The following is a 55,067-nucleotide window of genomic DNA, read 5'->3' on the forward strand; positions in this document are numbered from 1 at the left end:
ACTCCCCTCCAGCGCGTCCAGCCAGTCGCCGTCGTAGCCCTTCGCCTCGCCGAAGCAGGAGCCGGTCATCCAGTCCTCCCTCGCCTTCCGCATCTCCTCGTCCGTGCGGCCGACGAAGTTCCACCACGACACAGAAATCCGTCCCGCCGACACACACCAGGCCGCTGGTGATGGCGTCCCGCCCGGCGGGAAGGACCCCGGATCGCGCTTTTGTGCCGGTCAGCGCCAAGGTTCCATGGCCGATGATCAGCATGTCCCCAGTTCGCCCGGGGAACGGGCGGCGCTACCTGTTCCGTGGCGTGATGGTCGGCGACGGCCACCGCCCCGCGGACACGCCGCTGCGCTCCGCCCAGGACGAAGCCCGTGTCCCGCCCGGAGTGTGGAAGAGCCGGGGCCTGGCCGCGCTCGGCCTGACGGACGGGGACGTGGTGACCGAGCGGCAGGCCGAACTCCTCCCGGAGGAGGGCCGGCACCCGGACGCCGACCGGATCGAGCGCGGGCTCCTGGCGCAGGGCAAGAGCCCGGAGCAGGGCCGACGGGCGACCGTGCTGGACGGGCGAGGCCCGCACCGAGCCGATGGATCGGGAAGCCGTCAACACCGGCCCGGTGGACGGCAGGGCTGCCCCCGCCCCGAGGACGGCCGGCGCGGCCTGGCCAGCGCCCTCGCGGAGATGTGGCGCCCGACCTTCCGCAGCGGCCGGAGGAGCTCCAGGGCTCCGCCGACAGCCCTGCACAAATGGGCGCCGATGTCGCAGGCGCGGGTCGTACCGCGTCCAGCCGGGCGGCGAGGGCGTCAGGGTCCCGGAGCGCCCGAGGCCCTGGGGAGCCGGACAAGTCCTGAGCAGGCACACATGAGGACCCATCCTGATCCTGAGCGGAATAATGCCGACCGCTGCCATGACGACCGTGCCCGGTCTGCCCCATGTACGCAGGTTCCACTCACTGTAGTCAGCACGAAGTCAGCACGGGAGGGATGAACACGGGTGCTGGCATGGGACTTCAGTCAGCACCGAACCAGCACGGGAGTCAGCACCGCACCACCAAAACGTGCCCGATCAGTGCAACCCGGACAGCCCCTCCCCAGGCCCCTCGAAGGCCTTCGGCAGGGTCGCAGCAGCAGGCCATGGAGGCTGGGCGCACACGGCACACCCGAACTATGGTGTCCCACCACATACGCCGCTGACCTGCGCCTTCCTACGGTATGGCGACACCGAATCGTCCCCGCACTTGCCTGGAAGTGGTGCACATGGCCGCCGCAACTCCCTCCCCGACGCCACCCGGATCGCTGAAGCGCATCGTCGCCGCCAGTCTCATCGGGACCACCATCGAGTGGTACGACTTCTTCCTGTACGGGTCCGCCGCCGCGCTCGTGTTCAACAAGTTGTTCTTTCCCGATTCCGATCCGCTCGTCGGGACCCTGCTGTCCTTCCTGACGTACGCGGTCGGGTTCGCCGCCCGGCCCCTCGGGGCGCTGGTGTTCGGGCACTACGGCGACCGGCTCGGGCGGAAGAAGCTGCTGGTGCTCAGCCTGCTGCTGATGGGTGGCGCCACCTTCGCCATCGGGCTGCTGCCGACGCACGCGACCGTCGGGTCCGCCGCCCCGGTGCTGCTGACCGTGCTGCGACTCGTGCAGGGGTTCGCGCTCGGTGGTGAGTGGGGCGGGGCCGTTCTGCTCGTGTCCGAGCACGGGGACGCCAAGCGGCGCGGGTTCTGGGCCTCGTGGCCGCAGACCGGCGCGCCGGCCGGGCAGTTGCTCGCGACCGGTGTGCTGTCCGCGCTGACCGCGCTGCTCTCGGACGCCTCCTTCGCCGCCTGGGGCTGGCGCATCCCCTTCCTGCTCTCCGGTGTGCTCGTGATCGTCGGCCTCTGGATCCGGCTCTCCGTCGACGAGTCGCCCGTCTTCAAGGCGGCCCTCGCCGCCGCCGAGGAGCGCAAGGCCGTCGCCGGGCAGGTCGAGAAGATGCCGCTGGTCGCCGTCCTGCGTCACCACTGGCGGGACGTGCTGATCGCGATGGGCGCCCGGATGGCGGAGAACATCTCCTACTACGTGATCACCGCGTTCATCCTGGTGTACGCGACCACCGAGGTCGGCCTCTCCAAGCAGACCGCCCTGAACGCCGTCCTCATCGGCTCCGCCGTCCACTTCGCGGTGATCCCGCTCTGGGGCGCGCTCTCCGACCGGCTCGGCCGCCGTCCCGTGTACCTCATCGGCGCGATCGGTGTCGGTGCCTGGATGTTCCCGTTCTTCGACCTCATCGACCGGGGCACCTTCGGCAGCCTGCTCCTCGCGGTCACCGTCGGCCTGGTCCTGCACGGCGCGATGTACGCGCCGCAGGCAGCCTTCTTCTCCGAGATGTTCGCGACCCGGATGCGCTACTCCGGCGCCTCCATCGGCGCCCAGTTCTCCTCCGTCGCCGCCGGCGCGCCCGCCCCGCTCATCGCGACCGCGCTCCTCGCCGACTTCGGCGACTCGACCCCGATCGCCCTGTACGTGATCGCCGCCGTGCTGCTCACCGTGGTCGCCATCGCCTGCGCCAAGGAGACCCGCGACCGGGACCTCGGGGAGATCGAGGAGCGGACCGCCGCCGATGCCAAGGTCGGCGTCGACGCCTGAGACCCACGGCCTCCGTGCACGGCCCGGTGCCCCGCTCATCGATGAGCGGGGCACCGGGCCGTTCTCACTTCCCCGCGACCGCGTCCGAGAGTGCGTGCAGGCGCAGCGCCAGCTGGATCTCCAGGGCACGCGCCGGGGACTGCCAGTCGGGGCCGAGGAGGCGGCCGACCCGTTCCAGGCGCTGGGCCACCGTGTTGACGTGGACGTGCAGTTCGTCCTTGGTCCGGGCCGGGCTCATGCCGCTCGCGAAGTAGGCGTCCAGGGTGCGCACCAGGTCCGTGCCCCTGCGCCGGTCGTACGCGACGACCTGGCCCACCGTCCGGTCGACGAAGCCGTCGATGTCCCGGCTGTCGGCGAGCAGCAGGCCGAGGAAGCCGAGGTCCTCGGCGGCGGCGCCCTGACCGGAGCGGTGCAGGAGCCGGAGCGCGTCGAGGCAGCGGCGGGCCTCCTCGTACGCGACGGCCACCTGGTCCGGGTGGTCCAGGGGCGCCCGTACGGGAGCGGAGGCGCCCACGGTGACCGGTTCGCGCAGGGTGCCGCCGAGGCTTCGCGCGGTCTGCCGGGCGAGGTCGGCGGCGCTCTCGCCGGGGCCGAGGGGCAGCAGCAGGACCGTTCCGCCGTCGCGGGCCGAGGCGAGTCCGTGACGGGTGGCGGCGAGATGGGTGGCGGCCGACCACAGGCGCTGCCGGTCGGCGCTCTCGCGACCGCCCGAGTCGGCCTCGGCCGTGCCGCCGGACCGGTCCAAGCGGGCGGCGAGCACCACGTGCGGGGCTTCGCTGTCGGTACGGAGCCGGGCCGCGCGCTCCCGGAGCAGCCGGCGGTCCCGGTCGGGGGCGTCGAGGAGGTCGTCGAGGAGTTCGCCCCGTACGCGCTGCTCGGCCTCGCCCGCGGAACGGCGGGCGAGCAGGAGGAGGGAGGTGACCAGCGCGGCCCGCTCCAGGGTGCGCTGGTCGACCGGGTCGAGGTCGGGCCTCCCGTGGAGCACGAGGGCGCCGAGGGTCTCACCTCCGGCGGAGACGGCGGCCACCCAGTCGTCGCCCTCGCGGACCGAGTGGCCCCCGGCGCGGCGGGCGGCTCCGGCGCCTTCCTCGGTGAACTCGACGGTTCCGCCGAGGACTTCGGAGACGGCGTCGGCCACGTCGTGGACACCGCCGCCGTGCAGGACGAGTTCGGAGAGCCGGTCGTGGACCTCCGAGGCGCGCTCGATGACTCCGCTGTGCTCGCGGATGATGTCGTTCGCGCGCTCCAGCTCCGCGAGGGCCGAGCGGGTCTCCGCGAGGAGGTTGGCCGTGTCGATGGCGACGGCGGCGTGCGCGGCGAACGAGCCGAGCAGCGCGACCTGTTCGCGTTCGAAGACCCTCGCCCTGCGGTCGGCGGCGAACAGCACGCCGATGACCTGGCTGCCGAGGCTGAGCGGGACGCCGAGGATGGCGACGAGGCCTTCGTCCCGTACGGCCGTGTCGATGGTGCGGGTGTGCTGGAAGCGCGCGTCGTCGAAGTAGTCGTCGGTGACGTACGGGCGGGCCGTCTGGGCCACGAGCCCGCCGAGCCCCTCGCCCATGCCCAGTCTGAGCTGCTGGAAGCGGGCGGAGACCGAGCCCTCGGTGACCCGCATGTACGTGTCCCCGGCGGCCGGGTCGTTGAGGCTCAGATAGGCGCACTCGGTGCCGAGGAGCGAGCGGGCGCGCTGGACGATGGCGCGCAGCACCGCGTCGAGGTCGCGGAGTCCCGCGAGGTCGTGGGCGGTGGCGAAGAGCGCGGACAGTTCCGCCTCGCGGCGCCGCCGTCCCTCCAGCTCGGCCCGGACCCGCAGGGCGAGCTGCTTGGCCTCCTCGAGCTCGGCCAGCACCTCGGGGCCCGCGCCGCTCGCACGGGCGAGCAGCACGGGCCGGTCGTAGGCCTCCGTCGCGGCTCCCCGGGTGAGGAGTTCGAGATAGGAGACGTGTTCGTGGGACATGGACACAGGGATACCTGCCGAACGTGTGGTCGCACCACCCCTGTGGACAACCTTCACAGGGACAACAGCGGCACCAAGGGCACCAGGGTGCCCGTCAGTGAGCGGTCCAGCCGCCGTCGAGTGTGAGGGAGGTGCCGGTGATGAACGAGGCCTGGGCAGTGCAGAGGTAGAGCACGGCCTCGGCGACCTCGTCCGGCTCGATGAGCCGCTTCAGCGCCGAGTCCTTCAGCAGGACCTCGGAGAGGACGCGCTCCGGGGGGATGCCGTGGGCGGCGGCCTGGTCGGCGATCTGCCGCTCGACGAGCGGGGTGCGTACGTAGCCGGGGTTGACGCAGTTGGAGGTGACCCCGTGCGGAGCGCCTTCGAGGGCGGCGGTCTTGGAGAGGCCCTCCAGACCGTGTTTGGCGGCCACATACGCGGACTTGAAGGCGGAGGCGCGCAGCCCGTGGACGGACGAGATGTTGACGATCCGGCCCCAGCCCTGGGCGTACATGTGCGGCAGGGCACCCCGGATGAGGCGGAACGGCGCCTCCAGCATCACGGTGAGGACGGTGTGGAAGACGTCCGGCGGGAACTCGTGGATCGGGCGGACCAGCTGGAGCCCGGCGTTGTTGACGAGGATGTCGGCGCCGTCGGCGGCGGTCTCGGCGGCGTCCAGGTCGGTGAGGTCGAGGAGCCGGGGTTCGAGGCTCCCGGGGAGCGCGGCGGCCTCCTCGGCCAGGGTTTCCAGGCCCTCGGCCGCCCTGTCGACGGCTCTGACCCGGGCCCCCGAGGCGGCGAGCCGCAGCGCGCAGGCGCGCCCGATGCCGCCGGCCGCGCCGGTGACGACCGCGGTGCGGCCGGTGAGGTCGAGGACGACGGCACGGGGGTGGGGTGCGGCGGAGACGGATCCGGGACGGGACGCGACGTCCGATGCGGCACCGTGGGCGGTGATGGGGGCGCTCATGCTCCGCACCCTATGAAGGGCCCACTCCCCCACCGATGTGTGTCGAGCCCATAGTTCAGCTGGTTGCTGTAGTGCGGAACCATGTGGGTTCGTCGGCCAGCGCCTTCTCGATCCGCAGGTACGAGAAGCGCTTCATCTCCGGCAGGTCGTTCACGTCGAACCAGCCGACCTCGGTGGACTCGTCGTCGTTGACCCGGGCCTCACCGCCCACCGCGCGGCAGCGGAAGGACACGTCCATGAACTGGCACTGGTCGCCGTTGGGGTAGACGACGGGCTTCCGGAGGGTCTCGACGAGCACGATCCGCTCGACCTCGCAGCGCACGGCGGTCTCCTCGAAGACCTCGCGCACCGCGCAGTCGGCGGGCTGCTCCCCGGGCTCGACGATGCCCCCGATGACCGCCCAGCGTCCGTTGTCGGCACGTCGGCCGAGCAGTACCCGGCCCTGGTCGTCGAAGACGACGGCGCTCACCCCGGGCAGGAAGAGGAGCTGGTGGCCGGCTGTCTCGCGCAGGGCCCGGATGAAGTCAGGGGTAGCCATGCACCCGACCCTAGATCATCTGTGGATCGGGCCCCGGGCCCGCCTTCCTCGGCCCGGGGTCCGTCTCACTCCGACCGGGTACGCCGGGCCCGTACCGAGCGGAGGGCCGACCAGCCGAGACCGGCGGCCGCGAGCGCCACGAGGAGGGCCTCCGGCAGGGTGCCCATCCGGGTCGCCGGGGTCAGCGAGGAGCGCAGCGGCACCTTCTCGACCAGGACGTCCGGCGTGAACATCTTCGTCTCCGCGACGATCTCGCCGTCGGGGCGGATGATCGCGCTGACCCCGCTGGTGACGGGCACGACCACCGACCGGCTGTGCTCGACGGCCCGCACCCGCGACATCGCGAGCTGCTGGTAGGTCATCTCGCTGCGGCCGAAGGTGGCGTTGTTGCTGGGGACGCTGATGAGCTGGGCGCCATCGGTGACCGTGTCGCGGACGGCCCAGTCGAAGGCCGCCTCGTAGCAGGTGGCGAGGCCGACCTTCGTACCGGCCAGGTCGAAGACGCCGACCTTCGTACCGGCTCCGAAGTCGCGGCTCACCCGGTCGACGTTGCTGTTGAAGAGACGGACGAAGGACCGCATCGGGATGTACTCGCCGAAGGGCTGGACGTGCCGCTTGTCGTACGTGGCGACGGGGCCGCGGTCCGGGTCCCATTCGATGAGGGTGTTGCGGAGCTTGCCGGTCTCGGGCGCGATGACCGCGCCGATCACGGTCGGCACGCCGATCGCCCGGACGGCGCCGTCGATGACATCGGCCGCGTCGGCGTTCGCGTACGGGTCGATGTCGGAGGAGTTCTCGGGCCACAGCACGAAGTCGGGCTGTGGCGCGCGGCCGGCCTTGACGTCCTCGGCGAGTTCGCGGGTGCGGGCGACGTGGTTGTCCAGGACGGCCCGGCGCTGGGCGTTGAAGTCGAGGCCGAGGCGGGGCACGTTGCCCTGGACGGCGGCGACGGTGGCGGTGCCGTCCTCGGCCGAGTCGTCGACGAGCGGCAGGGCCGCGAGGGCGCCGGTGACCGGGACGAGCACGGAGAGCGCGGCGGCGACGAGCGGACCGCGCGGAAGGGTGCGGGCAGCGGGAGCGCTGTCCCCGTCGACTGTGCCGGTGTCCGCACCCGCGGCCCGGTGGGCCCGGATCTGGCGGTACGTCTCGTACAGGCCGAAGCCGCAGAGCGCGACGGCGAAGCCGAGCACCGGAGTGCCGCCGACGGCGGCGAGCGGCAGGAAGACCCCGTCCGCCTGGCCGAAGGCGATCTTGCCCCAGGGGAAGCCGCCGAAGGGGGCACGTGCGCGTGCCGCCTCCGCGAGGATCCACACTCCGGCGGCGAAGACCGGCCACCACGGGAGCCGGGAGACCGCCGCGATGCCGAGGCCGGCGGCGGCCACGAACAGCGCCTCGACGGCTGCCAGGGCGAGCCAGGGGCCCGCGCCGACCTCCTCGCCGGTCCAGAAGAGGAGCGGAAGCAGGAAGCCGAGCCCGGCGAGGTATCCGAGGCCGAACCCGGCGCGGAGCCGACGGCCCCTCAGGGTCCAGCCGAGCAGCCCGAAGGCGGGCAGCGCGAGCCACCACAGGGGGCGCGGCGGGAAGCTCAGATAGAGCACGAGCCCGGACAGCAGAGCCGCCCCGGGCCGTGCGAACCGCCGTAGCCGGGAACCCGGCGTGGGTGCGGGGTCGGCTCCGGACGCTTCGACGGGGGTGATGGTGGCGCTCACCTTGCGGAGTCTACGGGTCGTTCCTGTCGGCCGAGGAGGGCGGGAGGCCCGGACACGGGGCCCGGTGACCTGCCCCGACTCCAGGGGTCACACCGGTCGGCCGGTCGGCGTGGGCGGTGGCGGCGGGGCCACGTCGCGGAGGTGGTCGCGGATGACGCGTACCGCGGACTCGGCGTCGTCGACGGTGACCGTGAACGTCCGTCCGTCGCCGAGGCGCAGGATCAGGCCCTCGCCCCGCCGGACCACCACGGCCGTGCCCTGCTCGGGGCGCCAGCGGTAGCCCCAGCCGCCCCAGTGGCGCGGGGTGACGCTCGGCTCGAAGTCGGCGCCGACGACGTGGGAGAGGAGGATGCGGCGGCGCGGCACGCCGATGTGGCCGCAGCGGACCTCCATGGCGCTGTCGTCGACCTTCACGGCCACATGGACGAAGGCGAGGGTGCCGAAGAGGACGAGCAGTCCGACGGCGACGCAGCCGATCACGGCCATCAGGAGGGGCGCGATGCCCGAGGTCCAGGCCGATTCGACGGCGAGGGTGACGCCGAGGGCCATGCAGGCGGCACCGGCGGCCGCCGCGACCCACTGGAAGCGGTTGGTGGCGCGGCCGGTCCACACGGCGGGCGTCCGCTCGTCGGCGTACTGGTTCCGGGCATGCTCCCTCATATCGGGAAGAGTACCCAGGATCGCCCGGAACAGCGCGACGGAAAGAGTTCGTCCGCGCACGCTCGGCGACCATCCGTCCGCGCATGTTCGTGCACAGCCCAGCGGAGAGCGGTGGGAGTCCTCCCCGTTCAGTGAGCGGGGGCGATCGCCCCGAGGAGCCGGCCTTCGGCATAGCCGAGGGCGATGGCGGGGAGCGGGCCGGGGCGTCCGCTGAGCAGGACGGAGAGGCTCCCGGTGGGGTCCGCGTCGGGGGCGGGTTCCGCGCCGATACGGCGCAGCGCCTGCGCGGCGACGGCGTCGGCGGAGCCGTGGAAGACGAGCGGGGACAGTCCGGCGCGGCCGCGGGCCTCGAGGGCGGCGAGGATGCGCTCCTCGACCAGCTCGTAGTGGGTGCAGCCGAGGACGACGGTGCGGACGTCCCGGGGGGTGAGCGCGGCGGCCGCGGCGACGGCCCGGTCCACGGCCTCGGTGTCGGCGTACTCCACGGCGTCGGCGAGTCCGGGGCAGGGCACCTCGGTGACCTCGGCGCCGTCGGCGAAGTCGCGGATGAGTCCGCGCTGGTAGGCGCTGCCGGTGGTGGCCGGGGTGGCCCAGATGGCGACCTTGCCGCCACCGGCGGCGGCGGGCTTGATCGCGGGCACGGTGCCGATGACGGCGATGTGCGGTTCGAGGGCGGCGCGGATGGCGGGCAGGGCGTGCACGGTGGCGGTGTTGCAGGCCACGATCAGCGCCTGCGGGCGGTGCTCCGCGGCGGCGAGGGCGACGGCGAGGGCGCGCGCCGTGAGGTCCTCGGGGGTACGCGGACCCCAGGGCATCCCGTCGGGGTCGTTCGAGAGGAGGAGATCGGCGTCCGGCCGGAGTCGCCGCACCGCGGCCGCTGCCGGGAGGAGGCCGATGCCGGAGTCCATGAGCGCGATCTTCACCCGGTCACCCTAGCCGATGAGCATTCTGTCCCCCGCGATCTGGGGCAGACTGCCGCGAATGAGCACCCTCTCCTGGTTCGCGCTCGTCTCCCTGGCCGTCTGGGTCTGGCTGCTGCTCGGCCAGGGCTTCTTCTGGCGTACGGACCAGCGGCTGCCACCGGTCGACGGCGGGCGCGCGGACGAAGACCTCCACGCGCGCGTGGAGCCGGATCGCTGGCCGCGTGTGGCCGTCGTCGTGCCGGCACGGGACGAGGCCGAGGTGCTGCCGCTGAGCCTGCCGTCGCTCCTCGCGCAGGACTATCCGGGCGTCGCCGAGGTGATCCTCGTGGACGACGGGAGCACGGACGGCACGGGGAGCCTCGCCGCCGAGCTCGCCGGTCGCCGCGGCGGCCTGCCATTGACCGTGGTGTCATCGGGTGAGCCGGAGCCGGGCTGGACCGGGAAACTCTGGGCGCTGCGGCACGGCATGGCGCTGGCACGCACGCGTGGACCCGAGTTCCTCCTCCTGACGGACGCGGACATCGCCCATGAGCCGGACAGTCTCCGGCTCCTGGTGTCGGCGGCGACGGCGAACGATCTCGACCTGGTGTCGCAGATGGCCCGGCTCCGGGTGGAGAGCCTCTGGGAGCGCCTGGTCGTGCCGGCGTTCGTCTACTTCTTCGCGCAGCTCTATCCCTTCCGCTGGATCAACCGGGCGCGGCCGTTGGCGACGGCCGCAGCGGGCGGTTGTGTGCTGCTGCGGACGGAGACGGCGGTGGCGGCGGACGTGCCGGAGGTGATCCGGCAGGCGGTGATCGACGACGTGTCGCTCGCGCGGGCGGTACGGCGGTCCGGTGGCCGGATCTGGCTGGGGCTCGCGGAGCGGGTCGACAGCGTGCGCCCGTATCCGGGTCTCGGCGACCTGTGGCGGATGGTCGCCCGCAGTGCGTACGCGCAGCTGCGGCACAACCCGCTGCTGCTCCTGGGGACGGCGGCCGGACTCGTACTCGTCTATGTGGTGCCGCCGGTGACCCTGGTGGCGGGTGCGATCGGCGGGGACGGGGTGGCGGCCTGGGCGGGTGGTGCGGCGTGGGCGGTGATGGCGGGGACGTACGTGCCGATGCTCCGCTACTACCGGCAGCCGCTGTGGCTCGCTCCACTGCTCCCCTTCACCGCGTTCCTCTACCTCCTGATGACGGTGGACTCGGCGGTGCGGCACTACCGGGGTGTCGGTGCGGCATGGAAGGGCAGGACGTACGCGCGCCCGGAGGCGGCACCGGACCGGTGACCGGGCCGTCGCTTCGGGCGAGCGGGTCGCCTTCTTAACGGAAATGGTTTTTCCGACACGGGGAGTAGCGCCGTCAATTCGGCGCGTACACAGCGCCCCGGGCATCTGCGGATTGACGCTTAATCATGCCCATGATCACTTCCCCCACCCCTTCTCGGCACCTTTTCTTTATGTGTTCTTCATGCCCGGGGCCCCGGGGTCGGTCCGAGGCGGCCGACCCGCCGGTAACCCCCTCCGAACTCGGCTTTTACATGATCTTGAGACTCAACGGCGCCCGTTTTTGTCACGTTCGCTCGGATTGGGGATCCGCTTCTTCACGAAGCCCGTCAAACAACCCTCTAATCGGGCTCCCCAACCAGCACATCGTGGGCTTAACTTATGTGCCATGACCTCCCCCCGCTCCACCTATGGAGGCGGTTACCACACCGCGCCGTCCTTCCCGGACACCCCGATCTACGACTCCCTGGTCGCGGAGCGGGGCACGCCTCAGATCGCCCCGATCCGAGTGCCCGCCGCCTACGACACCGGCAGCAGCTTCCCGGCCACCGGCAGCAGCTTCCCCTCCAGCGGTTCCTACCTGCCGGCGCTCCCCGCGGCCCTGCCCGCCCTCCCGGCGGCGCCCAGCCCGCAGCCCTCCTACGGCAACGGCTACGGATACCCGCAGCCGACGCCGCAGATGGCCCCCGTGCCCCTGCAGCACGCCCCCGCCCCGTACATCCCGCAGCAGCAGGTGGCCCCGCGCGGCTACCAGGGCGGCCAGTACGCGCAGCCGCCCCGCCCCGCGCCCGCGGGGTACGAGGCGATGCGTCCGGCGGCACCCCGGCCCGCCCCCGCCCCGATGCAGTACGACGACCCGTACAACCGTCCCTACCAGGGCGGGGGTTACTGACCGGCTTTCGCTCTCCGGACGACGTCGGTTCCGGAGCGGCTGGCAGGATGGCCGTATGCCGACTCCTGTGCTCCGCTCCATCCACGTCCACCCGGTGAAGGCCATGCGCGCGCTGGCCCCCACGGAGGCCGAGGTCCAGCCCTGGGGGCTGGCGGGGGACCGCCGATGGGCCGTCGTCGATGCCGCGGACAAGGTCGTGACCCAACGCCGTCACCCCCGGATGGCGTTGGCCACGGCGCAGCCGCTGCCGGGCGGTGGGATCACCCTGTCCGCGTCCGGCCACCCGCCGCTGACGGTCGAGGTGCCGCACCCCTCGTCCACGGTCACGGTGGAGATCTTCGACAAGCCGGTGGAGGTGGTGCCGGCCGGCGCCGAGGCGGCCGGCTGGCTCTCTGCGTACCTGGAGGGCGAGTTCCGGCTCGTCCACATGGACGCGCCCGAACACCGGCGTCCGGTCGACCCGGAGTACGCGCTGCCGGGCGAGACGGTGAGCCTCGCGGACGGCTATCCGCTGCTCGTCACCACCACGTCCTCGCTCGATGCCCTCAATTCGCTGATCGCGCAGGGGGACCACGCCCACGAGGGCCCGCTTCCGATGAACCGGTTCCGGCCGAACCTGGTGATCGAGGGTGCGTCGCCCTGGGCGGAGGACGACTGGACGCGGCTCGCCGTCGGCGAGGTCACCTTCCGGGTCGCCCGGCCGTGCGGGCGCTGTGTCGTCACCACGACGAACCAGTTCACCGCCGAGCGCGGCAAGGAGCCCCTGCGGACCCTCGCCCGGCACCGCAAGAGCGACGGCCGGGTCATCTTCGGTCAGAACCTCGTCCCCGAGCACACCGGCACGGTCCGGGTCGGCGACGAGGTGAAGATCCTGGACTGAGCAGCGCCCTCCCTCCGGCCCTCGACCGAGGATCGGAGGGGCCCGTCACAGTTCACCGGCCCGACAGGCGGGGAACCCTCCCCCGGGGCACACTCGTTGAAGGAGCGGTGAACAACGAGGGGGTGCCGACGTGCGCGCTGCCATCGGACTCTGGCGCTGGCGGCACAATCCCCTGCGCCGGACCACGGATCTCGCCGAGGCCTGGGTCGCGTTCGTGGCGCTCGCGCTGCTCTGTCTCGTGGTGCCCCTGACCGGCTGGGCGGCCGGCGCCTCCGCCCACGGCTCGCTCCAGCGCGCGGTCCGCATCCAGCAGGAACAGCGCGTGCCGACGACCGCCCGGGTGCTCCGGCCCGCCGACCGGCCCGCGCGCGGAGCCCGGACCACCGAGGCGGCCGGCGAGGAGCGGCTGCGCCGCTCCGTCGTGGCCGAGTGGACCGCGCCCGACGGCTCGGCCCGTACGGGAACGGTGACGACGGCCCGGCGGAACTCCGCTCCCGGCGCCACCTTCCCGATCTGGACCGACCGGTACGGGCACCCGGTGGCGCCGCCGATGCACGCGGACACGGCCCGCGCGCACGCGGTCGTCGCCGGGCTGATGGCCGCGCTCCTCGCGGGCCTCATGGTGGAGCTCGTCCGCCGCCTCGCCGTACGCCGCCTGGTGCTGCAGCGGTACGCCCGCCTCGACCGCGCCTGGGCGGCGACCGGACCCGACTGGGGCCGCACCGGCACCGGCAGCTGAGGCCAGGGCCGAACCGGGGCCGGACCGGAACCGGCAGCTGAACCCGCGACGGAACCGGGGGCCGAATCCGGCGGCCGACGAGGCCGGCGCGTCCGGGGGCCGACGGGGCCGGCGCGCGACCGAGCCCGACCGACCTCGACCACGCGCGACCGGCCCCTGACCGCGTGTGACACGCGCCGGACACCCGCCCCACCCGACGTACGAGTACGGGCCCACGACCCGTCAACCCCGTGCCCCCGCGCGCGCTACGGTGGGGCATCGGATCAGCGGCGAGGCATGAGGCGGGGGCAGGACACACCCATGGCACAGGGCACGGTCCAGGTGACGCACACCGGCACATCGCGGTGGCGGCGCCGCACGGGTGAGTACCCCTCGCTCGCCGCCGCACTCGAGGCAGCCGGCGACGGGGACGTGCTGACCATCGCTCCCGGCACCTACCGGGAGAACCTCGTGGTGCGGCGGGCCGTCACCCTGCGCGGCCCCGAGGGGGCGATCGGCTCGGTGCGGATCGCGCCGCCGGACGGGGTGCCGCTGACGCTGCGCGCCTCCGTCACCGTGCAGGACCTCCACATCGAGGGGCAGGACGTCGCCGCGCCGGCGCTGCTCATCGAGGACGGCACCCCCGAGCTGCTCGACCTGCGGATCATGACCCGCTCGGCGGCCGGGATAGAGGTGCGGGGCGCGGCCCGGCCGACGGTCCGCCGCTGCACCGTCGACAATCCCGCCGGGGTCGGCATCGCCGTACTCGACGGCGCGGGCGGGGTCTTCGAGGAGTGCGAGGTGGTCTCCGCGGGGCAGGCGGGCATCTCGGTGCGGGGCGGGGCGCATCCGCGGCTCGAACGCTGCCGGGTGCACCACGCCTCCGGTGCCGGGATCGCCGTGACCGGCGAGGGCAGCGGCCTGGAGGGCGTCGGCTGCGAGGTGTACGAGATCAAGGGCGCGGGTCTCCAGATCGCGGCCCGTGCCACCGCCCACCTCACGGACTCCTCGGTGCACCGCACCTCGGGGGACGGCATCACCCTCGACACCGACGCGGTGCTCACCCTCTCCGACTGCGACATCCACGACGTCCCCGAGAACGCGGTCGACCTGCGCTCGCGTTCGGTCCTGACCCTGACCCGGTCGACCGTGCGCCGCTTCGGCCGCAACGGCCTGTCGGTCTGGGACCCGGGGACCCGGGTGGACGCCAACCAGTGCGAGATCCACGACAGTACGGGCGACTACCCGGCGGTGTGGGTGAGCGACGGGGCGACCGCCGTCCTCGACGCCTGCCGGGTGCACGACGTACCGGACGCGCTGTTCGTCCTCGACCGGGGCTCGCGCGTGGACGTCGTCGACAGCGATCTCTCGCAGGTGCGGAACACGGCGGTGTCAGTGAGCGACGGGGCGACGGCCCAGCTCGACGACTGCCGGATCCGGGAGGCGTCCACGGGCGCCTGGTTCCGGGACCACGGCAGCGGCGGCACGCTCGGCGGCTGCACGATCGACTCCGTTCAGACCGGGGTCATCGTCACCAAGGGCGCCGATCCCACGATCGACCGGTGCACGGTCACCTCGCCCGCCGAGGCCGGTTTCTACGTGTCGGCGGAGGGCCGCGGCTCCTTCACCGGCTGCCGGGTCACGGGCAGCGGCGGGTACGGGTTCCATGTCACCGACGGCTGCCGGACCACCCTGCGCAAGTGCCGTACGGAGCGGTGCGCGCGCGGCGGTTACGAGTTCCCGGAGGAGGGCGCGAGCGCCGAGGACTGCACCAGTGACGAGAGTGCGGTCCGCTCCTCCGTGCCCGACGGCGGGACGGTCCTGACGGCCACCCAGTCGGCGGGGCTGCTCGGGTCGGTCCCCGCGCCCCGCACCCCGGTGGCCGTACCCGTCCCGGCCGCGCCGGAACCCGACGCCCGCTCCTCGCAGGACGTGCTCGGGGAGCTGGACGCCCTGGTGGGTCTGGAGAGCGTCAAGCTGGAGGTACGCACCCTCACCAACATGATCGAGGTGGGGCGCAGGCGTCAGGAGGCGGGGCTCAAGGCCGCCTCGGTCCGCCGTCATCTGGTCTTCACGGGCAACCCCGGCACGGGAAAGACCACGGTGGCCCGGCTGTACGGCGAGATCCTGGCCTCCCTCGGCGTCCTTGAGCGCGGTCATCTCGTGGAGGTCTCCCGGGTGGACCTGGTAGGCGAGCACATCGGCTCGACGGCGATCCGTACCCAGGAGGCGTTCGACCGGGCGCGCGGCGGGGTCCTGTTCGTCGACGAGGCGTACGCCCTGTCGCCGGAGGACTCGGGCCGGGACTTCGGCCGCGAGGCGATCGACACGCTGGTGAAGCTGATGGAGGACCACCGGGACGCGGTGGTGGTCATCGTCGCCGGGTACACGGCGGAGATGGAGCGCTTCCTCACGGTCAACCCCGGTGTGGCGTCCCGTTTCTCACGGACCATCACCTTCGGCGACTACGACCCGGACGAGCTGCTCCGGATCGTGGGGCAGCAGGCCGACGAGCACGAGTACCGGCTCGCCCCGGGCACGGACGAGGCGCTCCTCGTGTATTTCACGAAGCTCCCCAAGGGCCCGGCCTTCGGCAACGGGCGTACGGCGCGGCAGACGTTCGAGTCGATGGTGGAGCGGCACGCGGGCCGGGTCGCCGAGCTCGCCGAGACGAGCACGGACGACCTGACGCTGCTCTATCCGGAGGATCTGCCCGAACTCCCCTGATCGGCAGGCGAGTTCGGATCGCGCTGGTGGGGTACGGCGGGCGGGAGCCGGTCCAGGAGGGCGCCGCGCCGGTGGGCGAACGCCGGGTCGGCCTGGTAGTCGGAGTGGCCCAGGATCGGTTCGGGCAGCGGGTGTGCGCGGGTCCGGCCGTAGGCGACCGGGTCGAGCAGGACGGATCCGTCGACGGCCGGCCTGCCGTCCTCGGCGGGGACCCGGACGGGTCCACCGATGGGGTCGGTGGCGCGGTACAGATTGCTCCAGCAGTGGACCGTACGGTTCAGGGCACGCAGCGCCTCCGGGCCGAAGTAGGCCGGGAACCAGCGTCCGTAGAGCCGCTCCAGGGGTGAGCCGTAGGTGAGGAGCGCGACGCGGCCCCGGGTGGCGGGCGGCAGCTGCCAGACGGCGGCCGCGGCGAGGACGCTGCCCTGCGAGTGACCTGAGATGACGAGCCGTCCGCCGGTGCTGCGGGTCCAGGAGCTCATCCGCCAGGTCAGGTCGGGAACCGCCCGTTCGGCGTAACAGGGCGGGGCGAACGGGTGGGCGGCGCGTGGCCAGAAGGTGCCGACGTCCCAGAGGATGCCGATGGTGCGGCGGGCGGAGGCGTCCCGGTAGGCGCGGCGGCCCCAGGTGACGAAGAGCAGGAAGCCGAAGCCGATCATCCAGGAGCCGATGGCCTGGGTGGCGGTCGCGAGGGAGGCGAGGGCGGGGTGGGCCCCGTCGAAGGCCCGGCCCGGGACGTTTCCGCTGGCCCAGGCGCCGGCGACGGAGCCCGCCCCGAGGAGCAGGGTGGCTCCGGAGACGACGCCGACGAGGACGGGCGCGGAGTCGGTGAGCGACGCGCGTGCCCGACCGGCCGCGATCTGTCCGGTGCGGACGGGGTCGCGTTCGTCGCCGGCGTCGTAGTCGGCCTCGACCTCGGTGCGCAGGCGCTGTCCGGCGAGCACGGTCCGTACGGCGAGGAGGACGGCGGGCACGAGCAGCAGCAGGAGCAGCACGGGGATGACGGACGCCTGCCAGCTGAGCAGCACGGGCGGGCCGATCCGCGGACCGCCGTCGCCCATGCCGGGGGTGGCGGGCCCGTCGAGCCAGTCGGCGACCCGCTGGGCGACGCCGCCGGACATGACCCCGGCGAGGGCGCAGGCGAGCATGGCGACGGCCGGTCCGCCGAGTCCGCGCAGCGCGGTACGGGGGTCCCTGCGGGGCCGCTGGAGGAGAAGGGCGACCACGCCGAGGGCGACGACGAGGCCGCCTTGCGCGAGGGTGAGTCCACCGAAGGCGACATTGCCGGGCAGGGCTCCGCCGGAGGCCCAGCCGGGGCGGGACCAGCCGGCGTACAGGGCGGTGAGCGCGAGCAGGGCGAGCGAGATGCCGGGCAGCCAGGAGACGAGGGCGCGTTCGACGCGCAGGTCGAGGCGGCGCTCGCTGCGGCCGCGGCGGCAGACCACCCAGACGACGAGCAGAGCGAGGGCGGCGACGGCGGCCTGGAGGACCCGGCCGAGGACGGCGCCGGCGCCCGGGGTCGTCATGTCGTACCGGCCGGTGGCCGTGGCGAGGGCGGCGGCGACGGTGAGGAAGCCGGCGGCGGTGTGGGCGGCCCTGAGGCGGGCGACGAGCCGGCGCCCGTACCAGAAGCCGGGGCGGCCGAGGGCGGGCCGCAGCTCGACGGGGCCGGGGCCGTCGTCCCCCCGGTCGGCGGTCTCCGTGTCGGCGCTCGGATCCGCGACCGGGTCCGTTGCCCCCTGGTCGGCCCGCGTCTCCGCCACGGGGTCGTCGTAGCCGGTGGGCGGGCGCTGGGCCTCGTACGCGCTCCACGTCCGGTTCGACAGGTACCAGAGAAGGCCGACGAGCAGGGTCGGCACCAGGGCGGCGAGGGCGAGGCGGCGGCCGGGCTCGGACCACCAGCCACCCCTCGCCTCGGAGAGGAAACCGAGCCAGGAGTATGCGTCGGTGCAGGCGGTGCTCGCCGCGCACTGCCAGGCCGTCAGGTCGAGGGCGACCTCGCACGCGGCGGCGGTGAGCAGCACGGTGAGGGTGAGGGCGACGAGCCGGACGAGGACCCCGTACAGCCGGACGAGCCCCGGCCGGCCCTGGGCGGGCGGGCGCATCCAGTGAGCGAGGTTGGCGACCATGAAGGGCAGGAGCAGCAGCCACAGGGCGCGGGCGCCGTCGCCCGAGGTCAGGTTGGACCAGACGTACGCCTCCGGGACCGGGCGCGCCGCGTACCGCTCCGGGTGGTCCTCCGCGTCGACGTCCTCGGCGCGCCGGTGCATGGCGGCGGTCCGGTCGCCGGTGATCCGTACGGTCCTGGGGTCGTCGAGCATGTCCTGGGGGGTGGCTCCGCCGACTCCGTGGACGAGGAGTTCGAGCGCCGCGCCCCCGCTCTCCGGAGCGGGTGTGGCAGGGGACACTGAGGGGACTTCCTCTCAGGGTGGGAAGATGCGACGTCGGCACCAGGATCGCGGACAGTGGTGCGCCCGCGCACCGTTCCTCACCGAATCCGACAACCATCCCCTTGTCTCCTGCGGAAGGACCGGCCCCGGCGGTGACTGACAACCAGAACCTCCTCGCGGAGCAGCGGCGTGCCCTGATCCTCGACGAGGTCCGGCGGCGCGGCGGTGTACGGGTCAACGAGCTGACCCGGCGCCTCAGCGTCTCGGACATGACGATCCGTCGCGACCTAGACGCGCTGGCCCGGCAGGGCATGCTCGCGAAGGTGCACGGCGGGGCCGTTCCGGTGGTCGAGGCGAGTACCCACGAGCCGGGCTTCGAGGCCAAGTCGGTGCTCGAACCGAGCGCCAAGGACGAGATCGCCCGGTCCGCCGCGGCTCTCGTCGCGCCGGGCAGCGCGATCGCCCTGTCCGGCGGGACGACGACGTACGCCCTGGCCAGGCATCTGCTCGACGTGCCGGACCTGACGGTGGTGACGAACTCGGTCCGGGTCGCGGACGTGTTCCACGAGGCCCAACAGGCGGGCACCGGTGGGGAGTCGCGGCGCGGAGCGGCCACCGTCGTCCTGACGGGCGGGGTGCGCACGCCCTCCGACGCCCTGGTGGGCCCGGTCGCGGACCGGGCGGTCCGCTCGCTCCACTTCGACCTGCTGTTCCTCGGGGTGCACGGCATCTCGGTGGAGGCGGGGCTCTCCACCCCGAATCTGGCGGAGGCCGAGACGAACGGATGCCTGATGCGGTCGGCGCGCCGGGTCGTGGTGGTCGCCGACCACACCAAGTGGAGGACGGTGGGCCTGAGTTCGTTCGCCGCCCTCGACGAGGTGGACACCTGGGTGACGGACCGGGGCCTGCCCGAGGACGTACGGGCCGAGGTGGCGGAGCACCTGCCGGGACTCCTGGTGGCGGGCGAGGAGCAGGCGTGAGCCTCTTCCGGGTCGAGCGGACCGTGCCGCTCGGCCCGGAGGAGGTGTGGCGGCGGCTCACGGACTGGCCGGCGCACGGCCGCCAGGTGCCGCTGACCCGCACGAGGGTGCTGACACCGGGGCCGAACCGGGCCGGCACCCGCTTCACGGCCCGTACCGGCATCGGCCGGCTGTCCTTCGACGACCCGATGGAGGTCGTCCGCTGGGAACCACCGGGGGCGGGGGCCGGCCGGTCGGGCGTGTGCCGTCTGGAGAAGTCCGGCCGGGTGGTACGGGGGTGGGCGCTCGTCGAGGTGACAGAGATGGCGGGCGGCGGGAGCCGGGTGGTGTGGACGGAGGAACTCTCCGTACGGGGCGTGCCGCGGGCCTTCGACCCGGTGCTCGCGTGGGCGGGTCGGGCCCTGTTCGGGCGGGCGGTCGACGGGCTGCTGAGGGAGGGGTGAGCCGGTGCGGTGGAGTGAGCCGGGCCACCGTCCGCGCCCCTGTGCTGTTGACAATCCGTCAGCTAGGGTGCTCTTTCGCTTCCGTCCTGTTCCGTCCTGGGGAGGTTCGGTCCATGGCACGCCGACTGAGGCCGGTGGAGCTCGACTTCACCGCGTCCGCGCCCGTCCGTCTGGTCTTCACGGCGACCCTCGCCGCCCCGCCCTCGGCCGTCCACCGGTCCCTCGCCGTGGAGGTGGGGAGCCTGCCCTCCTGGTTCACCGCGGTCAGCTCCGCCGTCCCGTCGGGCGACGGGGCGGGCCGGACGATCCGCCTCCGGGGCGGGATCGTCTTCGAGGAGACGATCCTCGCCTCCGAGCCCGACGCCCGGTACGCCTACCGCGTGGACTCGACGAACGCCCCCGGCGTCACGGCCCTCGCGGAGGAGTGGGCCCTCTCCCCCGTCGGGAGGGGCACCCGGCTGCGGTGGACGATGGCCGCCGACGGCGCGGCCCCGTTCCGGCTCGCGCTGCGGCTCGCGGGGCCGGGTGTGGGGTTGTCCTTCCGGGACGCCGCGCGCCGGCTCGACCGGCGGCTCACTCCGGCCAGGCCCCCGTCGCCAGGAAGCGTTCGATAGCGGCGCTGTACTGGCCGATGTCCAGGCCCTGGGAGGCCAGCCAGTCGTCGGAGTAGTACTTGTCCAGGTAGCGCTCGCCCCCGTCGCAGATCAGGGTGACGACACTGCCGGTCCGCTCGTGGGCGACCATATCGGCGATGATCTTGAAGGCGCTCCACAGGCCGGTGCCGGTGGAGCCGCCCGCCTTGCGGCCGATCGCGGCCTCCAGGGCACGGACGGCGGCGATGCTCGCCGCGTCGGGCACCTTCATCATGCGGTCGACGGCCCCGGGCACGAAGCTCGGCTCCATCCGGGGGCGGCCGATGCCCTCGATCCGCGAACCGCAGTCGGCGGTGGCGTGCGGGTCGTGGTGCGTCCAGCCGTCGAAGAAACAGGAGTTCTCGGGGTCGGCGACACAGATACGGGTGTCGTGCTGCATGTAGTGGACGTAGCGGGCGATGGTCGCCGAAGTGCCGCCGGTGCCGGCGGTGGCCACGATCCAGGCGGGCTCCGGATAGCGCTCCAACTTCAGCTGCTGGTACATCGATTCGGCGATGTTGTTGTTGCCGCGCCAGTCGGTGGCCCGCTCCGCGTAGGTGAACTGGTCCATGTAGTGGCCCCCGGTGCGCTCGGCGAGCGCGGCGGACTCCTCGTACATGGTGCGCGAGTCGTCGACGAAGTGGCACTGCCCGCCGTGGAATTCGATCAGCCGGCACTTCTCGGGGCTGGTCGTGCGGGGCATCACGGCGATGAAGGGGACGCCGATGAGCTTCGCGAAGTACGCCTCGGAGACGGCGGTCGAGCCGCTGGAGGCCTCGATGACGGGCTTGCCCGGCCGTACCCAGCCGTTGCAGAGGCCGTACAGGAAGAGGGAGCGGGCGAGGCGGTGCTTGAGGCTGCCGGTGGGGTGGGTGGACTCGTCCTTGAGGTAGAGGTCGATGCCCCACTTCTCGGGGAGCGGGAAGCGCAGCAGGTGCGTGTCGGCCGAGCGGTTGGCGTCGGCCTGGACCTTGCGGACGGCTTCCTTGAGCCAGGACCGGTACGCCGGATCGCTGCGGTCGACGTCGACGGTCACCGCGGCGGCGGTGACACCGCTCTCCACTGTGTTCTCGGTGGTGCTCATCCGCGCCTCTCCTCGGTCACTTCCCTGGGGGTTCCCCACTGCCGACGATACCGCTCTCACCTGGGCAAACGTTTCCTTTGACTCTCCATAGGGATGACTTGCGGAGGGGGCCCCTGGTGCGCGCCCCGGCGGCCCGGCACACTGGAAGCGGCAACCGGGTGAAAGGGGCGGATCGGTATGTCGGAACCCGAGTTCAGCGCCAGGGGCGTTCGGATCGCCCGCTGGCCGCGTTCACTGACACGCGCCGGCGAGGTACGGATCGAGGACGGGCGGCTCGCCCTTCTCACGAGTTACGGCAGCGAGATCGACAGCGCGCCCGTGGCGGCGGTCCGGGCGGGGCGGCCGTGGTTCGCGAAGCCCGACGAGGCGGTGGCCACCGTGAACGGCACGCGCTACCGGCTGACCCTCCACAAGGACGGCGACACCGGGGGCGCCGGCCACGGCGCGTCGGAGGAGTCGGGGCGATTCCTGGCGGCGCTGAAGCGGGCGGCCGGCGGACGCCGCTGAGTCGGCCCCTCGGGGGGCGCAGGTCGCCGTGAGTTGCGGGACGCTCACCACTGGTTCACGCTGGAACCACCTCACCGAGGGTTGACCGGTGGTGACAGTGCGCTCAGTCGCCACCCTGCTGTACCGCATGTGAGATCCGAATCTTCGTCTTCTTCCGGACTACTTCGGGGAGTCGCAGCCGTGATCAGCGAGCCGAGCAGGTATTACGCGGTGGAGCTCCAGGCCCTGCCGTCGCGGATCGGACAGGTCCGCAGGATTGTCTCCGCGCATCTCCGTCATTGGCATCTCGACCCTTTGATCGACCATGCCGTGCTCGGTGTCACCGAGCTTCTGACGAACGTCCACCGGCATGCCCAGCCGGACAAGCGGTGCACCGTCGAGATCGAGCTGCTGCTCGACCGGCTCACGGTCTCCGTCCGGGACCACGACCCCCGCATACCGGAGGCCGGCTTCCTGGACCCGCTCGACGCCGACGACGGTCTCGCCACGTCCGGTCGCGGCCTCGCCATCGTCGGCGCGGTCAGCGAGAGTTGGGGTGTCCGCCCCTGCGGGGCCGATGGGAAGGTGGTGTGGTTCACGCTCGCCGCGCCGCCGCCCGCCGTCCCGGTCGAGACGCGTGCGTACGCCGTGTACGGCTCCACGACCGAGGGTCCTTTCCTGGGGTTCGCGCCGTTCCCCGGCGTTCCTCTCAGTGCCCCGGCCGACCCGGCCCCGGCCCCGGCCGTCGAACCGGTTCTCGCGCCGGCCCCCGCCGTGGCCACGGCCCGCCGGGTGCCGGCGGGCCGCGCGGGCTGACCGGGGCCGACAGCGCGGCCCCGGTCCCGTCACTCACTCCGTGGCGATCGCCCGGAGGATCTCCAGACGGGCCGCCCGGCGCGCCGGGCGCAGGGCCGCCAGGGCCCCGGCGACCAGACCGACCAGGGCCACCGTCGCCAGCTGCGGCACCGGTACGGCGAAGGCGAACGCGCTGTCGCCCGAGCCCTCCGAGGCGCGGACGAGCACCCAGCCGAGGAAGCCGCCGAGGACGAGTCCGCCGACCGTGCCGAACGCCGCCACCAGGACCGACTCCCAGCGGACCATGGCCCGCAGCTGGGCCCGGGTCTGTCCGACGGCCCGCAACAGGCCCAGCTCACGCGTCCGTTCGTGGACGGACAGGGGCAGCGTGTTCGTGATGCCGAGGAGCGCGATCAGGACGGCGAGGGCGAGGAGCGCGTACACGAGGGTGAGCATCATGTCGATGCCGCCCGCCGAGGACTCCGCGTACTCCTCCCGGGTCTGCACCTCCGGCCGGCCGTAGTCGTCGGCGACCTCGGTCACGGCCGCCTTGCCCTGTGCGGTGGTGACCCCGTCCGCGAAGGAGACGGCGACCAGGCTGTCGGAGTCCTGGGTACGGTGCGGGGCCCAGGCCTCCCGGGTGACGAGGTAGTCGCCGGCGAGGTCGGAGCGTTCGTAGACCGCCCGGACGGTGAAGGTGTGCCGGGTGCCGTCCGTGAACGTCAGCTCGGTCGTCCGGCCGGGCGCCAGGCCCGCGGAGGCCGCCTCGTCGGCGGCGACGGCGAGCCCGTCCGTACCGAGGCCGGTGAGGGAGCCCCGTACCGCGCCCAGGTCGAGGGTGCGGGAGAGCGCGGCCGGGTCGGTGACCGTCAGGGCGCGGCCCCGGCCGTCCACCTCCGCCACTCCGCGCCCCAGGCCCACGGCGGTGTCGACCTCGGGAAGCGCTGCGACGGCCGGTGCGAGGCCCGGGCTGAGCCCCGCGCCGCCGGCCCCGAACGTGGCCCCGCTGATGGCCACGTCGCCCGCGAAGGAGCGGTCGACCGTGCGGTCCATGGTCGCCTTGAGGGAGGCGCCGAAGACCGTGAAGAGGGTGACCACGGCGACGCCGATCATCAGGGCGGTCGCGGTCGCCGCCGTACGCCCCGGGCTGCGCAGTGCGTTACGGCGCGCGAGGCCGCGGTTGGCGCCGCGCAGGGGCCGGCCCAGGACCCGTACGGCGACCGAGGCGGCCACGGGGCCGAGGACCACGAACGCGGCGACGGCGAGCGTCGCGCCGGTCGCGGCGAACCACAGCGAGGGCGTGCCGAGCACTCCCGCGAGGACCGTGCCGACCGCGACGGCGAGCAGGGCGCCGCCGGTCACCACGCGCGCGCGTGAGGTTCCCGAAGCGTCCACCTGTGTCTCGCGGAGGGCGGCGAGCGGGGCCGTGCGTCCGGCCCGTACGGCGGGAAGCAGCGCCGAGCCCGCGCAGACGGCGAGCCCGACCGCGAGCGGCAGCACGAGGGAGGTACCGGCCACGACCAGGTCGCCCTCCGGGAAGGGGAAGCCGACGGCCGGGAAGAGGGCCTGCAGTCCGGCCGCCACGCCGATCCCGGCGAGCAGTCCGGCGAGGGAGGCGAGCAGCCCGACGGTCAGCGCCTCGACCAGGGTGCCGGTGACGACCTGACGCCGGGCGGCGCCGATCGCCCGGAGCAGGGCGTTCTCGCGGGTCCGCTGGGCGACGAGCACGGCGAACGTGTTGTGGATGGTGAAGACGGAGACGAGCACCGCGACCCCGCTGAACACCAGCAGGAAGGTCGTGAAGAGGCTCAGGAAGCGGCCGGAGACCATCTCGGTGTTCTCCTCGGCGGCGCGCTGCCCGGTGATCGCCTCGACTCCGTCGGGCAGGGCGGGGGCGAGCGCGGCGACCAGCTCCTCCTGGGAGACACCGCGCCCGGCCCGTACGGCGATGCTCGTCGCCTCGCCCGGGCGCGCCGTCAGATACCGCTCGGCGTCCGCGCGGGTCAGACCGGCCCAGGTGACCTGGCCCATGCCGTCCGCGCCACCGAAGGTGGCGAGACCGACGACGGTGACCCGCACCGGGTCGGGGGTGCGCAGGACCGTCGTGTCGCCCAGGGCGAGGCCGGCGGCCTTCGCCGCACCCCGGTTGACGACGGCCTCGCCGGAGGCGCTCGGGGCACGGCCTTCGGCGAGCCGGTACGGGTTGAGGGCCGGGTCGTCGATCCAGTTCCCGGCGAGGGTGGGCGGGCCCTTGCCGCCGACGGGGGTGCCGTCGGCCGCGAGGAGCTGACCGGCGCCCTCGATCCGGGGCGCGGCGGCGGCGACCTCGGGCACGCGCGCGAGGCGCTCGGCGAGGTCCGCGTCGACGGGCCCGCGGGTGCCCTGGGCGTCGCCCGAGGCCGTCACCGTGACGGCGCTGCGGACGACGGCGTCGGTGCCCCGGCTCGCGCCGGTGAACATCGAGTCGAAGCTGGCGCGCAGGGTGTCGCCCATGACGAGGGTGCCGGTGAGGAAGGCGACCCCGAGGAGCACGGCGACGAAGGTGCCGAGGAAACGGCGCCGGTGCGCGCGGAGGGAGGACCGGGCGAGGCGGAAGGAGGCGGGGGTTCTCATGGGGTGACTCCCCGGGTGGTGAGGGCGGCCGCCTGACCCTCGGGCGTGCGGGGTGCCGGGCTGTCGGGCGCGGGGGTGCCCTGGCCGTCGAACGCCTTCATGCGGTCGAGGACGCGGTCGGCCGTGGGTGCCCTCATCCGGTCGACGAGCCTGCCGTCCGCGAGGAAGATCACCTCGTCCGCGTGGGCGGCGGCGACCGGGTCGTGGGTGACCATGACGACCGTACGCCCGGTCTCGCGCGCCGTACGGCCGAGCAGTCGCAGGACCTCCTCGCCGGAGCGCGAGTCGAGGTTGCCGGTGGGTTCGTCGGCGAAGACGACGTCCGGGTCGCCGGCGAACGCGCGGGCCACGGCCACACGCTGCTGCTGGCCTCCGGAGAGCTCACTCGGCCGGTGGTGGAGGCGGTCGCGGAGCCCGACGGTGTCGACGATCCGGTCGAAGCGCTCCCGGTCGACGGTGTGGCCCGCGAGGTCGAGCGGCAGGGTGACGTTCTCGGCGACGGTGAGGGTCGGCAGCAGGTTGAAGGCCTGGAAGACGAAGCCGATCCGGTCCCGGCGCAGCAGGGTCAGACGACGGTCGTCGAGCGTGGACAGGTCGGTCTCGCCCAGGAGGGCGGCGCCGGAGGTGAGGGTGTCGAGCCCGGCGGCGCAGTGCATCAGGGTGGACTTGCCGGAGCCCGACGGCCCCATGACGGCGGTGAAGCGGCCGACGGGGAAGTCGACGCTCACCCCGTCCAGGGCCCTGACCTCCGTGTCGCCGCGCCCGTAGACCTTGACGGCGTCGACGACACGGACGGCGGCGGGGGCGGCCTGGGGTCGTGTCTCGGTGGTGGTCATGCCCGGCGCCCCTTGGAGTCGGTGCGACGGCCGAACTGCTCTTCGAGGACGGTCAGCCGGCGCCAGTACTCGTCCTCGTCGATCTCCCCTGCGGCGAACCGGTGGCCCAGCAGGGCGATGGGCGAGCTGTCGTCGGGCCCGGCGTCGCGACCCGGGCCGGCGAAGCGGCCGAAGCCGCCGTCGCGTCCGCGACGCCATCCGGCGCGGCGGGCGACGGTGACGAGGCCGAAGATCACGGCCGCCCAGACGAGGGGGAAGAGAAGGATCCACGGGCCGGGGCCCGCATAGGCGAGTGTGTTCACGACGGTTCAGCTCCTCGGTAGGTGTCCGTGGTTCGAGGCTCTCTCCGGAGGGAGGTCGGGCGCGTCGTACGGGCAGCGGCATCGCACGTACGACGGCGGGAGTACGTGGCGGTTCCGGCTCTCCTTCCTCTCTGTACCTACTGGTATGTACAGTGGGTACATGAGCACCCCCGAGCGACTGATCGAGGCGACCCGCGAGCTGCTGTGGGAGCGCGGTTACGTGGGGACCAGCCCCAAGGCCATCCAGCAGGCGGCCGAGGCGGGCCAGGGCAGCATGTACCACCACTTCGCGGGCAAGCCCGATCTCGCGCTCGCCGCGATCCGGCGTACGGCCGAGGAGCTGGGAGCGGCCGCCGAGGCCGTTCTGAGCGGCGGCGGCACCGCGTACGCCCGCATCGAGGCCTATCTGCTGCGTGAGCGGGACGTCCTGCGGGGCTGCCCGGTGGGGCGTCTGACGATGGATCCCGACGTGATCGCCGATCCCGTTCTGCGCGCACCGGTCGACGAGGCGCTCGGCCGGCTGCGGGCCCGGCTCGCCGAGGTCGTCCAGGAGGGGCTGGACAACGGCGAGTTGAGCGACTCCCTCGACGCGGACGACATCGCGGCGACGGTCGTGGCGACCGTGCAGGGCGGGTACGTGCTGGCGCGCGCGAACGGGTCGCGAGCGCCTTTCGACAGTGCCGTACGGGGGCTGTTGAGCCTGCTCGCCCCTCGTACCGCCGTCAGCTGAACGGACCTTCCACGATGGGCGATCGGAGCCTTCTGTGCACGCGATGCAGTACGAGATCACCCTAGCGGACGGGACACCCCTGCATAGAAGTCCCACGGCCTGTGACCTGCGGAAACGAAGAAGCCCCGGCCACCCTCCACGGGGGAAGAGGACGACCGGGGCAGTCAGAGGGCTACGCCGGCTCGACGTCAGCCGCCTCGTCCTCCGTCGGGGGTCGGACTGGAGCCAAACCGTCAAATCAGAGGGAACTTTCAGGAAGCCCTAAGGAGGTCTCTAGGGTTTCCTATATTTCTCTTCAATCTGACCCTAGAGAAAAGAAGAAGGGGTAGAAAACCCCCTCTGAGCTGTGGAAACGTGCCGCTGAACCAGGTGTCTGAACTGACCCTGCCGCCCGCGGTTCTGACCCTGCGCGGGACGAGGATGCAGCTCGACGTCCGCACGGGCGGGACGCGCGCCGACCTCTATCGACCTACGTCCCACCCGCTCTCCATGCGGGGGTCTCGCGAGGACCGCCCACACGGGCCTGGCTCCGCCTCCCCAGTTCGGGACAGTCCCTGCAGATAAGGCCGTGACGGGGAGGCGGAAATCTACGTGACAGGGACGACGACGGCGACGGTCTCGCACGTCCGGGCGAAGATTGCGTGCCCGGTCCGCCCCTTGTGCTCCATGCAGTCGATGTCAGCGCGCTCCCCGTCAGCCGTGGGGCGACGGACCACCCGCAATCCGGGTTGAGGCACCGGGCGCTGAACGTCGGCTCGGAGTCGGGATGCCGGGTGATGCGGTGCGTGACGAACCGGAGAGCCGCTCTGACGGTCACGACTTCACCCCCGACGTCGGCCGCGGGGCGAACTCCTTGATCCTCATCTTCGGCGGATTGTGTGGGTGGTTCCGGATCTCCACCACGCAGTCCACGGCCGCGGATTCGTCCCGCTGCTGCCCTGCACCCGAGTAGTGGTCGAACCACAGAACCAGGAACGCGCACGGAGCACAGCCGTCGGCCGGCTCGGGGCGCGGGCGAACCCCGTAGTCTGCGGACAGCACTACATCCGGTTCCTGAGTGGTCTGGTTCGTCATGACTCCACCTTCGGCACGGGAGTGGTGAACACCCGTACCTGCGTCATCTCGTCGGCGGTCGGCTGACGGAGCGACTCGGGAGCCACTGACCACTCCTTGCCACCGCCGGGCGGACGCAGAAGGACGCTACCGATATAGCTTTCCTGCACACGTCCGATCCGACCTTCGTCGTCGACCGCGTACCGACTTTTCGTCGGCCGCCACTGTTCTTCCGCCATCGCGCACCGTCCCCTCACGTCCCCTGAGCGTCGCTCAGTGCGTCGGGACGGCGGAACCACGTACAAAACCCACTTTGGGACGTCCTGGAGGATGTAGAACGTCCCTAGCGACGTCTCGCGTCGTAGGGAGAGACTGGCATGCAGAACGAGCGGCTACGAGTGGCCATGACGGGCGACGGGTGGACTCACGCATCACTCGCGAACGCTGTCGGGGTGGACCCGAAGAGCGTGGAACGTTGGGTGAACCTAGGCAGGACGCCCCGCCGCGAGACGGCACTCAAAGCCGCAGAGGCATTGGGGGAAGACGTGCATGCACTGTGGCCGGCTCTTCGTCAGGCGCGAGCTGCGCGAGCCATAAGCCCTGAGCTTGTCGCGGTCTACGACCAGCGTGCGGACCTACCGGTGTCCACGTTCGTCGACCTCATCGCCCCCGCACGCGAGCACGTCGACGTACTCGTCTACGCCGCTGTATTCCTCCATGAGGCGTATCCGCGGCTGAACGAGCTACTCAGGGAGCGCGCTGCCGACGGCTGTCGGATCCGGATCGCCATTGGCGACGCTGACAGTGAGAACGTTCAACAGCGGGGCCAGGAAGAGCGGTTCGGTCACGGCATTGAGTCGCGGTGTCGGTTGGCGCTCATGCATTACCGATCGCTGATCGGGGTGGAGAACGTCGAGATCCGGACGCACGGTACGACGCTCTACAACAGCATCTATCGCGCTGATGATCAGTGCCTCGTCAACGCCCACGTTTGGGGTGCCAACGCATACGCCGCCCCTGTGTGGCACCTCCGCCGGAGTGGCGATGGCGGGATGTTCGACACCTACGCCCAGAGCTTTGACGCCGTATGGGCCACAGGGGCTCCCGTGGCAGGCTGACGTCATGGCCCGCCGCGAGTACTACGACGACCCGACCGCCCCGAAGCCGAACAGCATGGTGGTGGCGGCTTCGGCCTTCGTCACCGACGAGGAGGGGCGCATCCTCCTCCAGCGTCGTACCGACAGCGGCCTGTGGGCGCTTCCCGGGGGTGGGATGGAGCTGAGCGACAGCCTCCCCGGAACAGCCGTCCGAGAGGTCAAGGAAGAGACCGGACTCGACATCGAGGTAACCGGTCTCGTCGGCACGTACACGGATCCTCGTCACATCATCGAGTACAGCGACGGGGAAGTTCGGCGCCAGTTCAACGTGTGCTTCCGTGCGCGGGTGACCGGTGGCACGCTGCAAATCTCTGAGGAGTCCACGGAGCTCCGGTTCGTGGCGCCGTCGGACGTCGACCGCCTACCCATGCACCACACTCAGCGGCTCAGGGTTCAGCATGCCCTCGACGTCCGTGCAGCGCCGTACCTTGGCTGACCGACGCTAAAGCCACCCGAAGAACCGCGCGCGACGTCGCCAGAGCCGCCCGTGTTCGGCTGAGCAGTAGCGCCGCATTCGGCCAGCGCCAGCAATCTGTGGGACCTCAACCCCGCAGTGCAGGCAGGCGGTTGGCTGAGCCTTGATCGGGGTCGTGGTGTCCATGATGTTGCCCTTCGAAGTAGGAGCGCCCCGCGGTCCATGTCGGAACCGCGGGGCGCATGAGAGGGTGTTTCAGGTGATGCGGCCGTATTCGAGTGCACGCGCCGTGTCGGCGTCGCGGACGTCGATCTCTGTACGCACGATGTCGGTGAGCTCTCGATCTCCCAGGAAGGTCCGGGCCTCCACGATGACGTTGGGAGTGCCGGCGCCGGCCTGGAGCGACGCAGCCTGACGGACCATGGCCGCAGGGTCGCTGCTGTTGTAGACCTGCGTCGGGTGGAGGAACCTGACCGACTCGGGCCCGTTCTCGCCGACCCACGCCAGCTCGCCGACGCCAGGGAAGCCGCCGTTGGCGTATCCGCCCGGCTTGTTGTACGCCGTCGGCAGCGAGCCGTATCGGCTCATCGCGTAGCGCATTGAGCTGTACACGTTCGCCAGGGGGTTCGTGCTGACGCCGTGGAGCTTCGGACCGACACCACGCATGTGGCCGGCCCACGCTTCGAACGTCGGGCGGATGACCTGCATGAGGCCCACTGACGGCGTGCCGTTCTTCGCGTTGATGTCCCAGTCGTTGACGGCGTTGGGGTTGCCGCCAGACTCCTGGTTCATCCGTCGAAGCGTGAGGTCTGCGTACTGCGACGGGTTGCCCGTCATCTGGAGCGCCTGGAGAACGACGTTCCGCCAGCGCTCGACGCCCGTTCCGCCTCCACCGCCGGACCCAGTCAGGAAGCCCATCGGGTCGACGGAGACGCCGTTCTTCCGAGCCTCCAGGTGGAGGTGGGGACCAGTGACGTTGCCAGTGTCGCCAACACGTCCGATCGTCTGTCCCGCCTGGACCTCGTCGCCGACCCTCGTCAGCATCTCGGACATGTGGGCGTACAGCGACGACAGGCCGTTTCCGTGGTTGACCATGACGTGCAGGCCGTAGGGTCCACCGCCCTGCGCCATGGAGACTCGTCCGCCGGCCACGGACCGAATCGCGGTGCCGATGGCCGCGGGGAAGTCGAGGCCGGTGTGTCGGCCGGAGCTCCACATCGAACCCCGCTGACCGAAGGGGGTGCCGAAGGGTGCGTCAACAGGGCGGAGCCACGTCGAACCGCCTCCACCGCCACCCGAGCCGCCACCGAAGCCGAGGAAGTCGAGCGCCTTGTCCTTCAGGCCGTTCAGCATCTGCTTCGGGAGCTTCGCCATCTCACGAGCCCACGGGTTGGTGAGGATCCCCTTCATCTGGTCGTTGATGAGGCTCTGCGCGTCTCGGAAGACTTCGAGCGGGTTTGAGAAGAAGTCGCCAACGTCGCTGGCTCGGTCCTTCAGTCATCCGACGATGCCACCCTCCGCGTAGCCGCCCTGGAAAGCGCCGAGCGACTGCCCGTTTATGGCTGCAGAGTTGACCGCGTGGAGTCGAGCGCGCTCGTAGGGGTCACGCATTGCTTCGGAGACGTAGACGCCTTCGCCGCGTCGCATGGGGACGAGTTGATCGTCACCCTGACGCCATGAGGACTGACCGGGGAGAATGCCTCCGCGCGCCCATCCCTTCAGGTTCAGCTTCTTCAGTGGATCGGCACCGGTAATGTCGGCAACCTTGTTCCACAGCGGAACGATTCCACCGTTGTAGACGTTCTCGATGATGAACCGAACGGGCTTCTTCGCGATGTCCTGGACCTTGTTCCAGGCCTTTTCGATCGCGCTCTTCCCGTCGTCGAACGAGTCCGCTACAGCATCGACGGCCTTCATGATCTGGTCGAACGCAGGCTTAATGGCTTCGTCGTGCAGCCATTCCGCCTTGTCGCCGATCCACGTGAACGTGGGCTGAAGGATCTTCTCCCACAGCCACTTACCGGCGGCGCCGAGAGCCTCGAAGGTCTTCTTCGCCTCGCCGAAGTACGGCTTGATCGCCTTGTCGTACAGCCAAAGCGCTGCCTTGCCGATGCCGTCGAGTGCCGGCCAAATCGCCTTGTTCCACAGCCACGTGGCGATGTCGCCGATGGCCTTGAACGTCGGCTGGATTGCGTTCTTCCACAGCCACTCAGCGATGGCACCTAGCGCCTTGAAGGCCAGGTAGATCGGGGTCAGTACTCCAACAACCACGATCGTGAAGAGGATCTTTGCTGCTTCCCAGATGAAGGCGAACACCGGCTGGAGGATGACGTCCCACAGCCAGACGGCGATGTCGCCGGCCTTCTTCATCACCCACCAGATGCCTTCGAAGACAGGCTTCAGGACTTTGCCCCAGAGCCACGACATCGCCGTCCCAATGGCCTGAGCCACGGTGTCGACGGTGATCCGGAACCAGTCCCAGTTGTTGTAGGCGTAGATAACGGCTGCGACGAGGAGGCCCACCACGAGGACAATTTGGTTCGTCGGCAGGAGCCAGTCACCTACCGACGTCAGCATGGGAAGGAAGGTGCAGCCGTCGCGTGCGCACGGCTCGTTCGGGTCAGCGGGCATGGGAACCTCTCGGGAAACAGGAGAGCCCCCGTCCCGAGGGGACGAGGGCTCTTGAAGGAAGTCGAGGACGGCTACGCCGTCAGCTCGGAGATCAGGTCAGACAGGTCTGCCAGCACAGCCGGCGCGCTCCGAAACCTCCGCCCGGTGACGGCGATAAACCGCCCCTGCCCGTAGATCTCGATGTGCTCGTCCCCACGTCGGATGCGCCGTCCCTGTCGGACCTCGGCGCGACCGAAGATGTGCAGCCCCGTGCCAGAAACGGAGACCTCAACGAACGTCGGCCCCGCGTCGCGCACGATGGCTGCGGCCCACGGCGCCAGACGGCCCGTGAGCGGATTGAGACAGTGGTCCAGGTCAACGCACACGACGTCGTCGACGTCGCTGAGGACAAAACCCAGACCGACGCCAACCGGCGAAGCGGCGGCGTCTGCGTGCGTGCTCCAGGTCCGCAAGTTCGTCGACGAAGCAGCCGTGCCGGCCGTCGTCAGCGGAACCTTGTCCGCGTCTCGACGCACCCACCTGTCGCGGGTCGTCAGCTCAGCGGGGAGCGTGTTCTTCGCTGCGCGGGACAGCGCCTTGCGACAGCGAGGGGAACAGGTGCGTGCGTGCGAGCGCGCCATGAGCGGCAGCTCGTTGGGGCACATCGCGCACGTCCTCTTCGTGGGTTCATCGCAGTAGGGGCGCGTCACACTTTCAAGCCTCTCACCTGCGAGTTTCATGACGTCGACCATGCCGGCGGGTCACGCTTCCGGGGCTAGCTCGACGCTGCGATGCCCCCGCAAGGGGCTGTGTGACCGCCTCCAGGCCTACCGCGCAACGGGGCCGAACGGCCTCGTCCAGGTTCCCCAGACCCGTACAGACAGAGAGGACCAGCACCTGTACGGTCAGGACGTTTGCCGGTTGGGGGCCACCCCCCTGGCCTGCTGAACTAACGCCCCTTGCAACGCCGTTGCCCTTCCGGTACATTCAACGTCGCGTGTATCGGCTGGAAACCTTCGCACGCGCAACCCTTCCCGAAAGGACGCACTGAGTGTATTTGGCCTCGCCGCAATGGCGCAGGCCCAGGAGCTGCCACGTCGGCTCCTAGCTGGAGACTTCACCCCTAGGTGAGGTGTGTCTCCATGCAATACGCGTCAGTGACACTCGGGAGGAAACAGCGTGACGTCCAGCGGCACCACCACTATCTGCGCGCACCCGGTTCGCGACATCATCATCGTGATGCTCGTCGGTGTGGTGGCGGGCCTTCTGTCTTTTATCGTCGTCACCGAACTTGGTGGCACTGCTCTTGATGGCCTCACCAAGGCCGGAACCGCGTGCCTCGCGGTTACTGGTGCGGGTCTCATCGTGCTCCAGTACCTCAAGCGCAACTAACGTCTTCGCGAGGGGCGACCCAGTCGGGTTGCCCCTCCGACGTGTCAACCTACTCACCGCTCCATGGTGTAGCCGTTCTCGACGAACGGGTTGCGGTTGCCGGTCGGCACAGGCTCCTTCACGGGACGTCGGCCGTCCTCGTCCAGGCCGTGACGTTCGCGGTAGAGGGCGGCGCCGTCGCTAACGCCTCGTCCACCACTGCCGACGTCGGATCCGCGGGGGCCACCGGAGCGGTACACGGGTGCGGGCGGCTCTGGCGTGCCAAAGGCTTCGAGGAACGCCACAGCGTCGGCCTGGAGTTCCTCGGGGGTCTCGCCGCGCAGGAACGCGCACATGGGCGGAGTCAGCCCGTGCGCTTCGCCGGCCGCGATCTGTTCGGGGGGTTGGTTCAGTCACGGTTGATGCCTCTCTACTTCAGGGTCAGGTCGGGGGCGCGCTCAGCGCCCGTCCGCTTCGGAGCCGGAGGTTCAGGAATTGGATCCACGCGCGGGGTGTAGTCGATGACGGAGTCGTCGGGCACGCCGCAGTCCGGAATGTCTTCCGCCTCCAGTGCGTCAAAGCTCGGCGGCACCCACACGTTGGGAAGCTCTGCCAGGTACACGAGGTATGGAACGTCGTAGTGGCCCGACGTCATGGCGCGCAGGATGTCCGCGGGGACGCCGTCGGGGGCGATGCCGGCCGCCTCGAAGTGGCCCTTCTTGCGGAGCTCCTGAAGCCGGTGACCGTCGCCGAGTGGTCGGAGGATGGCGAACTGGGCTTCCCGGATGTTGCGGAGCGTCCCGAGCATCTCCGTGAGCGTCTTCCATGCCGCAGGCGCCTTGCCGCCGATGTGGATTGCTTCCTCCGCGGACCGCGCACTGTTCAGCTCAGCCGTCGGCTTCTTCACCTCCGCCAGGAACTCCGCGAGGCGCTTGCCGAGGGCTTCGAGAGCCGTCTCCGCTCCTTCGTGTGCGCGCAGGTACACCAGGTGGTTTCGAAGGGTGTTGACGCCCTCACTGAGCCCGAGGGCCTCCGACTCAGCCTCCAGGGCATCCCTGTAGGCGTCAGCCGCGCGCTTGCCGATGTCGTCGGGGAACACGGCGCCGGCGCACAGCGCATCCGTCGCGTCGTTGAACACCTTGCGCCGGGCAAGGTCGGGGCTCAGGACGTCCCCGAGCGTCTTTCGGCGCTCCTCCAGCTTGCGGAGCTGCGCCTCCGCGTGCACGACGTCAGGGACAGCGCTCCACGCGGCACGGAACTCAGGGTTGTTGGGGTCTGGCATGTGATGGCCTCCCGGTTGGGTCGGGGTACGACAAAGCCCCCTGCCGGACGGCAAGGGGCTGAAGGGTCTGTGCGCCTCAGGCAGGCGTCCAGTGGTCTGTGGTCGCGAAGTACACGGTGCGCTCTACGCGCTGCTCGCGCTTCCGCTGAAGGATGGACGGGGCGTTCTCTGCGTACCGCTCCCGCTCCTCTGCGGCACGGCACTCCCGGCACCGCCGGCGAAGCCCCTGCGGCGACATCGCGTCGCGCGGGTAGAACTCATCGGTCCGGGGCAGCCGACGGCCGCACGGTCCCGTGCATGGTGGAGGGCTCTCCACGTCGCGGTACTGCATGTGAACTCCTGTCCTGGCTTATAGGCTTCCTGCCGATTTGAGAGCCAAAGAAAGAGCGTCACCCAAACATGGGTGACGCCTGAAGGTTCGTCCGCCCCTGCGACGGAGCGAGCCGGTAATCACCGGAGGAGAGTCGCGGCCACACGGCTGCTCAACGTCACAGGGGGCGGGAGCGTCCACCGGGAGAGGTACCGGCGACGCAGCAAGAGAGGGGAGTTCGGGAGCCGTGCCAGTCGCCGGCGTCCGTGAAACTCCCTCTCAATATAGTTATGGGGCGGCTGTGACGCGTTAACGATCATGATCCGCGTCCTCCCCGGCGCCAGGGACCAAACTGTCAAACTAACCCCCTATTGACCCTCATCGACACTCTGTGTAGGCATCCGAGGGAATCGGCGACCCTGCGCGCCCGGCCGTGGGACGAGGATGCCCGCTGACGTCAACCCGCGGTTGCCTGAAACGCCGACGACCGGCCTCCCCCAGAGCGGGAAGCCGGTCGTTCAACAGGCGAGTATTACGCGGACACGCTTGCCCGGCCCTGCGCCTCCGCACGAGCACCCTCCAGGCACCCGGTGCAGAGGTCCGCCGGGAACCACGTGCCTTCAACGAGGACCGGCGACGGGTCTTCGTCGTCGGCGCCACACCACCCACAAGACGATGCGATGTCGAACTCCTCCAGGTCCCGGACGTTCATGACGCACATGTCCGCCTGCATGGACTCCACCCAAAGGACGGCGGAGTCGACGCTCTCCAGGTGGGACAGTTCGTCATAGACGACGGCCTCGTACTGCGTGACGTCGTAGGCCCGCCCCATCGCGACGACGGCGGGCAGCTGCATCCGGTCGGCGACCTCGTAGGCCAGAGCCGTGACGATGACCAGTCCGTCAGGGTGCGTCGTGTCGCCGACGACGAGTGGGAGCCCTTCCTCGCGGCTACGAAGGCCATGAACCCTGACGGCCGGAGCCCCCGCGGCAAGGTACTGCGGGAGTTCGTCCGCTGGTACATGCGGCGCCCCGGCGCCAAGCTGCCCGAGCGTCCGCCGGCCGGTGCGTGGTCGACATCAGCTGATGCCTGAACACCACAGAAGCCCCCGCCCTGGCCGGCGGGGGCTTTCGTGGACCCAAGGTCAGTCGTTCCGCTCGGGTGCGGCCCAAGTGATGACGCAACGGACGTCGCCGTCGAAGGGGGCGCCTCTCCGCTGCCCCCTGGTCACGGTGACCTTGTCGATAGCCAGCCGGATGAGATCCCGCCGCAAGTCGCCGTCAGCCGCCTGCCACGCCTCACTCAGCGCGTCGTAGTCGTCGAACAGGGTTAGGTCCACCGTCCCGTTGAAATCGGAGGCCCTGCGTAGGGCATTACTTAGATCCGCCTCCGCCTCGCTGACGATGCGAGGGAAGAACCGGCCCATCGCACCGTCGTAGATGCCCTCCTTGCGGTCCTCCGCAAACCTCTCAAGAGCCTTCTCAGCCGCCTTCACGGCTGCCAGGGCGTATCGGTGCTCCTCCGTCTCCTCAGGCTTCGTCAGGGCCACCCAGCGCTCTGCTACAGCCACCATGAGAGGGTCTGCGGCGTTCAAGTCTGCGCATAGAACTGCCCCCAGCCAGCGCGCGTAGACGTACTCCTCAATGAGTGACCGCATGGCAGACATGGGCGCCGCGCAAGGCTTGCCAACCGTGAAGTTGAGACAGCGATAGGAGCGGCCGTGAATTGCCGCGCCGCCGGACATCTGCTCGACGGCTTCCCCGGACTCGGCCTGAAGGCGTACCTGGTGCGGGAGCGGGGGGACGCGTCGCCGGTGAATCAGTACGCGCCGTTCTATCTGTGGGCCACCCCCGAAGGCATGAACTCCTTCCTCTGGGGCCCGGGTTTCCAGGGGATCATGAACGACTTCGGCCGGCCCGCGGTGCAGCACTGGACGGGCCTGTCGTACGAGGAGGGGCCCGCGTCCGCTGCGGCGCCGGGCGCTGCGACGCGTCGCAGGACCCCGCTCGGGGAGGCGGTCGCGCCGGGCGATGCCGTGGCGGACGCGGTGGTCCGGCACGCGCGCGAGGCGCGGCGGGACGGGGTGGTGGCCTCCGCCCTGGCGGTCGATCCGCGCCACTGGGAACTGCTCACGTTCACCCTGTGGGCCGACGCAGAAGCGCCCGCCGACGAGGGCGAACGCTTCCGGGTACTGCATCTGTCCGCGCCGGGGCGGGGGCAGTTGGGCCGGGGGCGGCACTGGTGAGTCGGCGCCCGGGGCTTGCCTGACCGGGTCCGTCGGACCGGGGCTCGGTGGCCCCGGCCCCGGCCCCGGTGGCCGTGGACTGGACTCGGTGTCGCGGCCTCGGTGTCGCGGCCTCGGTGTCCCGGACTCGGTGTCCCGGACTCGGTGTCCCGGACTCGGTGGATCAAGCCACGGTGGCCCGGACTCGGTGGATCAGGCGACGGCGACGAGCGTCAGGTAGGCCATGCCGAGGACGCGCCGGTAGCCGTTCACCCAGGTCGAGCGCTGCCGGTCGACGCGCTCACGGGTCTCCGCCGCGAGCGGGTGGTCGGGGTGGGCGGCCAGCCAGACCTCGGTGTCGTAGCGGTAGCCCGACTCGAACTCCTCCCACTCCTCCGCGCTCGCCGTCTCGATCCGCGCGGGCCGGAATCCCGCCTCGATCGCGAGGTCGACGAGGGCCCCGAGGGACAGGTGCTCGTCCGCGGTCGCGCCGGGCCACATCCCGGCCAGCTCCTCGTCCGTGGGAGTGCGCTCCCAGAATCCCTCCCCGAGCACGACGTGACCTCCGGGCCGGACGAGGCAGCGGAGCTCACGCAGGGCGGCGGAGGGGTCGTGCGGCTGCTCGGGGTCGCAGAGGGCCTGGCTCGATCCGAGACAGAGGATCGCGTCGACGGGCCCCCGGTCGGTGCCGAGCGCCGACTCCTCGACGAACTCGACGCGGTCGGCAAGCCCACGCGACTCCGCGAGGGCCCGGCCACGGGCCAGGTCCTCGGCGTTGATGTCGATCCCGGCCCCCTTGGCCGACGGTGCGGCGTCCAGGACGCGCAGCAGCAACTCGCCCCAGCCGCAGCCGATGTCGAGCACATCGGCGGGCTCGATGGCGGCGAGCCGCTCGATCATGCGGGTGGCGCGGGCCTCGGAGAGCGGGCCGTGGAAGGTGAGGCTGCCGAGGCGCGGGGGAAGATCGGATTCAGAAGTGATCATGAGGGGGAACGGTACGTGGTTCGACCGCCCGCGACCAGGGGTTTTCACCGATGACGGGGACCTTCTGCCGCTAGGTCGTGTCCGGAGAGTAGCGCCGTCTGCCCGCAGGGCAGGGCCCGCGGCGTCTGGTGCGTGCGAGCGCAAGGCGCCGGGATGCCCTCGTAGCGGAGCTACTTGGGCATTTCGGCAACGCGGCGATCGTGCGTGCCAGGCGTCGCGGGCCAGGCGGGACTTTCCGGACACGGCCTAGCACGGCCGAGAGGGCGCCGCGGCCGGACACCGCCTAGCCTGGGAGGGGTGTACACCACGCGCGTGTCCCGTCATGTCGACGCCCCGCCCTCGGCCGTCTACCGGGCGCTTGTCGACCCGGAGGCCGTCGCGCGCTGGCGGGTGCCGGACGGGATGACCTGCGAGGTGCACGAATTCGACGCCCGCGAAGGGGGAACGTTCCGCGTCTCGCTCACGTACGACACGGCCGCCGGCACCGGCAAGTCGGGGGCGCGCACGGACACGTATCACGGGCGCTTCGTGGAGCTGCTTCCCGACGAACGCGTGGTCGAGATCTCCGAGTTCGAGACGCAGGACCCCGGGCTGCAGGGCCCCATGACCCTCACCACGACGCTGATCGCGCTGGAGGGCGGTACGGACGTGGTCCTCGTTCACGAAGGGGTGCCCGACGCCGTGCCCGCCGCCGACGACGAGGCGGGCACGCGGATGGCTCTGGACCGGCTCGCCTCGCTGGTCGAGGGGCGCCCCGAGCCGTGACCCCGGCCCGTACGGGAGCGGCGTCCGGGCTCAGACCGGCTCGCGGCTCAGTGCCGCCAGCGGGTCGTCGAGGACCGGCTGCCACGCCAGCTCGGCGGCGCCGACGAGGCTGTTGTGGTCCAGGGTGCAGGGGAGGATCGGCACGCCACCGCTGCGGCCCCAGAGGCTGCGGTCGGCGACGACCGCACGGAGGCGCTCCGGGTCCGCGTCGAGGAGCTCCCGGTGGAGGCCGCCGAGGATGATGCGGTCCGGGTTGAGAATGTTCACCAGGCCCGCGAGACCGAGCCCCAGACGGTCGATCAGCTCCCCCACGGCGACCCGTACACCCGGGTCGCCGGGGCTCGTGCGCAGCAGGTCGCGGGCCTGCTGGAGCAGCGAGAGCTCGGGGCCGGGGGCGCGGCCCGCGGCCGTGAGGAAGGCGAGGGGGTCGGTCTCGACGTCCAGGCAGCCGCGGCTGCCGCAGTGGCAGGCACGGCCCTCCGGGTTCACCGTGAGGTGGCCGACCTCCAGGGCGAGGCCCGCGCTGCCGGTGTGCAGGCGCCCGTCGAGGACCAGCGCGCCGCCGACGCCGCGGTGGCCGGTGGCCACGCAGAGCAGGTCACGGGCGCCGCGGCCCGCGCCGTGGCGGTGCTCGGCCAGGGCGGCGAGGTTCACGTCGTTGCCGGTGAAGGCGGGGCCTTCGATGCCGGCGGCCCGTACCCGTTCGGCGAAGATCTCCCGGACCTGCGCCCCGGCGGGCCAGGCGAGGTGCAGCGGGTTGAGCGCGGTGCCCTCGGGCTCCGCCACGGCCGAGGGGGCGGCGAGCCCCGCGCCGACGCAGCGGCGGCCGCTGTCCCTGAGCAGGGCGACTCCGGCCTCGACGACCTCGCCGAGGACCTGGGCCGGGTCGGCGGAGACGGTGACGCAGCCGGGGACGGTGGCCACGATGGTGCCGCCGAGGCCGACGAGTGCGGCGCGGAAGCCGTCGGCGTGGACCTGGGCGGCCAGGGCGACGGGGCCCTTCTCGTCGACGGCGAGGCGGTGGGAAGGGCGGCCCTGGGAGCCTGCGGCGGCGCCGGGGTTGGAGTCCACGCGGATGAGGCCGAGGGCCTCCAGTTCGGCGGCGACCGCGCCGGCGGTGGCCCTGGTGACGCCCAGTTCGGCGGTGAGGACGGCCCTCGTCGGCGCCCTGCCGGTGTGCACCAGCTCCAGCGCGGGGCCGAGCGCGTTGCGCCCCCTGTCGAGCCGTGTCCGGGTCGTCGTCGCCTTGCCGTTCATGGGGGCGAGTCTCCCATGATCGGGGGGTGGGGTGTCCCCCTGGGCGGGGTGCGGGGTATCCGCCGGGCAGGGTGCGGGGTACCCGCTGGGCAGGGTGCGAGGTATCCGGCCGGGCGGGCAGGTCCCCCCGTCGGTCCAGACGTGGCCGACTGGCCTGCCGTGCGGCCCTGCCTCGGGTGCGGGCTGCGCCGTCGCCCGAGGCAGGGGGTGGCGTCAAGTCAGTGGGCGCCGAGGAACGCGCCCTCCGGGCCCTTTTCCCAGCCCTTCTCCGAACACGAGCCGGTGAAGATCGTTCCGTACACGGCCGGGACGCCGGCCACCGCGCAGTGCGAGCTGAAGCCCGCGCCACCGGCGGAGAAGTACCCCGCCCCGAATCCGTCGTCGGCGAGCGCGGCACCGGCGCCGCCCAGCAGAATGCCCACGGCCAGGACAGACGCGGCGAGAGAACGCATAGCTACTCCTCAAGATCTCGGAATGACGTGCCAGAAGGTGCTCGTCTGCCGGTCAAACGCCTCGGGAAAAGGCGAGACACGGCGTCTCACTCCAATGCCGGGCAGTCGGATGCCGGGGTCACGCGGGCGCAGAAACGATGCTCTCCAGTGGCCCGTTGGGGATCGCCCTCACCGCGGTGACCTGGCCTTTGTCACCCGGACAGCCTCCACGGCAGCGGGCATCACGCTTCGGGTTCGCCCGCCGCCCGCTTGATTGCGGCCGCGGGATCCCCCTATCCTGAGTTTGTGCCGCTACTAAACAAAGTACGGACGGCCGTATCAGGGGGCTCCGGCGGAGACACCGCCACCCACTCCCTGTCCCGCCTCCGCGTCGCCCTGACCCTCTTCTTCGCCCTCGACGGCTTCCTGTTCGCCGGCTGGGTCGTCCGCATCCCCGCCGTCAAGCAGCAGACCGGCGCCTCGGCCGGTGACCTCGGCCTCGCCCTTCTCGGGGTGTCCGCCGGAGCCGTCATCACCATGACGCTGACCGGCCGGCTCTGCCGCCGTCACGGCTCCCACGCCGTCACCGTCGCCACCGCCGTACTGCTCTCCCTGTCGGTCGCCCTGCCGGCGCTCACCCGGTCCCCGCTCGCCCTCGGCCTCGTCCTGCTCGTCTTCGGCGCCGCGTACGGCGGGATCAACGTCGCCATGAACAGCGCCGCCGTCGATCTCGTGACCGCGCTGCGGCGCCCGGTGATGCCCAGCTTCCACGCCGCGTTCAGCCTCGGCGGCATGATCGGGGCGGGGCTCGGCGGACTGCTCGCCGGGAGCCTGTCCCCCACCGCCCACCTGCTCGGGCTGACCGGCGTCGGACTCGTTCTCACCGCCGTCGCCGGGCCCGTACTCCTGCGTCACCCCTCCCCCGCCCCGGCACCCGAGTCCCTCGCGCCCGCATCCGGTGCGAAGGACGGGCGGTCCGGCGGGTCGCGTCGCATCGTCCTCGTCTTCGGCGTGATCGCGCTCTGCACCGCGTACGGCGAAGGGGCACTCGCCGACTGGGGAGCCCTCCACCTGGAGCAGGACCTCGGCGCGCACCCGGGGGTGGCCGCCGCCGGGTACTCCGTGTTCGCGCTGACCATGACCGCCGGACGCCTCTCCGGCACCGCCCTGCTCGAACGCCTGGGCCAGACCCGGACCCTGGTCCTGGGCGGCGCCACGGCCTCCGCCGGGATGCTGCTCGGGGCGCTCGCGCCGACCGTCTGGGCCACGCTGCTCGGCTTCGCCGTCACCGGCCTCGGTCTCGCCAACATCTTCCCCGTCGCCGTGGCCCGCGCGGGCGCCGTCGCCGGTCCCGGCGGGGTGGCGACGGCGTCCACGCTCGGTTACGGGGGCATGCTCCTCGGCCCGCCGTCCATCGGGTTCCTCGCCGACTGGTTCTCCCTTCCGGTGGCCCTCACGACGGTCGCCGTGCTCGCCGCCGGCGCCGCCGCCATGGGCTACTGGGCGCGGAACGCCGGGGTTCCTCGGGTGAGTTGAGTCCGGGCCGCCCCTCCGCGACTGCGAGAATGCGCCCCATGGACAAGATCGGCGGGGGAACGTTGAAGATCACGGAGTACATCGACGCCCTGGAGACCGCCGGCCGCGGCCTGGCGGTCGCGGCTGCCGAGGCCGGGCCGGACGCCGAGGTGCCGACCTGCCCTGGATGGCGGGTCCGGGACCTCCTCCGGCACACGTCGATGGTGCATCGCTGGGCCACGGACCTCGTCGTCGAGGCGCGCGCCACGTACCAGCCGGACGGCGGCGAGACCACGCTCAACGGCGAGGAGCTGCTGGCCCATTTCCGCGAGGGACACGCCGCCCTGGTCGCCGCCCTGCGCGCGGCGCCGGAGAGCCTGGAGTGCTGGACCTTCCTGCCCGCGCCTTCGCCGCTCACCTTCTGGGCGCGGCGGCAGGCACACGAGACCACCGTCCACCGCGCGGACGCCGAGTCCGCGCTCGCGGCGGGTCCGGGGCCCGTGGAGCCGATGGTCGCCGCCGACGGCATCGACGAGCTGCTGCGCGGTTTCCACGGCCGCGACCGCAGCAAGGTGCGGACGGCCGAGCCCCGGACGCTGCGGGTGCGCGCGACCGACACGGGAGACGTCTGGAGCGTCCACCTGTCGGCGACGGAGCCGCCCCGGACCGAGCGGGGCGGTCGGGCGACGGGCCCGGCCGACGCCGAACTCGGCGGCCCCGCCGATCGGTTGTACCTTTTCCTGTGGAACCGGCTCCCCGTCGGCGCCGTGACCCTCACCGGCGACGAGGAGATCGCCCGGCTGTGGCGCGAGACCTCCGGGATCGGCTGGTCCTGAATCCCGGACCCGTCAGGCCGTCCCGTCCAGCATCCGGGTCAGTACGTCGCGCTGGAGCGGCCGCACCTCGGCGTGCCGGGCAAGACCCTTCCCGGTCAGCTTCACCTGGACGCCGCGGCGGTCCTCCGCGCACATGCCCCGCAGGACCAGGCCGTCCTTCTCCAGGCGCGCGATCAGCCGGGACAGCGCGCTCTGACTGAGGTGGACGCGGCCCGCCAGCTCCTGGACGCGCCAGGAGGCCGGGCCGTCGTCCGCCGCGCCCTCGGCGAGGACGTCGAGGACCTCGAAGTCGCTGGCACCGAGTCCGTACGGATGGAGCGCCCGGTCGAGCTCACAGGTCGTCCGGGCGTGCAGGGCGAGGACGTCACGCCACTCGTCCACGAGCGCGCGTTCGGACTTGTTCGCTGCCATGGCCGCACGTTAGCAGAGACGACCTCTTTTGTTGCATGGGAATTAAATGCGCTTGCATTCAATGCATGTGCATGTACTGTCCCTCCCATGACCTCTCCGCTCACCGAGGCGCCCTCCGGCGCGCCCAACTCCGTCCCGGAACGCTGGAGTCCGCGCCTCTGGGGCACCCTGCTCGTGCTCTGCGCCGCGATGTTCCTCGACGCCCTCGACGTCTCCATGGTCGGCGTCGCCCTGCCCTCCATCGCCACCGACCTCGGCCTCTCCACCGCCACGCTCCAGTGGATCGTGAGCGGCTACATCCTCGGTTACGGAGGCCTGCTCCTCCTCGGCGGCCGCGCGGCCGACCTGCTCGGCCGGCGCCGCGTCTTCCTCATCGCCCTCGCCGTCTTCGCGCTCGCCTCGCTGCTCGGCGGGCTCGTCGACTCCGGGCCCCTCCTGATCGCCAGCCGCTTCATCAAGGGCCTCAGCGCCGCCTTCACCGCCCCCGCCGGCCTGTCGATCATCACCACGACCTTCAAGGAGGGCCCCCAGCGCAACCGGGCCCTGTCCATCTACACCACCTGCGCCGCCACCGGCTTCTCCATGGGCCTGGTGCTGTCCGGCCTCCTCACCGAGCTGAGCTGGCGCTGGACCATGCTCCTCCCCGCCCCCGTCGCCCTCATCGCCCTGGTCTTCGCGCTCCGCCTCATCCCGCACAGCCCCCGCGAGCACTCCTCCGGCGGCTACGACCTGCCGGGCGCCGTCACCGGCACGGCCGCGATGCTGCTGCTCGTCTTCACCGTCGTCCAGGCCCCCGAGACGGGCTGGACCTCCGTGCGCACCCTGCTGTCCTTCGCGGCGGCCGCCGCCCTGCTCGTCGCCTTCGTCCTGATCGAACGGCGCAGCGCGAGTCCCCTCGTACGGCTCGGAGTGCTGCGCTCCGGCTCACAGGTGCGGGCGCAGCTCGGCGCGGCGGCGTTCTTCGGCTCGTACGTCGCGTTCCAGTTCATCGTGACCCAGTACATGCAGTCGCTGCTCCACTGGTCCGCGCTCCAGACGGCGCTCGCCTTCCTGCCGGCCGGTGTGCTCGTGGCGCTCTCCTCCACGAAGATCGGCGGTGTCGTCGACCGCTTCGGCACACCCCGGGTGATCGCCGTCGGTTTCACCCTGCTCGTCGTCGCGTACGCGCTGTTCCTGCGGATCTCCCTCACCCCGCAGTACGCCGCCGTCATCCTGCCGTCGATGCTGCTGCTCGGCGCGGCCTGCGCGCTGGTGTTCCCCTCGCTCAACATCCAGGCGACCAACGGGGTCGACGACCACGAGCAGGGCATGGTGTCGGGGCTGCTCAACACCTCGATCCAGGTCGGCGGCGCACTGTTCCTCGCCGTCATCACCGCCGTGATCACGGCGGACGGCGACGGGGCGACCGCGTCCCCGCAGGCGGTCCTGGACAACTTCCGACCGGGGCTCGCCGTGGTCACCGTCATCGCCCTGGCCGGGCTGCTCATCACGCTGCCGGGGCTCCGGAAGCGGCGGCGGCAGGACGGCGAACCGTCGGTCGTGGTGGCCCGCTCCGACGGTGGGGTCTCCGAGGACGCCCCGGAGAAGGTCGCTCTCCGCGACTGAGCGGCGGGTATGCCCCGGGGCCGTCCGCTCAGCCCAGCCAGCCGGGCCGCACGAGCCCCGACTCGTAGGCGAGGACGACGAGTTGGGCACGGTCCCGGGCTCCCAGCTTCACCATCGCGCGGCTGACATGGGTCTTGGCGGTGAGCGGGCTGACGACCAGCCTGCGGGCGATCTCCTCGTTCGACAGGCCGATCCCCACCAGGGCCATCACCTCCCGTTCCCGGTCGGTCAGGGCACCGAGGGCCGCCGTCGCCCCCGGAGCCTTGGAGCGGGCCGCGAACTCCTCGATCAGCCGGCGCGTGACGCCCGGGGAGAGCAGCGCGTCCCCGTGGACGACGGCGCGCACGGCCCGGAGCAGTTCCTCCGGCTCGGTGTCCTTGACGAGGAAGCCGGAGGCACCGGCGCGGATCGCCTCGAAGACGTACTCGTCGAGCTCGAAGGTGGTCAGCATGACGACCCGGACCTCCCCGAGGTCCGGGTCGTCCGTGATGCGGCGGGTGGCCTCAAGGCCGTCGAGGCGGGGCATGCGGATGTCCATCAGGACGACGTCGGGGCGCAGGGCGCGCACCTGCTCCACGGCCTCGCCGCCGTCGGCGGCCTCCCCCGCGACCTCGATGTCCGGCTGGGCGTCGAGCAGCGCGCGGAAACCCGCCCGTACCAGCGACTGGTCGTCGGCGAGCAGCACTCGGATCACTGGGGCACCTGCGGTCACGAGGTCTCCTCCGGGCGGAGCGGGAGTACGGCGTGGACGCGGAAACCGCCGTCCGGGCGGGCGCCCGCCTCGATGGTGCCACCGAAGGCCGCGGCCCGCTCCCGCATTCCGGCGAGCCCGTTGCCGCTGCCACCCGCCTCGGTGCCGGTCGCGGGGCCGTCGTCGTCGACCGTCAGTTCCAGGCGCCCGGAGCCGTACGCGATCCGTACCCGGGCCGCACGGGAACCGGAGTGGCGCACCACGTTGGTGAGTGCCTCCTGCGCGATCCGGAAGGCGGCGAGGTCGGCGCCGGGCGGCAGGTCGGTCACCGGGCCGGTCGTGGCGACGGTGACGGCGAGGCCCGCGGCGGCGGCCTGTTCGACGAGTTCGGGGAGCCGGCCGAGACCGGGGGCGGGGGCGCGGGGCGCGTCCCCGCGGGTACGGAGGGTGTCGAGGACCTGCCGGACCTCGCCGAGTGCCTCCTTGCTGGCCGCCTTGATGGTGGTCAGCGCGGTACGGGCCTGCTCGGGGTCGGAGTCCAGGAGGGCGAGGCCGACTCCCGCCTGCACGTTGATCACGGAGATCGAGTGGGCGAGCACGTCGTGGAGCTCCCGGGCGATACGGAGCCGTTCCTCGTCGGCGCGGCGCTGCTCGGCGGCGGCCCGCTCGGCGCGCAGCTGCGCCCACTGCTCGCGTCGTACCCGGACCGTCTCGGATGCGGCCAGCACGGCGACGGCGAACGCGGCCGCGGGAAGCTCCTGGCCCCAGGGGGCGGGGCCGTCGCCCGCCGGGGGCAGCCAGCGGTAGAGCCAGTGGGAGAGCAGCAGATGGCCCGCCCACAGGAGCCCGAGGGCCCAGGCGGCGGCGGTCCGGTGCCCGTGCACGACGGCCGCGAAGCAGGCGACGGCGACCATGGCGAACACCGGGCCGTACGGGTAACCGGCCAGGAGATAGCCGAGGGTGACGGCCGCGACGCCGAACACCACCGGTACCGGCCACCGGTGACGGAACAGCAGGGGAGCCGCTCCGAGGAGCAGCAGGGCACGCCCGAGCGCGTCGAGCGCGTCGCGGTCGGGCTGGTTCCTGGCGGCGAACCCGGTTCCCACCATGACGACCACGGCGATCAGGACCGTGGACCGCCAGGGCAGGCCCCGGCCGGTGTCCCCGCGCTGCCACCGGCCCCAGTGACGCGCGGCCACCCGGCCTCCCTCGTGGCCCCACCGCTCCCCCGGCACGTGCCGCGGCACTCCGTCCCCGTGCCCGCGCGTCCGCTCCTGTTCCATGTCCGCCACGCTAACCGTGAGGGACCGGCGAAAACGTCAGCCCGACGGGGTGGTCACCCGTACTCCCGGCGGAGTACGCGATGTCCGTGCCGTACGTGGTGCCGGCGCAGGTCAGCAGGTGGCGCAGGCGCAGCTGTCGTCCGGTGCGTCGGTGGCCTTGGCGAGGGTGTCGGCGTCGGCCTTGACCACGTAGACCTCCCAGGGCTCCTTGCCGGGGCCGTGGACCCAGACCTTGTCCTGGACGGCGTAGCAGCACGCGGTGTCGGTCTCCTGGAGGGTGGCGAGCCCGGCGCGTGCGAGCCGGGCGGTGGCGGCGCCGACCTCCTCGGAGGAGCCGACCTCGACGCCGAGGTGGTCGAGGCGGGTGTCCGCGCCCGCCTCGCCCTCGATGAGGACGAGCTTGAGCGGCGGCTCGGCGAGGGCGAAGTTCGCGTAGCCGGGGCGGCGCTTGGCCGGCTCCGCGCCGAACAGTCTGGAGTAGAAGGCGATCGACCCTTCGAGGTCGGCGACGCGCAGGGCGAGCTGGACACGGGACATGACGGGCTCCTCGGATCGGATGCCTTGACGGCGGTCAGCGGCAGATCAGGATCTCTGTATCGATGACTGTCGATATCTTGCGTCCAAGGTTGCCCCTTGAAGAGACGGACGTCAATATAGATACATGTCGAATCTGGAACTGCCACTCCTCGATCCGGTCGAGGCGGAGGCCTGCTGCTCGCCGATGGTCCGGGAACCACTGGGCGCGGAGGCCGCCGCCGACCTGGCGAAGGCCTTCAAGGCCCTGTCCGACCCGGTCCGGCTGCGACTGCTCTCACTGATCGCCTCCCACGAGGGCGGCGAGGCCTGCGTCTGTGATCTGACCGGGCCGTTCGACGTGTCCCAGCCGACCATCTCGCACCACCTGAAGGTGCTCAGGGAGGCCGGCCTGGTCGACTCCGAGCGGCGCGGGACCTGGGTCTACTACTGGGTGCTGCCCGCCGCGCTGACGCGGCTCTCCTCCCTGCTGCAGGCTCCCGCCGAGGCGCCCGCGTGAGCACTACGGCTCCACTCGGGCGCCGCGCGGCGGCCGAGTTCGTCGGCACCGGCGCGCTGGTCGCGGTCGTCGTCGGCTCGGGAATCCAGGCCACCCGGCTCAGCCAGGACGTCGGCGTGCAGCTTCTGGCCGACTCCGTGGCGACCGTGTTCGGCCTCGGCGTCCTCATCGCCCTGCTCGGCCCCGTATCGGGCGCCCACTTCAACCCGGCGGTCACCCTGGCGGCCTGGGCGACCGGCCGCCGATCGCGCGACGACAACGGCAACGGCAACGGCAACAATGACAGCGACCGTCCGCCCGCGCGTGAGGTCGCCGTCTACGTGGCCGCGCAGAGCGCCGGAGCGATCTGCGGCGCGATCCTCGCGGACGCGATGTTCGCCGAACCGCTCGTCCAGTGGTCCGGCCACGACCGGTCGGCCCCGCATCTGTGGCTGGGCGAGGTCGTCGCCACGGCCGGCCTGATCCTGCTGGTCCTCGGCCTGCCCAGGGTCCGCCGTGCGCACCTCGCCCCGGTCGTCGTCGCGTCCTGGATCGGCTCCGCCTACTGGTTCACCTCCTCCACCAGCTTCGCCAATCCGGCCGTCACCCTCGGCCGGGCCTTCACCGACACCTTCGCGGGCATCGCCCCCGCATCGGTGCCGATGTTCGTCGTCGCGCAGACCGGTGGCCTGGTCGCCGGAATCGCCCTGTTCGGCCTGCTGTTCGGGCGGCCCGCAACCGTCCCGGGCACCGCACCCGTGCCCCCTCGTCCCCGTGAAGGAAGTACCCGCTCGTGAGCGCTCCCCCGATCCCGTCCGTACTGTTCGTCTGCGTGCACAACGCCGGCCGGTCCCAGATGGCCGCCGCGTTCCTCACCCGTCTCGGCCGGGGCCTGGTGCAGGTGCGCTCGGCCGGGTCCGCCCCTGCGGACGCCGTGAATCCGGCCGTCGTCGAGGCCCTTCGGGAGGCCGGCATCGACATCTCGGCCGAGACCCCGAAGGTGCTCACCGTCGACGCGGTACGGGAGTCCGATGTCGTGATCACCATGGGCTGCGGTGACGCCTGCCCGTACTTCCCGGGCAAGCGGTACCTGGACTGGCAGCTGGACGACCCCGCCGGCCAGGGCGTCGCCGCCGTCCGTCCGATCCGCGACCGGATCGAGCACCTCGTGCGGGAGCTCCTCACCGAGCTCGGTGTCGAGCCCGCGGCATGACCCGGGACGACGCGGTGCGGATCGCCCCCATGCTGCCCTCGCACGCCGAACAGGTCCTTGAGATCTATCGCCTCGGCATCGCGGGCGGCGACGCCACGTTCGAGACGACCGCTCCCACCTGGGAGGTCTTCGACGGCACCCGGGCGCGGGGACACCGACTCGTGACCCTCGACGAGGACGGCCGGGTCCTCGGCTGGGCCGCCGTCACACCGGTCTCCGCGCGGCGCGTGTACGCCGGTGTCGTCGAGCACTCCGTGTACGTCCACCCCGAGGCACGCGGCCGGGGTGTCGGCCTGTCTCTGCTCACCGAACTGCTCGCGTCCACGGACGCCGGCGGGATCTGGACGGTCCAGTCGGGCATCTTCCCGGAGAACACCGCCAGTCTCGCCCTGCATGCGAGAGCCGGCTTCCGCGTCGTCGGCACGCGGGAGCGCCTCGGCCGCCACCGGGGCGCCTGGCGGGATGTCTTCCTCGTCGAGCGCCGTAGCCCCGCCGTCGACTGACGCGCCTTCCAGGGAGTGGCAGGTTTCTGGTCGTAGGCGCCGGGGTGCAGCAGATCCCGACGCCGCGCGGCAGCGCCGCTCACGTTCCCGACGGCCGCGGCTGCTCCGGCGGAACCGAGCTCTCGGCAACCGCCATCCACTGGTCCAGGTCGGTCTGGGTGAACTCTGCCCACGGTGGGATTCCGGGGAGCCGGCGGAGGAGGTCGTAGGCCTCGGGGATCTGGGCTCCGCGGAGGACCGGGCAGTGGCAGCCGGCGATGACCTCGGCGTTCAGGTGTTGGAAGTCGGTGACGACCGTCCCGAACTTTTGGGCGTCCAGCAGGGCGACCCAGGGGGAGACCAGGCTTCCGCCGAAGAACTGGCCGTCGCGGAATTCGTCCGGCGACAGCGCCGCCATTTCGGGCATGGGGGTCGGCACGTTCGTGGCGAAGGTGTCTACGGCCCACAGGACGTTGGACTTCGGGTCGAAGAGGGCGCGGGTTGTGGGGTTGTCGTACAGGGGCGGCCGCTTGGCGACCAGGGTGCGATCGCCCGCGTCGATCGTGTCGCCGTCGGTCATGAAGCGGCACCGGCTGATGGGAGTCTCCCACTCCTCGGCCATCCGGCCGATGGAGAACCATGTCGTCAGCAGGGTCGCGTTCGGGCATTCCGCGAGGACCGCCAGGAGGTTGCCGGCGTGGTCGCGGTCGTCGTGGGTGAGGAAGATCCACCGTACGTCCAGGGGATCCACGACGGACCAGGCTGCCTCCAGCCACTGGGAGCGCACTGCGGGCGCCCCGGTGTCCACGAGGACCGGTTCGGTTCCCCGGATCACCATCGAGTTCATCGGGAAGTGGCCGACCGGCGGGGCCTCAAGGGCCCACGGGATGACGAACGTCTCCTCGGCGATCTTGTACGGCTGCAGAAGGTCGAAACTCTCCAGGGTTGCCATCGCTGCTCTCCCTAGGACGGAGTCGCCACGGCGTCCATGAATCCAGTGCAGCCCCGTGCCGGACCGTCGTCAAACGCAGAGCTCGTGACGGGCGGCTTCGGTGAGCGACGAGGGGTGCGCGGTCGGCGCCGGCCGGTCCCGGGCCACGCTTGGGCGGGCGGCCGTCAACGCCCTTGGGTGCCGTGCGGGACTCTCACAACACGCCCTAGCCGCGCGGCAGCAGGCCGACGTCCTGGCCGAGGCGGCGGGCCGCCGTCGCGAAGAAGGTGTCGCGGTCCTCGACGATGTTGTGGAAGTGGCCGAACACCTCGAAGGAGACGAGGCCGAACAGCTGCGACCAGGCGGCCACGAGCGCGACCGCGAGGGCCGGAGGGAGGTCCGGCCCGAGGTCGGCGGCCAGGCGGGCGGCCTCGGGACGGAGCCCTTCCGGGAGCGGGGGGAGGGCGACACCCTCGCCGGTGTGCGCGCTGCGCGCGGTCTCGATGAGGACGAGCCCGACGCGGGAGGCGGGGACGACGGTGTCCTGGGGCGCGCTGTAGCCGGGCACCGGGGAGCCGTAGATCAGGGCGTACTCGTGCGGGTGGGCGACGGCCCAGGCGCGGACCGCCCGGCAGACCGCGGTCCAGCGGTCCAGCGGGCTCTGCTCGGCCTTCTCCGCGGCGGCCTGTTCGGCGGCGGCGCCGATGGCGTCGTACGCGTCCACGATCAGGGCGGTGAGCAGGTCGTCGCGGCTCGGGAAATAGCGGTAGAGCGCGGAGGACACCATGCCCAGCTCACGGGCGACGGCCCGCAGGGACAGCTTGGCGGCGCCTTCCGCGGCGAGCTGCGCGCGGGCCTCGTCCTTGATGGCGGCGGTGATCTCGATACGGGCGCGGGCCCGGGCTCCTTGAACGGTGGTCATGGAGATCAGTGTAACCACTTTCAGAGCATCGATCTGAAGTGAGAGCACTGCTCTTGATTGCGAGCGGCGATTCATGCACACTGATCTCAAGCGAGAGCAGTGCTCACAGTTTGCTCCGGCGGTCAGCAGCCGCCCGTTGATTCCACAGGAGGAACCCCATGTCCGACCGGCCCACCGTCTCCACCGGCAATGGCTCCGACCCCGCCGCCCACGTCATGAAGCCCGGCTGGCTCACGGTGAACGTCCTCAACCGCACCGTCGCCTGGATGACCCGACGCGGCATCAGCGTCTGGGGTTCCCGCGTGCTCGCCGTCCGCGGCCGCAAGAGCGGCGAGTGGCGCCGGACCCCCGTCAACCTCCTCACGGTGGACGGCGTCCGCTACCTGGTGGCCCCCCGCGGCCATGTCCAGTGGACCCACAACATGCGGGCCGCCGGTGGCGGCCGGCTGATCCTCGGCAAGCACGTGCAGGACTTCACGGCCGTCGAGGTGGCCGACGACGACAAGCCCGCGCTGCTGCGCGCCTACCTCAAGCGCTGGAAGGCCGAGGTCGGCGTCTTCTTCGGCGGCGTCGGCCCCGACTCCTCCGACGAGGAACTGCGGGCCATCGCCCCGAAGCACCCCGTCTTCCGCGTCACGCCGACGGGCCCCACCACCCCTGCCGCGTGAACCGGCGGAGGCGGCGGAGCCCGTCCGTCCGCTGTCCCTCTGGATGTACCCCTCAGACCACTTCCGGGGCCTCCGGCGTCCCGGAGGTCTCCGAACTCCCGGGCGTCCCGGAGTCCCTGGCAGTCCCGGATTCCTTGGTGGTCGCGAGGTCCTTGGTGGTCCCGGCGTTCTCGGTGGCCCCGGAGGCCTTCGCCCCCTCCCGATCGGCCTCCGGCGCCTGCTTCTCCTGCCGGCCGACCCCCCGGCCCACCGGGCCGACACCCGTCGAGGTGTCCATACGCTTGTCGAGGATCTCGATGGCCCGCCGGGCCATGCCGTTCGAGCGGACCATGCCGCCGAGCGTCGCCGAGCCCCGGGTGATGTCCGCGAACGCGTTCCAGGCCGGACGCAGACCCGTGAGCGTCGCGTGCAGCAGCCCCGGCCGCCGCTCGAAGACGGCGAGCATCCGTCGGCCGACGGCCATCTCGACACCGAGCCCGGCCTTGATGGCGAACGCGTAGTTCAGGGCCTGGCGCCGGGCGTCGACCGCGTCGTTGGCCTCGGCGACCCGTACCGCCCACTCGCCGGCGAGCCGGCCCGAGCGGAGGGCGTACGAGATGCCCTCACGCGTCCACGGCTCCAGGAGCCCGGCCGCGTCGCCGCAGACGAGGACCCGGCCGCGGGAGAGCGGCGAGTCGTCGGTGCGGCAGCGGGTCAGGTGGCCGGAGGAGATCGTGGGCTCGAAGCCGGACAGGCCGAGCCGGGCGACGAAGTCCTCCATGTACCGCTTGGTGGCGGCGCCCTCGCCGCGCGCCGAGATGACGCCGACGGTCAGGGTGTCGCCCTTCGGGAAGACCCACCCGTAACTGCCGGGCATCGGGCCCCAGTCGATGAGGACACGGCCCTTCCAGTCCTCCGCCACGGACGGCGGTACCGGGATCTCCGCCTCGAGACCCAGGTCGACCTGACCGAGCTTCACCCCGACGTGAGCGCCTATCCGGCTGGCACTGCCGTCGGCACCGACGACCGCGCGCGCGAGCACGGTCTCGCCGTCGGCGAGGACCACGGCGACGGTCCGCCGGTCCGGGACCGCCGGGCCGTGCTGCTCCACGCGGGTCACCGTGACCCCGGTCCGCAGCTCGGCGCCGGCCTTCTGGGCATGCTCGACGAGCTGGGCGTCGAACTCCGGGCGGTTGATGAGTCCGAAGAGCATCTTCCGCGAGCGGCGGGTGCGGGCGAAACGTCCGTCCAGGGAGAAGGTGACGGCGTGCACCCGGTCCTGCAGGGGCAGTTCGAAGCCGGGCGGCAGGCAGTCGCGGGAGGGGCCGATGATGCCGCCGCCGCAGGTCTTGTACCGGGGCAGCTCCGACTTCTCCAGGAGCAGCACCCGTCGTCCGGCCACCGCCGCCGCGTAGGCCGCGGACGCGCCCGCCGGTCCCGCGCCGACGACCACGACGTCCCAGACCTCGGCGTCCCCGGCCTCCTCGTCGGACGGTCCGTCGTCCGCGACGTGCGCGGTCACCGCGTCCGTGACCTCGTACGCGGCCTCGACGCCGGCCTCGTCCGTCACCTCGTCGGCCTCGACCCCGAACTCGTCGGCCTCGATCGCCCCCGCGTCCGGGCCGGCGTCCGTCGTCGCCTCCACACCGATGCCCTCAGGAGCCGCACCTTCGGGCGCGGTGTTCTCCGGACCGGCGTTCTCCGCTTGCTCGCTGCTCACGATGTGCTTCTGCTCCTGATCCGACCGGTGGTCTGCTCCTGACGCATCCTACGGCGCGGTAGCCAGAGGCCCGCGCCGTAGGATCGGCGGTGCGTTCGCCGTACCACGACATACGCCGAACGCCGTCCTTACGTCGTAAACGTCGCACCCATCAGGAGCGTGCCCATGACCTCGAATCCGATCGCCGAGACCGTCCGGTCCCTGATGCCCCGAGCCAAGGCCGAGCTCACGGAGCTGGTGGCCTTCGAGTCGGTGGCGGACGAGGCCGTGGCCCCCCGCAGCGAGTGCGAGGGCGCCGCCAACTGGGTCGCGGACGCCCTGCGCGCCGAGGACTTCCAGGACGTGGCGCTGCTCGACACCCCGGACGGTTCGCAGGCGGTGTACGGCATCCTGCCCGGCCCGGCGGGCGCGCCGACCGTCCTTCTCTACGCGCACTACGACGTGCAGCCGAAGCTGGACGAGTCCGCCTGGCTCAGCCCGCCGTTCGAGCTGACGGAGCGGGACGGGCGCTGGTACGGGCGTGGCACGGCCGACTGCAAGGGCGGGTTCGTCCTGCACCTGCTCGCGCTGCGCGCCCTCAAGGCGAACGGTGGCATTCCCGTGACGGTCAAGGTGATCGTCGAGGGTTCGGAGGAGCAGGGCACCGGCGGTCTGGAGCGGTACGCCGAGCAGCACCCCGAACTGCTCGCCTCCGATGCCATCGTGATCGGCGACGCGGGCAACTTCCGGGTGGGGCTGCCGACGGTGACCGCGACCCTGCGCGGCATGACGATGATCCGGGTGCAGATCGACACCCTGGAGGGCAACCTGCACTCCGGTCA

General features: G+C 71.8%; 56 protein-coding genes and 1 pseudogene (1 of these 57 only partly in view). 28 read left to right on the forward strand and 29 right to left on the reverse strand.

Annotation, left to right across the window (positions count from 1 at the left end; translation table 11 throughout):
* Window positions 1–302 precede the first annotated feature (302 nt).
* Window positions 303–551, forward strand: a pseudogene (locus OG462_RS07750) (conjugal transfer protein TraA); the annotation flags it as partial.
* Window positions 552–1,246: 695 nt separating this feature from the next.
* Window positions 1,247–2,614 (forward strand): MFS transporter, encoded by a 1,368-nt coding sequence (locus tag OG462_RS07755; protein ID WP_406055758.1) that lies wholly within the window; start codon window positions 1,247–1,249, stop codon window positions 2,612–2,614.
* 64 nt (window positions 2,615–2,678) lie between these two features.
* On the opposite strand, the gene OG462_RS07760 is transcribed toward OG462_RS07755, so the two are convergent.
* From OG462_RS07760 to OG462_RS07785, 6 genes are all read right to left on the reverse strand, one after another.
* Window positions 2,679–4,571 (reverse strand): helix-turn-helix domain-containing protein, encoded by a 1,893-nt coding sequence (locus OG462_RS07760; RefSeq protein ID WP_406055760.1) that lies wholly within the window; start codon window positions 4,569–4,571, stop codon window positions 2,679–2,681.
* A gap of 94 nt (window positions 4,572–4,665) precedes the next feature.
* The gene (locus tag OG462_RS07765) at window positions 4,666–5,517 is read right to left on the reverse strand and encodes a 3-hydroxybutyrate dehydrogenase (protein ID WP_406055762.1); all 852 of its coding nucleotides are present in this window, start codon (window positions 5,515–5,517) and stop codon (window positions 4,666–4,668) included.
* Window positions 5,518–5,572: 55 nt separating this feature from the next.
* Complete coding sequence (locus OG462_RS07770; RefSeq protein WP_406055764.1) at window positions 5,573–6,055, reverse strand: NUDIX hydrolase; 483 nt, start codon at window positions 6,053–6,055, stop codon at window positions 5,573–5,575.
* 65 nt (window positions 6,056–6,120) lie between these two features.
* Complete coding sequence (gene lnt / locus OG462_RS07775) at window positions 6,121–7,764, reverse strand: apolipoprotein N-acyltransferase (protein WP_406055766.1); 1,644 nt, start codon at window positions 7,762–7,764, stop codon at window positions 6,121–6,123.
* Between the two features lie 87 nt (window positions 7,765–7,851).
* The gene (locus tag OG462_RS07780) at window positions 7,852–8,424 is read right to left on the reverse strand and encodes a hypothetical protein (protein WP_406055768.1); all 573 of its coding nucleotides are present in this window, start codon (window positions 8,422–8,424) and stop codon (window positions 7,852–7,854) included.
* 128 nt (window positions 8,425–8,552) lie between these two features.
* Window positions 8,553–9,347 (reverse strand): glutamate racemase, encoded by a 795-nt coding sequence (locus OG462_RS07785; protein ID WP_406055770.1) that lies wholly within the window; start codon window positions 9,345–9,347, stop codon window positions 8,553–8,555.
* A gap of 58 nt (window positions 9,348–9,405) precedes the next feature.
* Between OG462_RS07785 and OG462_RS07790 the strand changes: the two genes are divergently transcribed.
* The 5 genes from OG462_RS07790 to OG462_RS07810 all read left to right on the forward strand — a co-directional run bounded on the left by OG462_RS07790 (window position 9,406) and on the right by OG462_RS07810 (window position 15,828).
* On the forward strand, window positions 9,406–10,614 hold the full coding sequence (locus tag OG462_RS07790; protein WP_406055772.1) for a glycosyltransferase: 1,209 nt from the start codon (window positions 9,406–9,408) through the stop codon (window positions 10,612–10,614).
* A gap of 385 nt (window positions 10,615–10,999) precedes the next feature.
* On the forward strand, window positions 11,000–11,503 hold the full coding sequence (locus OG462_RS07795) for a DUF6643 family protein (protein WP_406055774.1): 504 nt from the start codon (window positions 11,000–11,002) through the stop codon (window positions 11,501–11,503).
* 55 nt (window positions 11,504–11,558) lie between these two features.
* Window positions 11,559–12,383, forward strand: a complete 825-nt coding sequence (locus OG462_RS07800; RefSeq protein WP_406055776.1) for an MOSC domain-containing protein — start codon at window positions 11,559–11,561, stop codon at window positions 12,381–12,383.
* 130 nt (window positions 12,384–12,513) lie between these two features.
* Complete coding sequence (locus OG462_RS07805; protein WP_406055778.1) at window positions 12,514–13,122, forward strand: hypothetical protein; 609 nt, start codon at window positions 12,514–12,516, stop codon at window positions 13,120–13,122.
* Window positions 13,123–13,422: 300 nt separating this feature from the next.
* Window positions 13,423–15,828 (forward strand): right-handed parallel beta-helix repeat-containing protein, encoded by a 2,406-nt coding sequence (locus OG462_RS07810; RefSeq protein WP_406055779.1) that lies wholly within the window; start codon window positions 13,423–13,425, stop codon window positions 15,826–15,828.
* Here the strand turns inward: OG462_RS07810 and OG462_RS07815 are convergent.
* Complete coding sequence (locus tag OG462_RS07815; RefSeq protein ID WP_406055781.1) at window positions 15,798–18,236, reverse strand: hypothetical protein; 2,439 nt, start codon at window positions 18,234–18,236, stop codon at window positions 15,798–15,800. The genes OG462_RS07810 and OG462_RS07815 overlap by 31 nt on opposite strands.
* 134 nt (window positions 18,237–18,370) lie before the next feature.
* Here OG462_RS07815 and OG462_RS07820 point away from each other — a divergent pair, with 134 nt between their 5' ends.
* The 3 genes from OG462_RS07820 (at window position 18,371) to OG462_RS07830 (ending at window position 20,255) form a co-directional block, all read left to right on the forward strand.
* Entirely contained in the window at window positions 18,371–19,198 is an 828-nt protein-coding gene (locus OG462_RS07820) for a DeoR/GlpR family DNA-binding transcription regulator (protein ID WP_406055783.1), read from the forward strand.
* Window positions 19,195–19,641 carry an SRPBCC family protein gene (locus OG462_RS07825; protein ID WP_406055785.1) on the forward strand — a complete coding sequence of 149 codons (447 nt, stop codon included), beginning with the start codon at window positions 19,195–19,197 and terminating at the stop codon, window positions 19,639–19,641. Before OG462_RS07820 ends, OG462_RS07825 begins: the two co-directional genes overlap by 4 nt.
* A 113-nt stretch (window positions 19,642–19,754) precedes the next feature.
* Window positions 19,755–20,255 carry an SRPBCC family protein gene (locus OG462_RS07830; protein ID WP_406055787.1) on the forward strand — a complete coding sequence of 167 codons (501 nt, stop codon included), beginning with the start codon at window positions 19,755–19,757 and terminating at the stop codon, window positions 20,253–20,255.
* Here the strand turns inward: OG462_RS07830 and OG462_RS07835 are convergent.
* The gene (locus OG462_RS07835; protein WP_406055789.1) at window positions 20,215–21,357 is read right to left on the reverse strand and encodes a PLP-dependent cysteine synthase family protein; all 1,143 of its coding nucleotides are present in this window, start codon (window positions 21,355–21,357) and stop codon (window positions 20,215–20,217) included. The two genes, OG462_RS07830 and OG462_RS07835, sit on opposite strands and share 41 nt — an antisense overlap.
* Window positions 21,358–21,534: 177 nt before the next feature.
* Between OG462_RS07835 and OG462_RS07840 the strand changes: the two genes are divergently transcribed.
* Window positions 21,535–21,864 carry a hypothetical protein gene (locus OG462_RS07840; protein WP_406055791.1) on the forward strand — a complete coding sequence of 110 codons (330 nt, stop codon included), beginning with the start codon at window positions 21,535–21,537 and terminating at the stop codon, window positions 21,862–21,864.
* Window positions 21,865–22,044: 180 nt separating this feature from the next.
* Complete coding sequence (locus OG462_RS07845) at window positions 22,045–22,659, forward strand: ATP-binding protein (protein ID WP_406055793.1); 615 nt, start codon at window positions 22,045–22,047, stop codon at window positions 22,657–22,659.
* Between the two features lie 33 nt (window positions 22,660–22,692).
* Here the strand turns inward: OG462_RS07845 and OG462_RS07850 are convergent, their stop codons facing one another.
* The 3 genes from OG462_RS07850 to OG462_RS07860 are packed head-to-tail and all read right to left on the reverse strand — an operon-like array spanning window position 22,693 to window position 26,389.
* Window positions 22,693–25,251, reverse strand: a complete 2,559-nt coding sequence (locus OG462_RS07850) for an FtsX-like permease family protein (RefSeq protein ID WP_406055795.1) — start codon at window positions 25,249–25,251, stop codon at window positions 22,693–22,695.
* Window positions 25,248–26,087, reverse strand: coding sequence for an ABC transporter ATP-binding protein (locus OG462_RS07855; RefSeq protein ID WP_406055797.1), 840 nt, complete (start codon window positions 26,085–26,087; stop codon window positions 25,248–25,250). Before OG462_RS07855 ends, OG462_RS07850 begins: the two co-directional genes overlap by 4 nt.
* The gene (locus tag OG462_RS07860; protein WP_406055799.1) at window positions 26,084–26,389 is read right to left on the reverse strand and encodes an SHOCT domain-containing protein; all 306 of its coding nucleotides are present in this window, start codon (window positions 26,387–26,389) and stop codon (window positions 26,084–26,086) included. The genes OG462_RS07855 and OG462_RS07860 overlap by 4 nt, the downstream gene beginning before the upstream one ends.
* Before the next feature lie 145 nt (window positions 26,390–26,534).
* Between OG462_RS07860 and OG462_RS07865 the strand changes: the two genes are divergently transcribed.
* The gene (locus OG462_RS07865) at window positions 26,535–27,119 is read left to right on the forward strand and encodes a TetR/AcrR family transcriptional regulator (protein ID WP_406055801.1); all 585 of its coding nucleotides are present in this window, start codon (window positions 26,535–26,537) and stop codon (window positions 27,117–27,119) included.
* An 813-nt stretch (window positions 27,120–27,932) separates the two neighbouring features.
* On the opposite strand, the gene OG462_RS07870 is transcribed toward OG462_RS07865, so the two are convergent.
* Window positions 27,933–28,193 carry a hypothetical protein gene (locus OG462_RS07870; RefSeq protein WP_406055803.1) on the reverse strand — a complete coding sequence of 87 codons (261 nt, stop codon included), beginning with the start codon at window positions 28,191–28,193 and terminating at the stop codon, window positions 27,933–27,935.
* A gap of 356 nt (window positions 28,194–28,549) precedes the next feature.
* Between OG462_RS07870 and OG462_RS07875 the strand changes: the two genes are divergently transcribed.
* The gene (locus tag OG462_RS07875; RefSeq protein WP_406055805.1) at window positions 28,550–29,290 is read left to right on the forward strand and encodes an XRE family transcriptional regulator; all 741 of its coding nucleotides are present in this window, start codon (window positions 28,550–28,552) and stop codon (window positions 29,288–29,290) included.
* Window positions 29,291–29,294: 4 nt separating this feature from the next.
* On the forward strand, window positions 29,295–29,765 hold the full coding sequence (locus OG462_RS07880; RefSeq protein ID WP_406055806.1) for an NUDIX domain-containing protein: 471 nt from the start codon (window positions 29,295–29,297) through the stop codon (window positions 29,763–29,765).
* A 234-nt stretch (window positions 29,766–29,999) separates the two neighbouring features.
* Here the strand turns inward: OG462_RS07880 and OG462_RS07885 are convergent, their stop codons facing one another.
* From OG462_RS07885 to OG462_RS07895, 3 genes are all read right to left on the reverse strand, one after another.
* The gene (locus OG462_RS07885) at window positions 30,000–31,118 is read right to left on the reverse strand and encodes a peptidoglycan DD-metalloendopeptidase family protein (protein ID WP_406055807.1); all 1,119 of its coding nucleotides are present in this window, start codon (window positions 31,116–31,118) and stop codon (window positions 30,000–30,002) included.
* Window positions 31,119–31,241: 123 nt separating this feature from the next.
* Window positions 31,242–32,321 carry a hypothetical protein gene (locus tag OG462_RS07890; protein WP_406055809.1) on the reverse strand — a complete coding sequence of 360 codons (1,080 nt, stop codon included), beginning with the start codon at window positions 32,319–32,321 and terminating at the stop codon, window positions 31,242–31,244.
* 125 nt (window positions 32,322–32,446) lie between these two features.
* Window positions 32,447–33,019 carry a DNA primase gene (locus OG462_RS07895; RefSeq protein WP_406055811.1) on the reverse strand — a complete coding sequence of 191 codons (573 nt, stop codon included), beginning with the start codon at window positions 33,017–33,019 and terminating at the stop codon, window positions 32,447–32,449.
* A gap of 514 nt (window positions 33,020–33,533) precedes the next feature.
* On the opposite strand from OG462_RS07895, the gene OG462_RS07900 reads away from it, so the two are divergent.
* Window positions 33,534–33,746, forward strand: coding sequence for a hypothetical protein (locus OG462_RS07900; RefSeq protein ID WP_384140251.1), 213 nt, complete (start codon window positions 33,534–33,536; stop codon window positions 33,744–33,746).
* A 53-nt stretch (window positions 33,747–33,799) separates the two neighbouring features.
* On the opposite strand, the gene OG462_RS07905 is transcribed toward OG462_RS07900, so the two are convergent.
* From OG462_RS07905 to OG462_RS07915, 3 genes are all read right to left on the reverse strand, one after another.
* Entirely contained in the window at window positions 33,800–34,081 is a 282-nt protein-coding gene (locus tag OG462_RS07905; RefSeq protein WP_406055813.1) for a hypothetical protein, read from the reverse strand.
* Window positions 34,082–34,155: 74 nt separating this feature from the next.
* On the reverse strand, window positions 34,156–35,007 hold the full coding sequence (locus OG462_RS07910) for a hypothetical protein (protein WP_406055815.1): 852 nt from the start codon (window positions 35,005–35,007) through the stop codon (window positions 34,156–34,158).
* Window positions 35,008–35,849: 842 nt separating this feature from the next.
* Window positions 35,850–36,173 carry a hypothetical protein gene (locus tag OG462_RS07915; RefSeq protein WP_406055817.1) on the reverse strand — a complete coding sequence of 108 codons (324 nt, stop codon included), beginning with the start codon at window positions 36,171–36,173 and terminating at the stop codon, window positions 35,850–35,852.
* 51 nt (window positions 36,174–36,224) lie between these two features.
* Here OG462_RS07915 and OG462_RS07920 point away from each other — a divergent pair, with 51 nt between their 5' ends.
* Window positions 36,225–36,410, forward strand: a complete 186-nt coding sequence (locus tag OG462_RS07920; protein ID WP_406055818.1) for a hypothetical protein — start codon at window positions 36,225–36,227, stop codon at window positions 36,408–36,410.
* 51 nt (window positions 36,411–36,461) lie between these two features.
* Here the strand turns inward: OG462_RS07920 and OG462_RS07925 are convergent, their stop codons facing one another.
* Entirely contained in the window at window positions 36,462–36,974 is a 513-nt protein-coding gene (locus tag OG462_RS07925) for a hypothetical protein (protein ID WP_406055820.1), read from the reverse strand.
* Window positions 36,975–37,037: 63 nt separating this feature from the next.
* Here OG462_RS07925 and OG462_RS07930 point away from each other — a divergent pair, with 63 nt between their 5' ends.
* Complete coding sequence (locus OG462_RS07930) at window positions 37,038–37,562, forward strand: DUF4865 family protein (protein WP_406055822.1); 525 nt, start codon at window positions 37,038–37,040, stop codon at window positions 37,560–37,562.
* Window positions 37,563–37,754: 192 nt separating this feature from the next.
* On the opposite strand, the gene OG462_RS07935 is transcribed toward OG462_RS07930, so the two are convergent.
* Window positions 37,755–38,525, reverse strand: a complete 771-nt coding sequence (locus tag OG462_RS07935; RefSeq protein WP_406055824.1) for an SAM-dependent methyltransferase — start codon at window positions 38,523–38,525, stop codon at window positions 37,755–37,757.
* Window positions 38,526–38,822: 297 nt separating this feature from the next.
* Here OG462_RS07935 and OG462_RS07940 point away from each other — a divergent pair, with 297 nt between their 5' ends.
* Window positions 38,823–39,290, forward strand: coding sequence for an SRPBCC family protein (locus OG462_RS07940; RefSeq protein ID WP_406055826.1), 468 nt, complete (start codon window positions 38,823–38,825; stop codon window positions 39,288–39,290).
* A gap of 30 nt (window positions 39,291–39,320) precedes the next feature.
* Here the strand turns inward: OG462_RS07940 and OG462_RS07945 are convergent, their stop codons facing one another.
* Both OG462_RS07945 and OG462_RS07950 read right to left on the reverse strand, forming a co-directional pair.
* Window positions 39,321–40,547 carry an ROK family protein gene (locus tag OG462_RS07945; RefSeq protein WP_406055828.1) on the reverse strand — a complete coding sequence of 409 codons (1,227 nt, stop codon included), beginning with the start codon at window positions 40,545–40,547 and terminating at the stop codon, window positions 39,321–39,323.
* 218 nt (window positions 40,548–40,765) lie between these two features.
* Complete coding sequence (locus OG462_RS07950; RefSeq protein WP_406055830.1) at window positions 40,766–40,999, reverse strand: hypothetical protein; 234 nt, start codon at window positions 40,997–40,999, stop codon at window positions 40,766–40,768.
* 285 nt (window positions 41,000–41,284) lie between these two features.
* Here OG462_RS07950 and OG462_RS07955 point away from each other — a divergent pair, with 285 nt between their 5' ends.
* Both OG462_RS07955 and OG462_RS07960 read left to right on the forward strand, forming a co-directional pair.
* Window positions 41,285–42,514: an MFS transporter gene (locus OG462_RS07955; RefSeq protein WP_406055832.1), complete on the forward strand. Its 1,230-nt coding sequence runs from the start codon at window positions 41,285–41,287 to the stop codon at window positions 42,512–42,514.
* Window positions 42,515–42,576: 62 nt separating this feature from the next.
* The gene (locus tag OG462_RS07960) at window positions 42,577–43,329 is read left to right on the forward strand and encodes a maleylpyruvate isomerase family mycothiol-dependent enzyme (RefSeq protein WP_406066415.1); all 753 of its coding nucleotides are present in this window, start codon (window positions 42,577–42,579) and stop codon (window positions 43,327–43,329) included.
* Between the two features lie 12 nt (window positions 43,330–43,341).
* On the opposite strand, the gene OG462_RS07965 is transcribed toward OG462_RS07960, so the two are convergent.
* A complete protein-coding gene (locus OG462_RS07965) occupies window positions 43,342–43,740 on the reverse strand; it encodes a MarR family winged helix-turn-helix transcriptional regulator (protein WP_406055834.1) in 399 nt (132 codons plus the stop codon).
* 87 nt (window positions 43,741–43,827) lie between these two features.
* Between OG462_RS07965 and OG462_RS07970 the strand changes: the two genes are divergently transcribed.
* A complete protein-coding gene (locus OG462_RS07970) occupies window positions 43,828–45,345 on the forward strand; it encodes an MFS transporter (protein WP_406055836.1) in 1,518 nt (505 codons plus the stop codon).
* Between the two features lie 28 nt (window positions 45,346–45,373).
* Here the strand turns inward: OG462_RS07970 and OG462_RS07975 are convergent, their stop codons facing one another.
* From OG462_RS07975 to OG462_RS07985, 3 genes are all read right to left on the reverse strand, one after another.
* Window positions 45,374–46,039, reverse strand: coding sequence for a response regulator (locus OG462_RS07975; protein ID WP_406066417.1), 666 nt, complete (start codon window positions 46,037–46,039; stop codon window positions 45,374–45,376).
* 14 nt (window positions 46,040–46,053) lie between these two features.
* Window positions 46,054–47,319 carry a sensor histidine kinase gene (locus tag OG462_RS07980; RefSeq protein WP_406055838.1) on the reverse strand — a complete coding sequence of 422 codons (1,266 nt, stop codon included), beginning with the start codon at window positions 47,317–47,319 and terminating at the stop codon, window positions 46,054–46,056.
* Window positions 47,320–47,430: 111 nt separating this feature from the next.
* Window positions 47,431–47,856, reverse strand: coding sequence for an ArsI/CadI family heavy metal resistance metalloenzyme (locus OG462_RS07985; protein WP_406055840.1), 426 nt, complete (start codon window positions 47,854–47,856; stop codon window positions 47,431–47,433).
* Window positions 47,857–48,040: 184 nt separating this feature from the next.
* On the opposite strand from OG462_RS07985, the gene OG462_RS07990 reads away from it, so the two are divergent.
* The 4 genes from OG462_RS07990 to OG462_RS08005 are packed head-to-tail and all read left to right on the forward strand — an operon-like array spanning window position 48,041 to window position 50,047.
* Window positions 48,041–48,352: an ArsR/SmtB family transcription factor gene (locus OG462_RS07990; RefSeq protein WP_406066418.1), complete on the forward strand. Its 312-nt coding sequence runs from the start codon at window positions 48,041–48,043 to the stop codon at window positions 48,350–48,352.
* Entirely contained in the window at window positions 48,349–49,128 is a 780-nt protein-coding gene (locus tag OG462_RS07995) for an aquaporin (protein WP_406055842.1), read from the forward strand. Before OG462_RS07990 ends, OG462_RS07995 begins: the two co-directional genes overlap by 4 nt.
* The gene (locus tag OG462_RS08000; RefSeq protein ID WP_406055844.1) at window positions 49,125–49,544 is read left to right on the forward strand and encodes an arsenate reductase ArsC; all 420 of its coding nucleotides are present in this window, start codon (window positions 49,125–49,127) and stop codon (window positions 49,542–49,544) included. Before OG462_RS07995 ends, OG462_RS08000 begins: the two co-directional genes overlap by 4 nt.
* Entirely contained in the window at window positions 49,541–50,047 is a 507-nt protein-coding gene (locus OG462_RS08005) for a GNAT family N-acetyltransferase (protein ID WP_406055846.1), read from the forward strand. The genes OG462_RS08000 and OG462_RS08005 overlap by 4 nt, the downstream gene beginning before the upstream one ends.
* A 79-nt stretch (window positions 50,048–50,126) precedes the next feature.
* Here OG462_RS08005 and OG462_RS08010 read toward each other — a convergent pair whose 3' ends face one another.
* Window positions 50,127–50,978, reverse strand: a complete 852-nt coding sequence (locus OG462_RS08010) for an MBL fold metallo-hydrolase (RefSeq protein WP_406055848.1) — start codon at window positions 50,976–50,978, stop codon at window positions 50,127–50,129.
* A gap of 205 nt (window positions 50,979–51,183) precedes the next feature.
* Window positions 51,184–51,879 (reverse strand): TetR/AcrR family transcriptional regulator, encoded by a 696-nt coding sequence (locus OG462_RS08015; protein ID WP_406055850.1) that lies wholly within the window; start codon window positions 51,877–51,879, stop codon window positions 51,184–51,186.
* Between the two features lie 158 nt (window positions 51,880–52,037).
* Here OG462_RS08015 and OG462_RS08020 point away from each other — a divergent pair, with 158 nt between their 5' ends.
* Window positions 52,038–52,547 (forward strand): nitroreductase family deazaflavin-dependent oxidoreductase, encoded by a 510-nt coding sequence (locus tag OG462_RS08020; protein WP_406055852.1) that lies wholly within the window; start codon window positions 52,038–52,040, stop codon window positions 52,545–52,547.
* Between the two features lie 52 nt (window positions 52,548–52,599).
* Here the strand turns inward: OG462_RS08020 and OG462_RS08025 are convergent, their stop codons facing one another.
* Window positions 52,600–54,048, reverse strand: a complete 1,449-nt coding sequence (locus tag OG462_RS08025; protein WP_406066420.1) for a geranylgeranyl reductase family protein — start codon at window positions 54,046–54,048, stop codon at window positions 52,600–52,602.
* A gap of 363 nt (window positions 54,049–54,411) precedes the next feature.
* Between OG462_RS08025 and OG462_RS08030 the strand changes: the two genes are divergently transcribed.
* On the forward strand, window positions 54,412–55,067 hold the beginning of the coding sequence (locus tag OG462_RS08030; protein WP_406055854.1) for a dipeptidase. Its footprint extends 709 nt past the window's final position; the window shows 656 of its 1,365 coding nt (coding positions 1–656); the start codon lies at window positions 54,412–54,414; the stop codon falls past the right edge of the window.

The organism is Streptomyces sp. NBC_01077 (assembly GCF_045162855.1).
Classification (GTDB): Bacteria; Actinomycetota; Actinomycetes; order Streptomycetales; family Streptomycetaceae; genus Streptomyces.

Excerpts from the sequence above, each read along its gene's own strand:
- OG462_RS07915 (WP_406055817.1), bottom strand. The coding sequence starts at position 36,173 with ATGCAGCTGCCCGCCGTCGTCGCGATGGGGCGGGCCTACGACGTCACG.
- OG462_RS07970 (WP_406055836.1), top strand. The coding sequence starts at position 43,828 with ATGACCTCTCCGCTCACCGAGGCGCCCTCCGGCGCGCCCAACTCCGTC.
- OG462_RS07855 (WP_406055797.1), bottom strand. The coding sequence starts at position 26,087 with ATGACCACCACCGAGACACGACCCCAGGCCGCCCCCGCCGCCGTCCGT.
- OG462_RS07760 (WP_406055760.1), bottom strand. The coding sequence starts at position 4,571 with ATGTCCCACGAACACGTCTCCTATCTCGAACTCCTCACCCGGGGAGCC.
- OG462_RS07865 (WP_406055801.1), top strand. The coding sequence starts at position 26,535 with ATGTACAGTGGGTACATGAGCACCCCCGAGCGACTGATCGAGGCGACC.
- OG462_RS07985 (WP_406055840.1), bottom strand. The coding sequence starts at position 47,856 with ATGTCCCGTGTCCAGCTCGCCCTGCGCGTCGCCGACCTCGAAGGGTCG.
- OG462_RS07780 (WP_406055768.1), bottom strand. The coding sequence starts at position 8,424 with ATGAGGGAGCATGCCCGGAACCAGTACGCCGACGAGCGGACGCCCGCC.
- OG462_RS07950 (WP_406055830.1), bottom strand. The coding sequence starts at position 40,999 with ATGCGTTCTCTCGCCGCGTCTGTCCTGGCCGTGGGCATTCTGCTGGGC.
- OG462_RS08020 (WP_406055852.1), top strand. The coding sequence starts at position 52,038 with ATGTCCGACCGGCCCACCGTCTCCACCGGCAATGGCTCCGACCCCGCC.
- OG462_RS07765 (WP_406055762.1), bottom strand. The coding sequence starts at position 5,517 with ATGAGCGCCCCCATCACCGCCCACGGTGCCGCATCGGACGTCGCGTCC.
- OG462_RS07965 (WP_406055834.1), bottom strand. The coding sequence starts at position 43,740 with ATGGCAGCGAACAAGTCCGAACGCGCGCTCGTGGACGAGTGGCGTGAC.
- OG462_RS07990 (WP_406066418.1), top strand. The coding sequence starts at position 48,041 with ATGGTCCGGGAACCACTGGGCGCGGAGGCCGCCGCCGACCTGGCGAAG.
- OG462_RS07895 (WP_406055811.1), bottom strand. The coding sequence starts at position 33,019 with ATGTGCCCCAACGAGCTGCCGCTCATGGCGCGCTCGCACGCACGCACC.
- OG462_RS07790 (WP_406055772.1), top strand. The coding sequence starts at position 9,406 with ATGAGCACCCTCTCCTGGTTCGCGCTCGTCTCCCTGGCCGTCTGGGTC.
- OG462_RS07980 (WP_406055838.1), bottom strand. The coding sequence starts at position 47,319 with ATGGAACAGGAGCGGACGCGCGGGCACGGGGACGGAGTGCCGCGGCAC.
- OG462_RS07870 (WP_406055803.1), bottom strand. The coding sequence starts at position 28,193 with ATGACGAACCAGACCACTCAGGAACCGGATGTAGTGCTGTCCGCAGAC.
- OG462_RS07840 (WP_406055791.1), top strand. The coding sequence starts at position 21,535 with ATGTCGGAACCCGAGTTCAGCGCCAGGGGCGTTCGGATCGCCCGCTGG.
- OG462_RS08015 (WP_406055850.1), bottom strand. The coding sequence starts at position 51,879 with ATGACCACCGTTCAAGGAGCCCGGGCCCGCGCCCGTATCGAGATCACC.
- OG462_RS07890 (WP_406055809.1), bottom strand. The coding sequence starts at position 32,321 with ATGCTGACGTCGGTAGGTGACTGGCTCCTGCCGACGAACCAAATTGTC.
- OG462_RS07910 (WP_406055815.1), bottom strand. The coding sequence starts at position 35,007 with ATGCCAGACCCCAACAACCCTGAGTTCCGTGCCGCGTGGAGCGCTGTC.
- OG462_RS07755 (WP_406055758.1), top strand. The coding sequence starts at position 1,247 with ATGGCCGCCGCAACTCCCTCCCCGACGCCACCCGGATCGCTGAAGCGC.
- OG462_RS07885 (WP_406055807.1), bottom strand. The coding sequence starts at position 31,118 with ATGGCGAAGCTCCCGAAGCAGATGCTGAACGGCCTGAAGGACAAGGCG.
- OG462_RS07905 (WP_406055813.1), bottom strand. The coding sequence starts at position 34,081 with ATGTGCGCGTTCCTGCGCGGCGAGACCCCCGAGGAACTCCAGGCCGAC.
- OG462_RS07835 (WP_406055789.1), bottom strand. The coding sequence starts at position 21,357 with ATGAGCACCACCGAGAACACAGTGGAGAGCGGTGTCACCGCCGCCGCG.
- OG462_RS07880 (WP_406055806.1), top strand. The coding sequence starts at position 29,295 with ATGGCCCGCCGCGAGTACTACGACGACCCGACCGCCCCGAAGCCGAAC.
- OG462_RS07875 (WP_406055805.1), top strand. The coding sequence starts at position 28,550 with ATGCAGAACGAGCGGCTACGAGTGGCCATGACGGGCGACGGGTGGACT.
- OG462_RS07795 (WP_406055774.1), top strand. The coding sequence starts at position 11,000 with ATGACCTCCCCCCGCTCCACCTATGGAGGCGGTTACCACACCGCGCCG.
- OG462_RS07935 (WP_406055824.1), bottom strand. The coding sequence starts at position 38,525 with ATGATCACTTCTGAATCCGATCTTCCCCCGCGCCTCGGCAGCCTCACC.
- OG462_RS07770 (WP_406055764.1), bottom strand. The coding sequence starts at position 6,055 with ATGGCTACCCCTGACTTCATCCGGGCCCTGCGCGAGACAGCCGGCCAC.
- OG462_RS07830 (WP_406055787.1), top strand. The coding sequence starts at position 19,755 with ATGGCACGCCGACTGAGGCCGGTGGAGCTCGACTTCACCGCGTCCGCG.
- OG462_RS07925 (WP_406055820.1), bottom strand. The coding sequence starts at position 36,974 with ATGCGGTCACTCATTGAGGAGTACGTCTACGCGCGCTGGCTGGGGGCA.
- OG462_RS08010 (WP_406055848.1), bottom strand. The coding sequence starts at position 50,978 with ATGGCAACCCTGGAGAGTTTCGACCTTCTGCAGCCGTACAAGATCGCC.
- OG462_RS07945 (WP_406055828.1), bottom strand. The coding sequence starts at position 40,547 with ATGAACGGCAAGGCGACGACGACCCGGACACGGCTCGACAGGGGGCGC.
- OG462_RS07850 (WP_406055795.1), bottom strand. The coding sequence starts at position 25,251 with ATGAGAACCCCCGCCTCCTTCCGCCTCGCCCGGTCCTCCCTCCGCGCG.
- OG462_RS07800 (WP_406055776.1), top strand. The coding sequence starts at position 11,559 with ATGCCGACTCCTGTGCTCCGCTCCATCCACGTCCACCCGGTGAAGGCC.
- OG462_RS08005 (WP_406055846.1), top strand. The coding sequence starts at position 49,541 with ATGACCCGGGACGACGCGGTGCGGATCGCCCCCATGCTGCCCTCGCAC.
- OG462_RS07810 (WP_406055779.1), top strand. The coding sequence starts at position 13,423 with ATGGCACAGGGCACGGTCCAGGTGACGCACACCGGCACATCGCGGTGG.